General features: G+C 39.5%; 55 protein-coding genes and 1 pseudogene (2 of these 56 only partly in view). 5 read left to right on the forward strand and 51 right to left on the reverse strand.

Annotation, left to right across the window (positions count from 1 at the left end; translation table 11 throughout):
* Positions 1 to 189: the final stretch of a YfhO family protein gene (locus AWM74_RS01050; protein WP_026466262.1), read on the forward strand. It extends 2571 nt beyond the left edge of the window; the window shows 189 of its 2760 coding nt (coding positions 2572-2760); the start codon falls outside the window, past its left edge; the stop codon is at positions 187 to 189.
* A gap of 124 nt (positions 190 to 313) precedes the next feature.
* Here AWM74_RS01050 and AWM74_RS01055 read toward each other — a convergent pair whose 3' ends face one another.
* Entirely contained in the window at positions 314 to 919 is a 606-nt protein-coding gene (locus AWM74_RS01055) for a superoxide dismutase (RefSeq protein ID WP_026466263.1), read from the reverse strand.
* Positions 920 to 1168: 249 nt separating this feature from the next.
* Between AWM74_RS01055 and AWM74_RS01060 the strand changes: the two genes are divergently transcribed.
* Positions 1169 to 1957, forward strand: a complete 789-nt coding sequence (locus tag AWM74_RS01060; RefSeq protein WP_026466264.1) for a DUF1189 family protein — start codon at positions 1169 to 1171, stop codon at positions 1955 to 1957.
* Positions 1958 to 2269: 312 nt separating this feature from the next.
* On the opposite strand, the gene AWM74_RS01065 is transcribed toward AWM74_RS01060, so the two are convergent.
* A complete protein-coding gene (locus AWM74_RS01065) occupies positions 2270 to 3622 on the reverse strand; it encodes a DEAD/DEAH box helicase (RefSeq protein ID WP_026466265.1) in 1353 nt (450 codons plus the stop codon).
* A gap of 196 nt (positions 3623 to 3818) precedes the next feature.
* On the opposite strand from AWM74_RS01065, the gene zwf reads away from it, so the two are divergent.
* The gene (gene zwf / locus AWM74_RS01070) at positions 3819 to 5285 is read left to right on the forward strand and encodes a glucose-6-phosphate dehydrogenase (protein WP_026466266.1); all 1467 of its coding nucleotides are present in this window, start codon (positions 3819 to 3821) and stop codon (positions 5283 to 5285) included.
* A 151-nt stretch (positions 5286 to 5436) separates the two neighbouring features.
* Here zwf and AWM74_RS01075 read toward each other — a convergent pair whose 3' ends face one another.
* From AWM74_RS01075 to AWM74_RS01165, 19 genes are all read right to left on the reverse strand, one after another.
* Positions 5437 to 6510 (reverse strand): BMP family lipoprotein, encoded by a 1074-nt coding sequence (locus AWM74_RS01075; RefSeq protein ID WP_026466267.1) that lies wholly within the window; start codon positions 6508 to 6510, stop codon positions 5437 to 5439.
* Positions 6511 to 6767: 257 nt separating this feature from the next.
* A complete protein-coding gene (locus tag AWM74_RS01080; RefSeq protein WP_026466268.1) occupies positions 6768 to 7730 on the reverse strand; it encodes a DHH family phosphoesterase in 963 nt (320 codons plus the stop codon).
* 67 nt (positions 7731 to 7797) lie between these two features.
* The gene (locus tag AWM74_RS01085) at positions 7798 to 9117 is read right to left on the reverse strand and encodes a DRTGG domain-containing protein (protein WP_026466269.1); all 1320 of its coding nucleotides are present in this window, start codon (positions 9115 to 9117) and stop codon (positions 7798 to 7800) included.
* Between the two features lie 39 nt (positions 9118 to 9156).
* Positions 9157 to 10431, reverse strand: a complete 1275-nt coding sequence (dinB, locus tag AWM74_RS01090; RefSeq protein WP_026466270.1) for a DNA polymerase IV — start codon at positions 10429 to 10431, stop codon at positions 9157 to 9159.
* Positions 10432 to 10471: 40 nt separating this feature from the next.
* A complete protein-coding gene (locus AWM74_RS01095; protein ID WP_016896877.1) occupies positions 10472 to 11119 on the reverse strand; it encodes a metal-dependent transcriptional regulator in 648 nt (215 codons plus the stop codon).
* A gap of 223 nt (positions 11120 to 11342) precedes the next feature.
* Positions 11343 to 11624: a post-transcriptional regulator gene (locus AWM74_RS01100; RefSeq protein ID WP_016896876.1), complete on the reverse strand. Its 282-nt coding sequence runs from the start codon at positions 11622 to 11624 to the stop codon at positions 11343 to 11345.
* A gap of 53 nt (positions 11625 to 11677) precedes the next feature.
* Positions 11678 to 12055: a preprotein translocase subunit YajC gene (gene yajC / locus AWM74_RS01105; protein ID WP_034258237.1), complete on the reverse strand. Its 378-nt coding sequence runs from the start codon at positions 12053 to 12055 to the stop codon at positions 11678 to 11680.
* A 171-nt stretch (positions 12056 to 12226) separates the two neighbouring features.
* Entirely contained in the window at positions 12227 to 13369 is a 1143-nt protein-coding gene (tgt, locus tag AWM74_RS01110) for a tRNA guanosine(34) transglycosylase Tgt (protein WP_026466273.1), read from the reverse strand.
* A gap of 170 nt (positions 13370 to 13539) precedes the next feature.
* Positions 13540 to 14295 carry a sugar phosphate isomerase/epimerase family protein gene (locus tag AWM74_RS01115; protein WP_026466274.1) on the reverse strand — a complete coding sequence of 252 codons (756 nt, stop codon included), beginning with the start codon at positions 14293 to 14295 and terminating at the stop codon, positions 13540 to 13542.
* Between the two features lie 249 nt (positions 14296 to 14544).
* Positions 14545 to 15420: a hypothetical protein gene (locus tag AWM74_RS01120; RefSeq protein WP_026466275.1), complete on the reverse strand. Its 876-nt coding sequence runs from the start codon at positions 15418 to 15420 to the stop codon at positions 14545 to 14547.
* Positions 15420 to 16427: a flotillin-like protein FloA gene (gene floA / locus AWM74_RS01125; protein ID WP_016896871.1), complete on the reverse strand. Its 1008-nt coding sequence runs from the start codon at positions 16425 to 16427 to the stop codon at positions 15420 to 15422. The genes AWM74_RS01120 and floA overlap by 1 nt, the downstream gene beginning before the upstream one ends.
* A complete protein-coding gene (locus tag AWM74_RS01130) occupies positions 16420 to 17031 on the reverse strand; it encodes an NfeD family protein (protein WP_016896870.1) in 612 nt (203 codons plus the stop codon). Before AWM74_RS01130 ends, floA begins: the two co-directional genes overlap by 8 nt.
* Before the next feature lie 191 nt (positions 17032 to 17222).
* Positions 17223 to 19844 (reverse strand): ATP-dependent chaperone ClpB, encoded by a 2622-nt coding sequence (gene clpB / locus AWM74_RS01135; RefSeq protein WP_026466276.1) that lies wholly within the window; start codon positions 19842 to 19844, stop codon positions 17223 to 17225.
* A gap of 148 nt (positions 19845 to 19992) precedes the next feature.
* A complete protein-coding gene (locus tag AWM74_RS01140) occupies positions 19993 to 20463 on the reverse strand; it encodes a hypothetical protein (protein ID WP_016896868.1) in 471 nt (156 codons plus the stop codon).
* A complete protein-coding gene (locus AWM74_RS01145) occupies positions 20456 to 21817 on the reverse strand; it encodes a Y-family DNA polymerase (protein ID WP_026466278.1) in 1362 nt (453 codons plus the stop codon). Before AWM74_RS01145 ends, AWM74_RS01140 begins: the two co-directional genes overlap by 8 nt.
* Positions 21818 to 22014: 197 nt before the next feature.
* Positions 22015 to 22506, reverse strand: a complete 492-nt coding sequence (locus tag AWM74_RS01150; protein ID WP_034258239.1) for an LURP-one-related/scramblase family protein — start codon at positions 22504 to 22506, stop codon at positions 22015 to 22017.
* Between the two features lie 956 nt (positions 22507 to 23462).
* Positions 23463 to 24047: an acyltransferase gene (locus AWM74_RS01155; protein ID WP_026466280.1), complete on the reverse strand. Its 585-nt coding sequence runs from the start codon at positions 24045 to 24047 to the stop codon at positions 23463 to 23465.
* Between the two features lie 11 nt (positions 24048 to 24058).
* On the reverse strand, positions 24059 to 24799 hold the full coding sequence (locus AWM74_RS01160; RefSeq protein WP_026466281.1) for a carboxymuconolactone decarboxylase family protein: 741 nt from the start codon (positions 24797 to 24799) through the stop codon (positions 24059 to 24061).
* A gap of 47 nt (positions 24800 to 24846) precedes the next feature.
* Positions 24847 to 25824: an alpha/beta hydrolase gene (locus AWM74_RS01165; protein WP_026466282.1), complete on the reverse strand. Its 978-nt coding sequence runs from the start codon at positions 25822 to 25824 to the stop codon at positions 24847 to 24849.
* 107 nt (positions 25825 to 25931) lie between these two features.
* On the opposite strand from AWM74_RS01165, the gene AWM74_RS01170 reads away from it, so the two are divergent.
* On the forward strand, positions 25932 to 26369 hold the full coding sequence (locus AWM74_RS01170; RefSeq protein WP_034258242.1) for a MerR family transcriptional regulator: 438 nt from the start codon (positions 25932 to 25934) through the stop codon (positions 26367 to 26369).
* Positions 26370 to 27419: 1050 nt separating this feature from the next.
* Here the strand turns inward: AWM74_RS01170 and AWM74_RS09610 are convergent.
* Together AWM74_RS09610 and AWM74_RS01175 are read right to left on the reverse strand one after the other, a co-directional pair.
* A complete protein-coding gene (locus tag AWM74_RS09610; protein WP_418149152.1) occupies positions 27420 to 27578 on the reverse strand; it encodes an alpha/beta hydrolase-fold protein in 159 nt (52 codons plus the stop codon).
* A 246-nt stretch (positions 27579 to 27824) separates the two neighbouring features.
* Positions 27825 to 28013: pseudogene (locus tag AWM74_RS01175) on the reverse strand (hypothetical protein); the annotation flags it as partial.
* Positions 28014 to 28074: 61 nt separating this feature from the next.
* Here AWM74_RS01175 and AWM74_RS01180 point away from each other — a divergent pair.
* The gene (locus tag AWM74_RS01180) at positions 28075 to 28443 is read left to right on the forward strand and encodes a winged helix-turn-helix transcriptional regulator (RefSeq protein ID WP_026466285.1); all 369 of its coding nucleotides are present in this window, start codon (positions 28075 to 28077) and stop codon (positions 28441 to 28443) included.
* Between the two features lie 149 nt (positions 28444 to 28592).
* Here the strand turns inward: AWM74_RS01180 and AWM74_RS01185 are convergent, their stop codons facing one another.
* The 28 genes from AWM74_RS01185 to AWM74_RS01320 form a co-directional block, all read right to left on the reverse strand.
* Positions 28593 to 28853: a metal-sensitive transcriptional regulator gene (locus AWM74_RS01185; RefSeq protein ID WP_016896863.1), complete on the reverse strand. Its 261-nt coding sequence runs from the start codon at positions 28851 to 28853 to the stop codon at positions 28593 to 28595.
* A complete protein-coding gene (locus tag AWM74_RS01190) occupies positions 28853 to 29149 on the reverse strand; it encodes a rhodanese-like domain-containing protein (protein ID WP_026466286.1) in 297 nt (98 codons plus the stop codon). The genes AWM74_RS01185 and AWM74_RS01190 overlap by 1 nt, the downstream gene beginning before the upstream one ends.
* On the reverse strand, positions 29149 to 30801 hold the full coding sequence (locus tag AWM74_RS01195) for an FAD-dependent oxidoreductase (RefSeq protein WP_026466287.1): 1653 nt from the start codon (positions 30799 to 30801) through the stop codon (positions 29149 to 29151). The genes AWM74_RS01190 and AWM74_RS01195 overlap by 1 nt, the downstream gene beginning before the upstream one ends.
* Complete coding sequence (locus tag AWM74_RS01200; RefSeq protein ID WP_003141799.1) at positions 30801 to 31106, reverse strand: rhodanese-like domain-containing protein; 306 nt, start codon at positions 31104 to 31106, stop codon at positions 30801 to 30803. The genes AWM74_RS01195 and AWM74_RS01200 overlap by 1 nt, the downstream gene beginning before the upstream one ends.
* Before the next feature lie 21 nt (positions 31107 to 31127).
* Positions 31128 to 31313: a membrane protein insertion efficiency factor YidD gene (locus AWM74_RS09505; protein WP_034258245.1), complete on the reverse strand. Its 186-nt coding sequence runs from the start codon at positions 31311 to 31313 to the stop codon at positions 31128 to 31130.
* Between the two features lie 191 nt (positions 31314 to 31504).
* On the reverse strand, positions 31505 to 33268 hold the full coding sequence (locus tag AWM74_RS01210; RefSeq protein WP_026466288.1) for an ABC transporter ATP-binding protein: 1764 nt from the start codon (positions 33266 to 33268) through the stop codon (positions 31505 to 31507).
* Complete coding sequence (locus AWM74_RS01215) at positions 33261 to 35036, reverse strand: ABC transporter ATP-binding protein (protein ID WP_026466289.1); 1776 nt, start codon at positions 35034 to 35036, stop codon at positions 33261 to 33263. The genes AWM74_RS01210 and AWM74_RS01215 overlap by 8 nt, the downstream gene beginning before the upstream one ends.
* Before the next feature lie 28 nt (positions 35037 to 35064).
* The gene (locus tag AWM74_RS01220) at positions 35065 to 35514 is read right to left on the reverse strand and encodes a MarR family winged helix-turn-helix transcriptional regulator (RefSeq protein WP_026466290.1); all 450 of its coding nucleotides are present in this window, start codon (positions 35512 to 35514) and stop codon (positions 35065 to 35067) included.
* 261 nt (positions 35515 to 35775) lie between these two features.
* On the reverse strand, positions 35776 to 37029 hold the full coding sequence (gene purD / locus AWM74_RS01225; protein ID WP_026466291.1) for a phosphoribosylamine--glycine ligase: 1254 nt from the start codon (positions 37027 to 37029) through the stop codon (positions 35776 to 35778).
* Between the two features lie 30 nt (positions 37030 to 37059).
* Positions 37060 to 38580, reverse strand: a complete 1521-nt coding sequence (gene purH, locus AWM74_RS01230; protein WP_026466292.1) for a bifunctional phosphoribosylaminoimidazolecarboxamide formyltransferase/IMP cyclohydrolase — start codon at positions 38578 to 38580, stop codon at positions 37060 to 37062.
* Between the two features lie 52 nt (positions 38581 to 38632).
* A complete protein-coding gene (purN, locus tag AWM74_RS01235; protein WP_026466293.1) occupies positions 38633 to 39196 on the reverse strand; it encodes a phosphoribosylglycinamide formyltransferase in 564 nt (187 codons plus the stop codon).
* The gene (gene purM / locus AWM74_RS01240) at positions 39193 to 40218 is read right to left on the reverse strand and encodes a phosphoribosylformylglycinamidine cyclo-ligase (RefSeq protein WP_026466294.1); all 1026 of its coding nucleotides are present in this window, start codon (positions 40216 to 40218) and stop codon (positions 39193 to 39195) included. Before purM ends, purN begins: the two co-directional genes overlap by 4 nt.
* Positions 40219 to 40248: 30 nt before the next feature.
* A complete protein-coding gene (locus tag AWM74_RS01245; RefSeq protein ID WP_016896850.1) occupies positions 40249 to 41499 on the reverse strand; it encodes an amidophosphoribosyltransferase in 1251 nt (416 codons plus the stop codon).
* Between the two features lie 11 nt (positions 41500 to 41510).
* The gene (purE, locus tag AWM74_RS01250; RefSeq protein WP_016896849.1) at positions 41511 to 41990 is read right to left on the reverse strand and encodes a 5-(carboxyamino)imidazole ribonucleotide mutase; all 480 of its coding nucleotides are present in this window, start codon (positions 41988 to 41990) and stop codon (positions 41511 to 41513) included.
* Between the two features lie 14 nt (positions 41991 to 42004).
* Complete coding sequence (locus AWM74_RS01255) at positions 42005 to 45667, reverse strand: phosphoribosylformylglycinamidine synthase (RefSeq protein WP_026466295.1); 3663 nt, start codon at positions 45665 to 45667, stop codon at positions 42005 to 42007.
* Positions 45668 to 45680: 13 nt separating this feature from the next.
* Positions 45681 to 46358 carry a phosphoribosylaminoimidazolesuccinocarboxamide synthase gene (locus tag AWM74_RS01260; protein WP_026466296.1) on the reverse strand — a complete coding sequence of 226 codons (678 nt, stop codon included), beginning with the start codon at positions 46356 to 46358 and terminating at the stop codon, positions 45681 to 45683.
* A 399-nt stretch (positions 46359 to 46757) separates the two neighbouring features.
* Positions 46758 to 47231, reverse strand: a complete 474-nt coding sequence (locus AWM74_RS01265; protein WP_016896846.1) for a hypothetical protein — start codon at positions 47229 to 47231, stop codon at positions 46758 to 46760.
* Between the two features lie 124 nt (positions 47232 to 47355).
* Positions 47356 to 47688 (reverse strand): alpha/beta hydrolase fold domain-containing protein, encoded by a 333-nt coding sequence (locus tag AWM74_RS09510; protein ID WP_026466297.1) that lies wholly within the window; start codon positions 47686 to 47688, stop codon positions 47356 to 47358.
* A gap of 12 nt (positions 47689 to 47700) precedes the next feature.
* Positions 47701 to 47916 (reverse strand): hypothetical protein, encoded by a 216-nt coding sequence (locus AWM74_RS09515; protein ID WP_026466298.1) that lies wholly within the window; start codon positions 47914 to 47916, stop codon positions 47701 to 47703.
* Between the two features lie 109 nt (positions 47917 to 48025).
* Positions 48026 to 49447 (reverse strand): FGGY family carbohydrate kinase, encoded by a 1422-nt coding sequence (locus AWM74_RS01280; RefSeq protein ID WP_026466299.1) that lies wholly within the window; start codon positions 49445 to 49447, stop codon positions 48026 to 48028.
* Positions 49444 to 50334 (reverse strand): NADP-dependent phosphogluconate dehydrogenase, encoded by an 891-nt coding sequence (locus AWM74_RS01285; protein ID WP_026466300.1) that lies wholly within the window; start codon positions 50332 to 50334, stop codon positions 49444 to 49446. Before AWM74_RS01285 ends, AWM74_RS01280 begins: the two co-directional genes overlap by 4 nt.
* 21 nt (positions 50335 to 50355) lie before the next feature.
* Positions 50356 to 51771 carry a 6-phospho-beta-glucosidase gene (locus AWM74_RS01290; RefSeq protein ID WP_026466301.1) on the reverse strand — a complete coding sequence of 472 codons (1416 nt, stop codon included), beginning with the start codon at positions 51769 to 51771 and terminating at the stop codon, positions 50356 to 50358.
* A gap of 16 nt (positions 51772 to 51787) precedes the next feature.
* Entirely contained in the window at positions 51788 to 52117 is a 330-nt protein-coding gene (locus AWM74_RS01295) for a PTS sugar transporter subunit IIA (RefSeq protein ID WP_026466302.1), read from the reverse strand.
* Positions 52118 to 52125: 8 nt separating this feature from the next.
* Positions 52126 to 52452 (reverse strand): PTS sugar transporter subunit IIB, encoded by a 327-nt coding sequence (locus AWM74_RS01300; RefSeq protein ID WP_026466303.1) that lies wholly within the window; start codon positions 52450 to 52452, stop codon positions 52126 to 52128.
* A gap of 11 nt (positions 52453 to 52463) precedes the next feature.
* Positions 52464 to 54464 carry a BglG family transcription antiterminator gene (locus AWM74_RS01305; RefSeq protein WP_148639027.1) on the reverse strand — a complete coding sequence of 667 codons (2001 nt, stop codon included), beginning with the start codon at positions 54462 to 54464 and terminating at the stop codon, positions 52464 to 52466.
* Between the two features lie 199 nt (positions 54465 to 54663).
* Positions 54664 to 54975: a PTS sugar transporter subunit IIB gene (locus tag AWM74_RS01310; protein ID WP_026466305.1), complete on the reverse strand. Its 312-nt coding sequence runs from the start codon at positions 54973 to 54975 to the stop codon at positions 54664 to 54666.
* 43 nt (positions 54976 to 55018) lie between these two features.
* Positions 55019 to 56416 carry a glycoside hydrolase family 1 protein gene (locus AWM74_RS01315; protein ID WP_026466306.1) on the reverse strand — a complete coding sequence of 466 codons (1398 nt, stop codon included), beginning with the start codon at positions 56414 to 56416 and terminating at the stop codon, positions 55019 to 55021.
* A 2-nt stretch (positions 56417 to 56418) separates the two neighbouring features.
* Positions 56419 to 57671, reverse strand: the 3' portion of a protein-coding gene (locus AWM74_RS01320; protein ID WP_026466307.1) for a PTS sugar transporter subunit IIC. The gene runs 58 nt beyond the window's last position; the window shows 1253 of its 1311 coding nt (coding positions 59-1311); its start codon lies beyond the right edge, outside the window — the gene reads right to left on this strand; it ends in the stop codon at positions 56419 to 56421.

The following is a 57671-nucleotide window of genomic DNA, read 5'->3' on the forward strand; positions in this document are numbered from 1 at the left end:
GAAGTCGATACCGTATCCCTATTAAACGGTGGCTTTATGGGTATCCAATTCCAAGAAGCTGGTGATTATGAAGTCACTTTCTACTACATCCCACAAGGCTTGATATTAGGTGTAGCCATTACAGGCGCAACCGGACTCGTACTAGTAGGTGTATATTTCTTTAACAGAAAAAAAGTGAAAACGAAATAAATATTAAACGTCTGCTGATAATTAACGGCAGGCGTTTTTTTAGAGGCATTTTTACGCAATTTGCCGTAAAAAAGAGGGGTTAGCCTAAGCTAACCCCTCTTTTACTATTTAAATAGATGTTAAATTATTTTGCTGCGTCAAAACGTTTTGCAACTTCATCCCAGTTTACAATGTTCCAGAATGCTGCAATATAGTCTGGACGAACGTTTTTATATTTCAAGTAGTATGCATGTTCCCAAACATCGATACCTAATAATGGTGTTTGACCATCCATTAATGGTGAGTCTTGGTTTGGTGTAGAAGTGATTGCCACTTCACCGTTAGCTAAAACTAGCCAAGCCCAACCAGAGCCGAAACGACCAGTTGCTGCAGTTTTGAATGCTTCTTGGAAGTCTGCAAATGAACCGAATTTAGCGTCGATAGCTTCTTTCAAAGCGCCTGTAGGTTCACCGCCAGCGTTTGCTGCGAATTGTTCCCAGAATAATGTGTGGTTAGCGTGTCCACCAACATTGTTACGAACAGCAGTTTTTTTGTCTTCAGGTACAGCGTCAAAGTTAGATAGGATTTCTTCAGCAGATTTGTCTGCTAAATCAGTACCTTCTAAAGCTGCGTTTGCATTTGTTACATAAGTATTATGGTGTTTGTCATGATGCAAGTGCATTGTTTCCTCATCGAAATACGGTTCTAATGCATCATAAGCGTATGGTAATTCTGGTAATTCAAAAGCCATGTAAAATTCCTCCTATATAACTTATCATTATTTTCTTACTAAAATCACTATAACAAGTCACACCCTAAAATTCAAAGGAATCGACTTAAAGCGCTCACTTATTTTTAAGAAAAGTTTTTCCTTTTCCAATCATCCGCTCATTATTTTTGACCAATCTTTGTTATAATGAATGTTAACGTGAGAATGCTTAGTCATTTTCCAAGTCCACTAGCTAAGCGTGAGAATATGCGAACAGAAAAGAGCGAATGTATGAAAGAAAGCAATATCCTCGTCATCTTATACGATGCCCTATTGAATTATCCAAAAATTATCCGTGTCATTTCCTATAGTTTTAAGAGAATGTTGGTCTATGCCTTATTAATTGCAGGTATATCCGCAATTCCGACCTTCTTCGACACTTTGAAAGTATTTGATTTACTAGAAACCAACGCAACATCGATCGTTAATCAAATCCCTGACTATCAAGTGACAGATGGCAAACTCGCCACCAGCGATGACCAAGCGGCCTTTATTTTTGAAACAGACCTGATGACCTATGCCTTTGATCCGAATGATGAAATCGCCAGTCAAGACGTGACGACTAGTCAAAACAATTTGATTACTGTTGAAAACAACTCAGATAACCTAACCTTATCATTCATGGGCCAACCTATCGCCTTCACCTACACACAATTAGGTGACTCTGCCAATAGCGATGGTGTCAAAGGTATTATCCAGTCAATGAGTAGCCTAACTTTGGCCTACTACCCGATTATCTTCATCATTGTGGCCCTATCTAGCCTATTAAATCTAATGCTAGCAAGCCTGATGATTGCCCTAGTAATTGGTATGCTACCCGATTCAACTCGGTTAAGACTAACCTTTAAAATGCGGTTCTCTTTAGCCCTTGCGTCATTAACCATGCCACTAATGGTCATTACCATCTTTAACCTATTTGGCTTCTATGTTGTCTATCAATTAGAAATCATGTATGTATTCGCCTTGATTCGTTTATGGCGACTATTGAAAAAAGTACAAGTCATAAAAATGCAGAAATAATACAAGGGAGTGAGTGAGACCGCTCAGCTAAACAACTTCTAACGCATTTAAGCGAGTAAGTGCTAAAGCATCAACTCGCTCATAAACTGGAAGAATAGTGCCGTATCACACAAAGTGTGATGCAAACTATTCTGAAGTGGACTTGAGCTGGTCGAGTGAACTCGACTAAGGTGCGACGCAAATCCGATTACGAGGGTGTGAATCCGACTAGAGTGTGAGCGTCGAAAAATAATTTATCATTAAACAAAAAAATCCGAGGAATTGATCAAATCAATCTTTCCTCGGATTTTTATTTTGTAGATGCTAGTGAATTTAGAAATCCACTTGGTTGTCTTCTTTGTTTTTACGACGTTGGTCACGACGTTTTTTACGTTGATCAGCCATGCGGTTGTCTTTATTATGTTTAGAAATTTGACGGCTTAATTTTTTCTTGTAACCAGGTTTGACTTTACGACGTTTGTTTCGTTCGATCATCCCAGCTACAGTATGGTCAACTTCAGGTGCTTTTTGACGGGCAGCACGGGCATCATGGTCTTTACCATCGATTAATTGATGGTCTTTGATATCTTTATTTTCAAAGATGATTCCTTTGTTTTCCAACCATTCAATATCTTTAAATTCATCCGGAATATAGAAGGTAATGGCAGTACCTGGTTTACCTTGACGACCAGTACGGCCTACACGGTGGATGAAGAATTCTAATTCATTTGGTACTTCGTAGTTGATGACATGAGACACGCCATCAATATCGATCCCACGAGCAGCTAAGTCAGTTGCTACCACGTATTGGAAGTCCAAGTTTTGTACTTGTTTCATTACACGGCGACGTTCGCGAGCTGGTAAATCACCATGAATTTGGCCGACATTTAAGCCTTGAGATTTCAAGTATTTGTACAATTCTTGTACAGTTTCCTTGGTGTTAGCGAAGATTAAAGCTAAATAAGGTTGACCAATTGTTAAGGTATCGAATAACAATGCCTTACGGTCGCGCCCTTTAACGGGTACCAAGTAGTTATCAATGGTATCTGAAATTTTGTGACGGGCTTCAATTGTTATCCATTCAGGATTGCTTAGATATTTTCTCAAGAATGGTTTTAATTTGTCCGGAATAGTTGCTGAGAAAACATACATGTTCAATGATTTTGGCATACGGCCTGCAATTTGGTCGACTTCATTTAAGAAACCTAAATCAAGGGTCATGTCTGCTTCATCAACAACGAAATCTGTTACTTGGTGTACAGAAATCAATTGGTTGTTAATCAAGTCTAATAGACGTCCTGGTGTCGCAACAACGACTTGTGGTACGGCATTTTCTAAACGGTTGGCTTGTTTAACAGTATCTGTCCCACCAAAAGCGCGCTCGATATGTAAATCTTCATCTGAAAATGACAAAATTTGACGGCCAGCTTGATATAACTGCTCCGCAAGTTCACGACTAGGTGCTGTAATAACCAACTGCGTGTGTTTTTCAGCTGTAATCTTATTTAATAGTGGTAATAAGAAGGCGTGAGTTTTCCCTGATCCTGTTTGGCTTTGGGCAATGACATCGCGGCCTGATTGAATCACTGGAATAACTGTTGCTTGAATTGGAGACGGCTCATAGAAATTTAAATCTGCGAGTGCGTCGTTGATAAATGGTTTTAAATTAAATTGTGTAAAAGACATGGTCTCCCACCTTTCTCTGCTTGCCAGCTTAGGCAAGTACGGTTCTTTTTGCTCATCCGTACTATTGTACCATTATCTTTCTTAAATCTAAAATAATAGAATATTAAAAAATACTAAGAATAGTCAGGACTAATTCTTGTGTAAGTGATGAAAGTTCGTATATAATTGGTGATGAACTATGAAAGGATGTAGCATAATGACTAACAAACAAGTTGGTGGGCTTATCGTTATGTTTGGTGCAGCAGGAGATTTAGCGCGCCGTAAACTATACCCATCTTTATTCCGCTTATATCAGCGACAATTATTATCTGAAAACTTTGCTTTGCTAGGAAACTCTAGACGTGAATGGACTGACGATTATTTCCGTGATATCGTCTTAGATTCAATTTCTGACCAAGAAGCAGACGAAGAAACAATCAATAACTTTATCAAACATTTCTTCTACACATCTCATGACGCCACTCAAGCGGATGATTATGAGAATTTGAACAATGAAATGGCAAGATTAAGAAATGAATTTAATACCGGTGAGAAAAATTTATACTACCTATCGACTTCACCAGCCCTATTCCCTGAGATCACCCAAGGATTGAAGGATGCTGAAATTGTGACAGATGGCGGTACACACCGAGTAATCTTAGAAAAACCATTCGGAACTGACCTTTCATCAGCCAAAGAATTAAATGATGCCTTAGCGATTTCTTTCGATGAAAAAGATATCTACCGTATTGACCACTACCTTGGTAAAGAAATGGTGCAAAATATCTTAGCGACACGTTTCTTTAACCCTGCAGTTGAAGCTTTATTAAACCAGGAATTCGTTTCAAACATTCAGATCACCCTAGCAGAAGACATGCCAGTTGGTAGCCGTGGTGGTTACTACGACAAATCAGGTGCTATTCGTGACATGCTACAAAACCATATCCTACAAGTGGCGACATTACTTGGTATGGACCTACCCGCTTCACCTGACCAAGACGATGTACATGCCAATAAGTTAGCTTTCTTGAAACAAATCGATTCATTAACAGCAGACCAAACAGCTAAACAAACCGTTCGTGCCCAATACCTTGCAAGTGAAGATGGTGAATTCATCAACTACTTAGAGGAAAATGAGGTCGCACCTGATTCTGTGACTGAAACTTATTTAGCGGGCTACTTCCAAGTCAATAATGACCGTTGGGGCCAAGTACCCTTCTACTTCAAAACAGGTAAAGCCTTGGATGACAAACGGACAACCGTTGAAATCGTCTTAAAAGATGCCGTTGATAAAACAGACATCGATAAGGGGTGTAATCCAAGTCAAAGTCGCATCACCTTCAACATCCAACCAGAAACCGGTTTAGCTTTTAACCTAAATCAAAAATTACCTGGTGAAGAATTATTGCCAACAATGGTGTCTATTAATTCTAATGTAGACGAATTAAATGCTGCCTATGTACCAGATGCTTATGAAAAATTGATTTATGATGCCTTAATCGGTGACCAAACCAATTTCTCTACATGGGATGAATTGGCTGAACAATGGCGTATCGTTGATTCAATCATTGCCAACTGGAAAAATGCAGGCACTAAAACCCTACCTACTTATATTGGTAAAACACGTGGTCCTAAAGAAGCGGATGAATTATTACGTCAAAACGGCCATGTTTGGGTAAAATAGTTTTATTGAAAATTGCCTTATAGAAGAAACGGCATATTTTACACAATCTAATCCCTATAAACAAAACCAGGAACTAAGATTAAAATCGCGGTTCCTGGTTTTTCCTGTTCACTGTTTTAACACACCTGGTTTCAGTTGTCTTATAAGCAAACTAACTTTCAGAGTAAGTGAACTCTGGAACTTGAATGTCACCAGCGATAATCGCAGCTTTGGCTTCTTCAATCTGCGCCCATTCTTCCTCTAATAATTGTCCTTGGGTTAGCGAAACGCCGCCATTTTCCAAGCCATAAGCTAAGCTTTTACCTGCAGGAAAGCTACTGTCTCTAGTTTGCTCGGCTAAGGCAATAATGGCTGCCCCGGTATCTTTAAGGGTCGACGCTAAGGTGAAGTTACCGCCAGTCCACTCGCCCTCGTCAGTTTGATCTCGGTCAACGCCAATCACCCATAATTGCGTTTCTGGATCTGCTTCTAGACGGTTACGGGTCTCAGTGAAAACACCATTACCAGACCCACCTGCAGCTGTATAAATCACGTCAACACCATTGGTATACATAGCGTTAGCAATTTGTTGTCCCTTAGAGGCATCGCTAAAGGATTCCGTATATTGACTTTCCACTTCAATATTTTCGTCAATATAGGCAACACCCGCTTTAAACCCTGTTTCAAAACGGTCAATCACTGGAATTCTAGTCCCACCAATAAATCCAACTTGGTTTGTTTCCGTATTTAAAGCAGCCGCAACGCCCGCTAAGAAGGCAGATTCTTGGTCTTTAAAGGCGATGGATACCGCATTATCTAGGTCAACTTCCCCATCAATCAAAGCATAATTTTGGTCAGGATTTTGCGATGCCACCTCATTTAAGGCTTCTGCAGTTGTATAACCAAGACCAACGATAATGTCGTATTGGTCTGCAACTGCAACATTTAAATTAGGGATCAATTCAGATTGATCAGGTGACTCATAGTATTGGACCTTGGCTCCAGTTTCCGCTTGCCATGCTTGCAACCCTTCCCAGGCAGATTGGTTGAACGACCGGTCATCAATGCCCCCTTCATTTGTTACCATACCGATCGATAAAGCATCAGTAGTCGTTGATTCACTGGCTTGTGAACTGGATGATGACGCTGTGTCGGCATTGGCATCCGTACCGGCATTTTGCCCTTGGCAGGCCACCAGTAGTAAGGCAGCACTTGAAATAAGGATTGATTTTAATAATGAAGACATGACTTGATTTTCCTCCCAACGAAAAACCTACATGTTCGGTTATTCGCGCTATTATTTTCTTTACCCCATTACTTTAGCACAGCTATATTTCTAAATCCATATAAATTTTGTTTTTGATTGATTAATATTCGTTTTTAATTTACATTTCCATTCCATAGTCTCTCTAAAATAGCCAATTTACTTTGAAAAGCCGAACGAAAAAGACCGCATATGAATTTTAAATTCAGATGCGGTCTTGAAAGCTATATTCTTTTTTGTTAGTCATAAAAATGGTCGCGACGGTATTTCATAGCCACTTCACCTAGTTGAGCTAATAATTCATCTTTCTCTTCTGAAGAATAAACGTTAGCGCCTGAGGCTTTCTCGTGACCGCCACCATCATGTTGGGCAGCAATATGGTTGATTACCGGGCCTTTAGAACGGATTCGGCAACGTACTTTACCATCTGGTTGTTCGATAAAGGTTACCCAAGTGATGACCCCTTCAATAGTTCCTGGAATTTGAACAATTTGGTAGGTTTCATTGGCGGTTAAATCAAGTGACTGCAGTAAGTCTTGTGAAATATAAACTGAATTCACAGTCCCTTGTGCTGACAATTTCATGTTTTGTAGGACATAAGCTTGCAAGCGGGCTTGAGAAATAGTTTGCGTATTCGATTCTTGCATCAAGTCAGAAGCTGGGAAGTCGTAGTTCAACAATTCACCGGCAATTTGCATGGTATTGCAGGTCGTATTGTCATATAAGAAACGACCAGTATCCCCTACAATTCCTAAGAAGAAGCATTTAGCTGCTTCATCGTTCATTTGTAAGTTATTGTCATCGCGCAAGACGATAGATGCCCATAATTCTGAGGTCGATGAGATACTTGGTTCAACAATCATAAAGTCCCCGTATGGATCTTCATTTGGATGGTGGTCAACTTTGACAAGTGTGGCCCCTTTTTTATACCGTTGATCATCAATCCGTGGTCGGTTAGCTGAATCGTTCACGATAACAAGTGCATTCTTGTAAGTATCATCCGAAATATCGTCCATATCCCCGAATTCCGCTAATGAGTCATCATCTTGACCCACTGCATAGATATCTTTATGTGGGTAAGTTTCTTCTAAAACTGCCTTTAACCCCATCTGCGATCCTAGTGCATCTGGATCTGGGCGGACGTGACGATGGATAATAATGATATCATGTGCCTCAATTGCCGCTAATATTTTCTCTAACATATTGACCTCTTTCTAAGTCCTAAAATTTTCTCTATTTCAATTATACCCTTGATTGCCGGATCCGTCATTAATTTGTCAGAGTTTTCACACTAGCCATGGCTTTGGTCATGACTTGTTTACCATGGTAGACGGTGATATCAATTTCCATTGAACGTCTAGAGACATCTAGGAATTCTAGCACAACATCGATGGTAGATTGTAAAGGTACTAATTTTAAATAGTAAGCATTCACCTTATCGACCACAATGGATTTATCTTGCATCTTCTTCACAAATTGTTTTACCGATAGTTGGATAATACTATGTTGTAAGGCATTAGATAAAGCCCCAAAATCATTGGTTAATGACACATCACTCAGGAATCGGTAACGCGCTTTTGTCATATCCTCATTTTGATCAACGAATTTCAACTTATCAGCTAATAGCATCTCAATCCGGTTCTCGCTCTGTTCCGTTTGTTGGGTATACTGCAAAGTCCGCAAGACATCTTGTCTAGATAGAATCCCCTGCAAATTATCCGCTTCATCCACAACCGGTAGAATTTCCAAACCATCCCAAATCATCATGTGGGTAATTGACGCCACACTCATTGGCTTCTTAGCCGAAATTGGCGTTGGCGTCATGGCTTTAGCTAAATGGGTATCCGGTGTGAAATCTAGGATATCCTTAGCCGTTAAAATCCCCGCCAATTTACCATCTCTTTCACAAATTGGAAAACGGGTATGCCCCGAGTTTTCTGACAATTGTCGGTAGGCCGTAATCGTATCATCCGTGTATAAAAATTGCGTTTGTTCAAGCGGAATGTAGATATCTTCAACAAGTAAAATATCCTTCTGCATAGACCGCTCAATCATCGCCTTATTGATTAAAGTAGCCGTCGCATAGGTATCGAAGTTGACACTTAAAAGTGGTACTTCCCGCTTGTTAGCCAAGTCCACAATGGTTTCTGACGGCTTAAAACCACCCGAGATTAGAACAGCGACGTCACTTTCCAAGGCAATCCGTTGAATTTCATCGCGGTTACCAACGATAATCAAGGAATCTGGTTCGATATAACGACGCATCCCGTCCGCTTCCATGGCGCCGATAATAAATTTACGGACCTGGCGACTCAGACCTGAAGCCCCGCCTAAAACCTGGCAATCCGTTACCTTGATAATTTCTTCAATCGTTAAATGGTGCATGCGGCGGTTTTCGTTCTCTTCAATTCGGACGGTACCCACTCGCTCTTTGGTCGCCACTAAATGCAAGTTCTCAGCCGATTTAATCGCCCGATAGGCAGTCCCCTCTGAAACCTTCAAATTACGTGCGATAGACCTAACCGAAATTTTGGAATCAATGGGGAGGTTTTGAATATATTGTATGATTTGTTCGTGTTTAGTTGCCATTGGCTTTGCTCCTCCGTTTAAAATCTGACCCATTCGGTTTTACGCGTCACCATCCTTTTGTTCAGATGACGCTTGGTCTGGGGCAGGTTGAATTGCTGAATCTTCTTTTATATTTTTATTTTCATTTATTTCTTCATTCTCTGATAATAATGTGTTGGATTTGTAGGCCAGGGTTCCCGCTTCTTTATCTTGATGATCATATAAATTCAAGCGGATATTTTCAAAGGCCAACTGAGACAAATCACTCACTGTAATCCCCAGCAAGCGAATCCCCTGACTGACATCCCCGTAAGTTTGCCATAAGTCCAAGGCGTAAAAGTATATATCTTGACTATTTGAAATCGCGTCAACAAGCGACGTCTGCCGTGTAACCGTCTCAAAATCCGCATTCCGAAACTTCAAGGTCACCACTTTTCCGTGCATGTCCCTTTTACCCAGAGCATCAGACACTGAATTGGCTAGCTTACGCAAGGTTTCTTCCACCTCATTATCATGGTAAAGGAAAGGATAAAAGGTCCTCTCCTTCCCAATCGATTTACGGATGCGGGTGACTTTAACCGGCCGGTCGTCAACTCCGCGGACCCGTTCATACAAGGCTAGCCCCGCTTTGCCGAAATATCGAATGCATTCATCTTGGGATAACTTCTTCAAGTCTGCACCCGTATAAATATCTAATTCATGCATTTTTTCAGCTGACCTTGTCCCAACTCCATAAAAATCTTCAATCGGTAATTGCTCCAAAAAGGGAATCGCTCGTTTAGGGGTAATCACCGTCATACCAAATGGTTTTTGGTAGTCAGATGCCAACTTGGCAATGAATTTATTATAAGAAACCCCAATCGAACAAGTTAAATTCAATTCCTTATAAATGGTTTCTTGAATTTCCTTGGCCACATCCATGGCATAAGGAATCCCCTTCTTATTATCCGTCACATCTAAAAAGGCCTCATCTATAGAAAGGGGTTCGATAATATCCGTATACCGCTTGAAAATTTCTCGTACTTGTTCTGAAACTTCGCGGTATAAAGCATAGTTACCCGACACAAAAATCCCTTGCGGACATAAGCGGTAAGCTTCAGCTGCAGACATGGCTGAATGGACACCATATTTACGTGCTTCATAAGAAGCCGTTGATACTACACCCTTACCCGAATTCTCTTTTGGATGGCGGGCGATGATCACCGGTTTTCCCCGATAAGCAGGATTATCCCTTTGTTCAACAGAGGCGAAGAAAGCATCCATATCGACATGTAATATTTTCCTAGATCCATCAATTTTTGGATCATCAAATGATAATATCCCAATCGTGCGCATGACACTTACCCCCTTTTAAACACTGGGTTACTTGTGATGATTAATCTTGGTCGACAAAGATATTCACAGTCGCCTTAGGATTCAATACAATTGATTCCCCTTTACGCGAAATCGTAAATGATTTGTCAAAAGCTTCAATTTCATCAATCGCATATTTTTTATCTAGTTTAATATCTAACTTATCTAGGTAATTTAATAAATCTTTATCGTCTGTTACACGTTGGATTTTAAACTTATCACCAACCGCTAAATCAGCTAAAGGCATCGTAGCTTCTTTAGCCATCACGCCATCTTTATCAGGAATAGCCCCACCGTGCGGACAGTATACAGGTTTACCTAAGAATTCATCTAATTGGTCAATGAAGAACTCTGTCCCAGTATGTTCTAACTGTTCAGCTTCCTCATGAACTTGATCCCAGTTGTAACCTAATTTTTCATATAAGAACATTTCCCATAAACGGTGACGTCGTACTAAAGAAGCACCCATTTTAGTCCCTTCCTCAGTTAATTGGACACCTTGGTAAGGAATGTAAGTGACCCAACCCTCTTCTTGTAATTTTGAAATCATCTCAGTTACAGAGGCTGCGGAAATATTTAAGGCTTCGCTAATTGCTTTGTTGCCTACACGGTCCATTTTGCCACCGAATTCAAAAATGACTTTCATATAATCTTCTCTACTTTTAGACATGGTTAATCACCTTTCTTTAATGCTTACGCCAATTAGTACTATTATACCTTATTTTTAGGTGTTTTTGGAAATTACCTACTTTGTATTTATAGATATACCTAAAAAAAATGTTATTTTCTTAACGATGACTCTTAAGAAAATAAGCAATAAATAAATCTAGCACAATCAAAAAGAGCATGACACATTGTCATACCCTTCTCAATCTTTCATTTCTGAAATCATGCTATTTTAACAAGTCGTCGATATTCATTTCATCTAACGGATGAACGTCATATACTGTCGCCTGTAATTTTGCATAATCTAAATAGTCATTCGCGTGTAACTTCTTAATTTCCTGAATACGGGCACTAAATTTCTTTGGTGCCTGACGTTTCCACGCAAAATCTTTAAAATATTCTTCAATGTCTTGCCATTCTATCCCATTATATCCTTGTTTTTTAATACTTTGAGATTTTGAAAGAAACCATGGACGAAGACACAGGAATTCAAAGTTCGAAACTTTCATAATGGCCTCCGTAACGAAAGGTTCAATCATTCTGAATCAAGCAGTTGCTGTGACTAGATTTGATCGTCCTCTTGTTGGTCGCCTGCTTCTATATCTTCAATGACTACATCATTTTCGCGTGCTTCTTCTTCAGCAGCATCGCTCATGATGTCGTTAGCCATTTCAGTATTCATTGGGTCAGCTTTTTGCGTACGCGCAATTGCACGACGGTCAAATACTAAGTAGACACCTTCACAGTCTAAAGTGATCGTATTTTTAGTTTCATCGATTTCAGCAATGACACCGTGTAAACCACCGATTGTTACTGCAGAATCGCCAACTGCCATTGCAGCCATCATTTGTTGCGTTTCTTTTTGTCGTTTTTGTTGCGGTCTAATTAACATGAAGTACATTAAAGCCACTAAAACAACTATATATAATACTGTTCCCATTAAAAGAATTACCTCCTGTTTGATTATTTGTTCACAAATGAACCGTTAATTTTTTCATCATTAGCATAATCGTACCATAAAGTACCCATAAATTACATAGGTTAACCCTTGTAAGCCGAAAGATTTAGCAAGACCTAGCCTAGCTCTTTTTCAAAAAGAAAAGGTCTTGACCTAAAAGGCGGTTTTTTGAACCTTACCGTAATATTGCAAGAAGAATTCGTCTCTAAAGTCCAATAGACGGTCTTCGCGAATGGCATCTTTAATTTGCTCCATCAAATTGATTAAGAAATGCAAGTTGTGGATTGACGTTAACCGTAGTGCAAATGTTTCGTTAGCTTTCAATAGGTGACGGATGTAAGCACGTGTATAGTTACGGCAAGTGTAGCAGTCACAATTTGGATCTAATGGCGTAAAGTCGCGTGCATATTGCGCATTTTTGATGACTACACGCCCTTGACTGGTCATGGTAGTCCCGTTACGTGCAATACGTGTTGGCAATACACAATCAAACATATCGATACCACGGATAACCCCTTCAATCAAGGCATCCGGACTGCCGACACCCATTAGGTAACGCGGTTTGTCTTCAGGCATGACAGGTGTTAGGTAATCTAAAACCTTGTACATATCTTCTTTCGATTCACCTACTGATAAACCACCGATAGAGTAACCTGGGAAGTCCAAACCGATCATATCTTTGGCGTGTTGTAGACGTAAGTCTTTATAGCCAGCACCTTGTAAAATCCCAAATAATGCTTGGTCATTTGGTCGTTGGTGGGCGTTTAAACCACGTTCAGCCCAACGTGTTGTACGGTGAATCGATTTTTCAACGTAGTTGTGGTCGTGGTTGAAGTCTGGACATTCGTCAAATGACATAATGATGTCCGCACCCAAGTTGTTTTCGATATGGATGGCTTTTTCTGGTGATAAGAATAATTTCTTACCGTCTAAATGAGACTTGAAGGTGACCCCTTCTTCCTCAATTTTTCTAGAATCAGCCAGCGAGAATACTTGGAACCCACCTGAATCGGTTAGAATTGGTTTGTCCCAGTTCATGAATTGATGTAAGCCACCTGCTTCTTTGACTAGGTCATCACCTGGACGTAACCATAAATGATAGGTGTTAGACAGAATGATTTGGGCATTCATATCCGTTAACTCTTCAGGAGACACAGCCTTTACGGATGCTTGCGTACCAACAGGCATAAATACCGGTGTTTCAATCGTACCATGAGGGGTTTCCACTTGGCCTAAACGTGCACCCGTATGCTTTTCTTTTTTATGTAATGTATATTTTAATGCACTACTCGTCATTAGAATTCCTTTCTTTCTACCACACATGCTACTTTTTGAATCAAAATAATTGATGTGTGTACGACTAGATTTCTACCTAGTCCAACATATTGACAACCAAACAATGTTAACATGCATCCGGCCTGCAAGCAAGGGCTACAGGTTAGTCCATAGGCATTTCTAGCTATTTTCTAATTTAAGCCAGATAGGATATTTTCGATATCGTTTTTGATTTGTCCTTCAACTTCCATAATATCAGAAGCTTTATATTGGCACTCAACCGCAACAGGGATTACTTGGTCTACCTCTTTTAAGACAGCAACAATGTCCACGTCCCCTACCGATAAGCCTGCTAGACTAGTATTGGTCGCTTGTTCCACTTGTTTTAGATGGACATAATGGACAAATGGTAAGACTTTTTTCACCGCTGCTACTGGATCTTCATCGTAGTATAAGAAATTACCCACATCGAAGCACATGCCCACTTTATCGTTAGCATTTTCTTTTAGAAAGGCTTTAAAATAGTCGCTAGCGCCTGTTGCTTGCGTGTTGTCATTTTCCAAGGTTAGGGAAATGCCGAAACGGTCAATTAAGTTGTTGACCAAAGTCATATCTGTAGCCACTGTTTCTTGGTTGTAGGCACCTAAGTTGACCTTCAATTGTATAGCACCAACCGCTTGGGCTAATTCAAAGTAGTTTTCTAATTCAGAATTTAATAGGCCCTCTTCAAATAAAGGTGCTGGCACAGAAAGGAAAACAGTTAAGCCCGCTTCTTGGTTTGCAGCTTTTAGGTCCACCAATTCTTGGTCTGAACCGTCAAAGTATTCACTTCTCAATTCAATATAGTCAAAACCTAACCCTTTAACAGAATCAATCATATCTAATTGGCCAAAACTTTCTTGTGCCATCAAGTCACCATAAGCAATTGTATTTAAAACCCAGTTCATTATTGATACATCCTCTCTGATTTAAAAATCGGATAAACTAAAAGGGGCTGTCTCACAGCCCCTTTTGTATGCTAAGAAAGTCGTGATATCAGGTTCCCATAGTCGGAATTGTCCGACACTTCACAAAATACGCTAAACACTTGCAGTGTTTATTCGCCTTTTGTTCTAGTTTATGGGCGAGTTAGTGCTTTAGCATTTACTCACCTAAATGCGTTAGAGGCGGTTAATGCTAAGCGACTATTGTCACACCTACCTTTTAGCTACTGGTTTGTCCAGTATTTCTCTTAATAATATACCACGTTTTAGGTCATTCTGATTAGATAAAGCTAATATTTCGCGTGGATTTCCTGATTTTTTCTTGCTTTCAGTCGTCACACGTAAATCTTTACTCGGATCTTCCATTTCCTTAAACAATTGGTCTAACTCTCTATCCAAGCGGTCCGCTTCACGGTCATACATTTCATCCATTTGTTGCAATGCTTTCTTTAATTCAAGGTCATTGGCAGCCATTTCTTGATCAAAATAATCACCATTCGACATTGCAGTTTCAGATACAGAACCTTCGTTAGAGCGACTACCTTCTGCAGAATAGCCACGACCGTCAGCATATACATCTGACTCATCCCAACCCGTTCCTTCACCATCAAGCGCGGTACTTTGACCGCTCTCAGCTTGGTTTAAGGTTGCATGTTGGTTTTGACGCTTCTGTGCCCGCATAGCCTGGTTTTGTTTAGCATACTGCTGACCACGATTTTGTTGATTTGCATTTCTTCTTTGATCTTGTTGCTTTGTAACTTGAATTTTTTCAGCCTTCACTTCTTCAAAAGACTTTTGCGCATCCGCATCTACTTCATCTAAATACTCTTGAGCTTTAGCTAGATAATCCGCCAAGGTTTTTGGCTTCTTATCTTCTTGGTGTCTACCGCGACTGGTACTTTGACGATTTTGCGTTTGCCGATTTGAAGTTTGTCGATCCACGCCATTTTCATTCATCCGCGAAGGTTGATTAGACGCATCAAATCGTTTCGCTTTCGCCTTCTCTTCTGCTTTCAGCTTCTTCTGATGATCCTTGTAAAAGCTGTGTGCCAGCCCAAAGATGAAGACCAGAATTCCAATCAGTTCCATTATTGATCACCTGAATTGTGTTCAGAATCTCCTTCAGAAAGACTTTCGCGCATCTTCGTATCTGCTTGAATATTTTGCATATTGTAGTAGTCCATTACCCCGATTTTACCGTTTCTAAAGGCCTCAGCTAAGGCTTCTGGTACTTGAGACTGTGCTTCCACAACTTTCGCACGCATTTCTTGCGTTTTCGCAATATTTTCTTGCTCTTGGGCAACGGCCATCGCACGACGCTCTTCAGCTTTCGCTTGGGCAATTCGTTTATCCGCTTCAGCTTGCTCTGCTTGTAGTTTAGCCCCGATATTACGACCTACATCAACGTCCGCAATATCAATCGATAGGATTTCAAAAGCTGTCCCAGAGTCTAGCCCTTTTCGCAAAATAGTCTGTGAAATTGCATCTGGGTTTTCCAAAACTACTGAATGTGTCGCTGCTGAACCAACAGTTGTGACGATACCTTCACCAACACGGGCGATAATAGTAGGTTCACCAGCACCCCCAACCAAACGTTCAATATTAGCGCGTACAGTTACTTTCGCCTTCGCACGCACTTCAATACCGTTCATCGCAACCGCTGAAATAATCGGTGTTTCAATTACTTTAGGATTTACTGACACTTGAACGGCTTCAAATACGTCACGACCTGCTAAGTCTATGGCTGCAGCTTGTTCAAATTCTAGGTCAATATTGGCACGTTGCGCTGCGATTAAGGCATCCACGACCATATTGATATCCCCACCTGCTAAATAGTGGGCCTCTAAATCATTTAAGTCAATAGTTAACCCAGCTTTTGTAGCTTTAATCAAAGGTTTGATAATGTTATTTGGATTTACACGACGTAGCCGCATTCCGACTAAATCGCCAATCCCCACCTTAACACCAGAGAAATAAGCTGTTACCCAAAGGCCAACTGGCACAAAGGTAAAGAATAAAGTTAAAACGACTAGAATAATAATCGCTAAAACCAAAATTCCCCAAATACTTGTGTCATTTCCATACGAACTACTCATGGTTCACTCTCCTTACTAATAATTGATTGTTACGAATCCTCACAACAACCACCCGTTCATCACTACCAATCACTTCATTGTCACTCATCACTTCCAAGATATTCCCGTCCGAGAAAGTTGCCTTCCCAGTCGGTCTCAGTGGCGTGAGCGTCACAGCCTCTTGCGAAACATAATCCGCCACAGACACACTCTGCGATTGATAACCTCGCTCCCGATTCAAAGATGTATTCAGTACAATTTGATCATTAAAAGGAATCCGGTAACCCAACTTAACTAAAATATAAAAGGCCACGATACCCACAACAACACCAATCGTTAAATCTACTACCGCGTCGCCGATATCAGCAGTCTGTCCCATCAATCCCCAGGCACCGATCAACAAACCTACGACACCCAATATCCCGTAAGTAGGTAAAAATACTTCGGAAATAATCAAGACTGTCCCTAAAGCAAAAAGCATCAGTGACAACCAAGACCCATTGTCATACAAACCAAAATACAATAAGAAAGATCCCGCACCCACAATGCCTCCAAGCATATAATGACGCGTCATCATTCCAGCGATAATGGCTAGGATACCAATGGAAAATAATACTGTCTCCATTTCTCCACCTCCATCCATCTTCTATACTGTATATTTTACCATATTGAAAGTCCGCTTTCATAATAATAGCCTATCTTCAACGGTTTCTCCTCTTTGAAAACAAGCTTATGCAATAAAAAATTCTCCACAAACTAGGCATACTACTTGCTAGCTTGTGGAGAATTAATCAATTACTTATTTTTTATATAGATTTAATTTTGGACTAAGGGTGTCACATCAAACTTGATTTCATGGTCTTCATCAATTGAGATGTTCACTGCTTGCTGTTTACTAATAGTACCTGCAATAATCGCACGTGCTACTGGTGTTTCCACTTGGTTGGTGATGAAACGACGCAATGGTCGTGCACCAAATTGTGGATCATAAGCAGTGTCACCAATCCAGCTCACCAATTCATCACTGAATGTTACCACAATTTCTTGGCTAGCTAAGCGGTCGCTTAATTGTGCTAACATCTTGCGTACGATACCGCCCATATCATTGTGTGATAATGGTCTGAATAAAATAGTGTCATCGATACGGTTTAAGAATTCAGGTCTAAAGTGCATTTTCAAAGCACTTTGAACAGCTTCTCTTGCTTCATCATCGATTTCCCCGTTTTCATCAGTACCGTCTAACAAGGCATCTGATCCTAAGTTACTTGTCATAATGATGATGGTATTTTTAAAGTCTACAATCCGACCTTGTGAGTCAGTTAGACGACCGTCATCTAAGATTTGTAATAGGATATTGAATACATCTGGATGGGCTTTTTCAACCTCATCTAGTAAGACCACTGTATATGGATTACGACGTACAGCTTCAGTTAATTGGCCACCTTCTTCGTAACCAACATAACCAGGCGCTGCCCCTATTAAACGAGTCACATTGATTTTATCCATGTATTCACTCATATCAAGACGGACCATGTTATTTTCTGAATCAAACATGGCTTCAGCTAGGGCTTTAGCCAACTCAGTTTTACCAACACCAGTCGGTCCTAAGAATAAGAATGAACCTAACGGACGGTTTGGATCTTGAACACCGGCACGTGAACGTAATACCGCATTTGTCACGCTATCAACTGCTTCATCTTGACCTACTACACGTGTATGTAAGGTGTCATCTAAGTGAAGCAATTTTTCACGTTCCCCTTCAACTAATTTAGTCACGGGGATCCCAGTCACTCTTGAAACCACTGCTGCGATAGAGTCTTCAGTTACAGATTCTTCTACCAAACGGTCAGCGCTCTTGTCTGCATGCTCGTGGTAGGCTTTTTCCATATCTGCCAATTCTTGTTCCAAGGTTGGAATAATCGCATGTTGTAATTTGGCTGCTTCTTCTAGATTGTATTCATTTTCCGCTTGTTCCAAGGCATGTTTGGCATTGTCAATTTCTTGACGTTTAGCGTTGATCTCAGACATACCGCCTTTTTCAACTTGCCATTGCATGGTTAATTGGTTAGTTTTTTCACGGACCTCGGCTAACTCTTCTTGAAGGTCAGCTAACCGGCGTTTACTTGCCTCATCTTTTTCTTCTTGTAAGGCTTTTTCTTCAATTTCTAGTTGAATTAAACGACGACGTTCTTGGTCTAATTCTGTTGGCAATGAATTCATTTGCACGCGGATTTCAGCACTAGCTTCATCCACCAAATCAAGCGCCTTATCCGGTAAGTACCGGTCAGTGATGTAGCGGTCTGACAATTCAGCTGCTGCTACTAAAGCTTGGTCATGAATCGTTACTTCATGGTGCAATTCATATCGTTCTTTCAAACCACGTAAGATTGAAATAGTATCTTCAACACTTGGTTCTTTCACTAAGACACGTTGGAAACGACGTTCCAAAGCCTTGTCTTTTTCCATGTATTGACGGTATTCATCTAAGGTTGTGGCACCAATGCAGTGCAATTCGCCACGAGCCAACATCGGTTTAAGTAAGTTCCCAGCGTCCATTGACCCTTCAGTCTTACCGGCACCTACAATGTTGTGGATTTCATCGATAAATAAGATAATCCGTCCGTCTGCCTTTTTAACTTCGTTTAAGACAGCTTTCAACCGTTCTTCAAATTCACCCCGGTATTTAGCCCCTGAAATCAAGGCACCCATATCTAATGAGAAGACTGTTTTGTCTTTTAAGTTGTCAGGGACATCTTTTTTCACAATACGTTGGGCTAAACCTTCAACGATAGCGGTTTTACCTACACCAGGTTCACCAATTAGGACCGGATTATTTTTAGATTTACGAGACAAGATACGAACTACATCACGAATTTCTTCATCACGTCCGATGATAGGATCCATTTTACCTGCTTTAACTTGTTCGACTAAATCGACACCATATTTCTCTAAAGCTTCATAGTTTTCTTCTGCTTGTTTACTTGTCACATGATCACCCTGTCTCAAATTATCAATTTTTTCTTCTACCGCTTTTGCGGTAATTTGATGTTGCTTGAACCATTTTGCCAGGTCAGTATAAGCTACATCATTGATGGCTGCTAATACCATTTCAGTGGCTAAAAATTCGTCACCTTGTTTTTCCGCACGTACTTGAGCTTTTTGAATTAATTCACCCAAGCCACGTGATATTCCTTGACCATATTGTACGTTCGTACCTTGGACCACTGGTACCGCATCTAATTCACGGTTTAATTCTTCAGTTAATGCTGCCATTGGCACATTTAAATCTTCATAAAAGTCATAAGCAAAGTTTCCAGGTTGCACCAACGCTGTAAACATATGGGGAATCCCAATTTCTTGATGTTTACGAGTCATAGCAATTTGTTGGGCATTTGCGATGGCCTCTTGTAAGGTTGTAGTCATTTCCATGTTTGCCATTTCACATCACTCCTTTTACTTTATGCTTATAGTATATCACTTTGGTCAGGATAGGTCAAACATTTATCAGTGGTATTTTTGACCTTTTTTACTCATCAAAATCCTTGATATATCAATATTACACCAAGACTTGACTACAAACATCAAACTAAAGGTCAATATGTGACCACTTACTTTCTTTGACCAATTCAATATGGCGCACATCATCCCATAAAATCTTGCGACTACCGATCAAAAAATAAAAATAATTACTTTCCCCATTAAACCAACCGAGGATATGGTCAAGGTAGCGACCTAAATGATCTTTCAAAGACAATTGAATAGAAACAGGATAGTGGTTTAACCAAGCTTCCTGCAAGACTTGGTCAACCTCTTCCCTCGTCATCTCAGGCAGTGGTGTAGATACTTTAGCTGCATCCTTATGGTTGGATTGAATGCCTTTGACCAATTCATCCATGGCATAAGCAGTAGCCCACTTCATACCAAAGGTCCGGTCCTCATATTCATTATAAGGCGTGAAGTGTTTACGGGTCCTTGGGTGTCGTTGCTTTTTTAACCATGACAATTGGGCCCGTCTTGTAGCGTTCGGTAGTTCCCAAGGTTCAAGCCGCTTAGCCATGGGCCTCACCTTCGATACCCGCCATACCACCAGCGTGTCCGCCGACTAAACTAGAGCGTTCAATTGCCCGACCGCCAGCTTTAAGAGACGAGGCATAGACCAGACTCTTAAAACCGTATTTCTTACGGATGGTATCTACAATCACATCTGTTTTCAAGTCGGCTACTTGATTGTTTTCACTTTCAAATAGATTTAATTGGACTGCTTGATTGTAAACAAGGTTGCCGCTATATAAAGAAATATGCCGGATTACTTGGTTGTCATAGAGTAAGGACAGCAGATACAAGGCCACTTCAGCAATCACCTTACTTTGATTGGTCGGTGTTACCTTGATTTGCTTATGAATACCCCTTTTACCACTTGCATCAAAGTAGCCCATAGAATAGCCTAAGCCAAGACCGACGACTTGGGTTTGCGCGCCAGCTCGTCTTAAACGGGTACCAATTTGGTCAGCCATTTCCTTGACGACGACAGCAATTTCGTCCTTATCGGTGTAGTCTCTTGGGAGCACTTGACTGTTGCCGATGGACTTGTCCTTTGTGGTATAAGGGGTGCCGAGAAAAGACCGGTCCACGCCCCACGAATGGGCATAAAGTTGGGCACCCATGACCCCTAATTTATCTTTTAATACGTGATAAGAAGAATGGGCGAGGTCGTAGACATTATTAATACCCATCCCCTTTAGCCGGCGGGCCATTCGGTGGCCAATACCGCAGACTTCTGTTAAATCAGCAATCTGCCATAGGGTATCCGGGACATCCTCATACCGCCATTCAGCAATCATGTCGCACTCCTTTTTCGCACCAATGTCTAGGGCCACTTTGGCTAGAAATGGGTTATCGCCAATACCAATCGTTGTATAAATACCGGTCTGGTCATGGACATCCTTTTGAATTTTCTGGGCCATTTCGTAGGCACTACTAACCTTAAATAGTTTGAATGAATCGGTCACATCTAGGAAACTTTCGTCCACTGAAAACACGTGGTGGTTAGCTTCGTCCACGTAGCTTTTATAGATCCGGTTAATTTCTTGGTTCTTCTCCATATAAACCCGCATGCGTGGTTGGGCGATCACCAAATCATCTGGATAGGGATAAGGTAAATCTCGGGCCCGGGTTACGTTGGAAATATTAAAGGCTTTCTTAGCGGCTGGTGTACTAGCCAAAATAAGCCCGGAACCCCTACTCTGACCACCAGCCTCATCATAGTAGGACATGACAACTAATTTGGTCGTTAATGGGTCTAAACCGCGTTCTACTGCCTCCACTGAGGCGTAAAATGACTTACAATCAATACACAAAATATCGCGACTAGGTTCCTTTGAATAGTCAAACGTTACATTATTCGCAAACATCTTTAGCCCTCCTTCGCTTAGACATTTAAGTTTACGCCCTTAAAAACAGAACGTATGTTCCCATTAATAATAGAACGTACGTTCGGTAAACACAAGTGGTTTCGAAGGAAATTTTGAGACGAAAATAAAAAGGCCACGATCCATACGGTCGCAGCCTCCTCAGTTAACTATTTAAGTACAATTTTAGTCTTCCTTTTTTAATCTTCTTCGCGCTCAACTACTAAATCAATCGCCATCACTACACCTAGAATAATCGGCACCACATCAGCTGGCACATGGTCTTCAATATCAATCACAAAAGTATCGCGAATTGAAATCAACTTACGGTCGATACGGGCAATTCGGTCGCCATTTTCATCCGTAATACGGAAATCAAAATCAAGGATATTCCCCTTAACATCCCAATCCAAGGACGTTACTTTGTAGTTATCTCTAAATAAGGAAACCTTCTTGCGGATTTCAGCTACCTTGTTATTATTTTTATCGTATACATCTACCGTTGGCATTAAATCAATAATTTGCTCTTTAACTTGCGCCACTTCTTTATCCTGAGCTAGGTCAATAATGCGAAATTGTTGGCCAATTGATAGCCATTTATTCTTAACTTTGTAAACTGGATCGCCGTCTTGATTCGTCAAATTAAAATCACGTTTAAGTGAGAGTAATTGATTTTTCATATATAATTTCATTATTTTATCAACCTTTCTACTGTTAACTTATATTTAATTATATCTGTATACTAAGGTAAATTCACATCATATCCCTCATACTTCAGACCGAAATCAATAAATTCTAATGTATAATAGGTAAAAGTAACATCATAAGTAAAGGAGTCATCATGTATTTAACTATTTTCGCTATCTTGCTCGTTGTCGCCGGTTTCGTTAATGGGTATATCTTCTTATTTAAATACCCCAAAGAATTTCAATCGACAAAAATCGTCCATGGTTTCTTGACGCTATTCTTACTTCTTATCGGCTTATATTTATTGATAAAAAATGTATAAATCAAAAATGCCAGCTGTTGCAATTTACACAACGGCTGGCATTTTTGGTTATAAGTTTTAACTTTTGAATACAGTTTTTTTTTTAGATATTTTTATAGTCCATAATTGTCACTTTTATTTTTAAATGGCAAAAATTTTTAGTAATAAATGACAATTTAGAGATCGTCTTATTCTCCTTGTTTAACCAACTATAGGTCTAATTAATTCTAAATGATCTTAGAATCGTCGTGTGAACACTAAATGTCCTATTATTTCTACATTCTATATAAATTCTTTTATCTGGAATAATGGATAGTCCAAATTTCCTCTTTGCTAGATCAATATATTTTAGTACGACTTAAAGATTACCTATTATAGTCAGGTATATTCATCTTAAGTAATATTCTATTATCTGAATCATGTAAAGAAAGAGCCATTAGTAGCATATCCCAACAACACTGTGCGTACGGTTCATGTACACAGTGCTTCTATTTAGACGTTCTTAGCGATACAATTACATTTTGCCTTGTTGCACTTTTACAAAGTAGTAGGGAATTTGTAAAAGTTTAGCGATGGTTGTGGATTTAAGCGTATTTGTGAGTACGAAAAAAGGAATCGTTCCCGCATGCGAGGATGCAAGGTCGATTCCTTTTTGGTTTATTAGTCGTTGTCTCCTTCTGGATCAATTGTCTTTAAGACTCTTGCAGGTATACCACCAACAATACTATATGGTGTCACATCTTTTGTTACGACTGCACCTGCTGCGACTACTGACCACTCGCCAATTGTCACACCAGAAGTAATCGTGGCGTTTGAACCAATCCAGACGTTATCCTTCAAAACAATGGGCGCATAATGGTTTTTGCGGTTATTCTTGGGATATAAGTCGTGATTGATTGTAGCGAGTACTACGTTGTGCCCTATGAAGGCACCATCTCCTATCACAATGCCTCCTTGGTCTTGAAAATGAGTTCCAGAGTTGATAAAGACATTCTTACCAAGCGTGATATTTTTCCCAAAGTCTGTATAGAATGGTGGGAAAACTCGAAAACTTTCATCTATTTCTTTTCCGATTAAGCGACTCATAATCTCACGAAGTTCTTCCGGCATATGGCATGCGGTATTCATTTCCATGCCAATTTTGATTGCTTCTTGATACAGCTCATTCGCATATGCTGCTATATTCGGTGTGGTCTCATCCTTAGTTCCATCTGCTTGAATGATATCCTGAATTCTAACTTCCACTTAAATCGCTCCTAAAGGTTATCATACATTTCGTCAGTTACCGGTTCCAGCCACTCATTTGACGTTTCATCACCAGGCACTTCAACAGTTAGATGACTAAACCAAGAGTCTTTCTTAGCACCATGCCAATGTTTGACACCTGCCGGAATTGTCACAACATCTCCTGGTTTCAAACTTTGAGCAAGTTTCCCTTCTTCTTGATACCAGCCTTCACCATCTACACAAATCAAGATTTGACCTCCACCAGATTTGGCATGATGGATATGCCAATTATTGCGACAAGCAGGCTCAAATGTAACATTGGCGATAAAAATTGTCTCTTCAGGATTAGTCAGTGGCTTCAAATAGCTTTGACCAATGAAATATTGCGCATAAGCCGTATTAGGTTTGCCTTGTCCAAAGAAGCCACCGTGCTCTTCTTCATTCAAATCATCCGCATAGACTTCTTTTGCCAAACGAAAGGCTACCCAAGCATTAGGCCACCCTGCATAAAAAGCAAGGTGTGTTAAAATCTCAGCCATTTCTGTTTGTGTCAAACCATTTTTCCGAGCTGTTTCCAAGTGATAACTCAAAGATGAATCAACAATCCCTTTAGAAATCAGGGACGTAATTGTTACAATGGAGCGAGTCTTTAAGGAAAGCTTATCCTCTCTCGACCATACTTCTCCAAACAATACATCATCATTCAATTCTGCAAATTTTGGTGCAAATTCCCCTAAAGCATCTCTTCCAGCCGTTTGTTTTTCAACCATTATCATACCCGCCATTCTTTTTTTACGTCCGTACCTATACCTTTATTCTATTTCACTTCCAAATACTGGTTAAAGAATTCAGTCATCTTATCAAATGGGATAATACCCACCTGATCGTAAAGGTCAGTATGTGATGCTCCCGGAATAATCATCAACTCCTTGTTATCGCCTTGTAACTTCTTGAAAGCATCCTCTCCAAAATAACGTGAGTGGGCTTTCTCACCATGGATAATTAACACAGCGTTACGGATTTCATCACTGTAGGCTAACAACTTGGTATTCAGTAATGAAAGCGAAGATGTGACATTCCAACCTTCATTCGAGTTCAATGAGCGTTTATGATAGCCGCGATCTGTTTTATAGTAGTCAAAATAATCTTTGACGAAGTAAGGCGCATCTTCTGGCAATGGATCTACGACACCACCTGCTCGAGCAAAATCTCCATTTTTGAAATCTTCGATGCGTTGGTCATTGAGTTGTTGACGTAATTCATATCGTCCATCGGCATCAACTGAATCAAAGTAGCCGTACGCAGTCACTCGGGACATATCATACATCGTTGAAGCAACTGTAGCTTTCACTCGGGTATCAATTGCTGCTGCGTTGAGTGCCATACCACCCCAGCCACAAATTCCAATTAAACCAATCTTTTCTGGATCAACATTTTCTTGTACGGATAAGAAATCGACAGCTGCCTGAAAATCCTCTGTATTAACATCACCTGATGCGACATTTCGAGGGAAGCCACCGCTTTCTCCAGTAAATGATGGATCGAAAGCAATTGTTAAAAATCCTCGTTCAGCCATTATTTGCGCATAAAGTCCTGATGATTGCTCTTTGACTGCGCCGAATGGTCCACTAATTGCAATCGCCGGAAGCTTACCTGTTTGGACTTTGGGTTCATACAAATCAGCAACCAATGTAATCCCAAAGCGATTAGGGAAGGTTACTTTATGATGGTTTACTTGACTACTTTGAGGGAAAACTTTATCCCATTCTTGAGTGATGTTTAATTCTTCTTTCATGTTGATTTCCTCCTTGAAATTGACATTGCTTTTGTAAGGTAATATAATTCTAATACCTAAACTTGACTTTAGGTCAAGGACTACGTCGAAATTATTTTGGAGGTATTATGACTTATTCAATTGGTGAAATATCAAAAATGTTCAATATTCCTATTTCTACACTTCGTTACTATGATAGAGAAGGATTATTCCCCACGATAGAACGAGTTTCAGGAATCCGTAAATTTTCGGAAAATGAAATTGAAGCACTACGTGTCATTGAATGTTTGAAAAAATCCGGACTAGAAATAAAAGATATCAAACAATTTATGGAGTGGACAAAACTTGGAACTGAAACCTTTGAGACGCGAAAAGAGTTATTTGAACGTCAAAAAGAAACGATTGAAAATGAAATTCAGCAGATGCAAAAAATGCTTGATATGATTAAATTCAAATGCTGGTACTACGATGAGGCAATTAAACAAGGGGATGAGAACGCTGTTCAAGCACAAATTCCTGATGACTTACCTCAAGAGGTCAAGATAAGTTATGACAACTCGCATTAAGAAAGTCGCTTGGGATTCTATAAACGATCATGCGACATTCTTTATCCTAACCTTCCACCTCAGTCTCATCCTTAAGTAGTACCACAGCTTTATCCCTCGAAACCTGAATACTATCAACCAGTCCAATAAACAAATCATCATCGAATTGATCGACCACACCAACCTGCTCCAATTATTTCAAGAACACCTCGATTTGTTGCCCTCATGCTTGCCGTTCAGGAATTTGCTCTTTGACTTCATCCAGTCGGTTGTTGGTCTTGTCGAACGTTTGTCATTTTTCTATTTAAATGATATATTTTTTTATTTGACATATACTATAAATATTTAAGAACTAAGAAATTTATTCAAAATAATTTTCTTAGTTCTTTTTTCAAAATAAAGTTTTCATAAAATACTTGGCTTAGACTTATGTGATATGCATAAGTCTTTTTTTGTGGTGCCTTTTCATCGAAAGGAAATATGTCCAAAAGACGGGAAGATACCCTCATTATCTAAGGTCGAATATGTAAGAAGTGTATTTTATGAGATTTCCTTATTTTGATTGACCTATATAGAAAAGATATGTTCAAAGTTTTGCGTTATGACACCTATACAACAAATACTAGGCCGATTAAGATTGGTTTAGTATTTGTTAAAGCACTCTCTGTAGAGATTCTATTCAAAAACACCTCCCTAAAATGCTAGAGAGGTGTTTATTGTTATATCAACATCAAAATTTATAACGACAAGCATTTTAACAAAGGTTTTTCGCACATTATAAAGTGCGACAATCAAACCACTTAAATAGCTAGAGCATTTAAACCAAAGAATCACCTTAAGTACGCCATATGAAAGCCGAAATGCTCTTCAAAGAAAGTAGCAATGAAAAAGTAGCTATGGTCGTAGCCTACTTCCTTTTTGTAATCTACGGATACATTATTTTCTTGAGTATTTTTCAAAAAAAAACGCTTCTGTTAATTGTTCTGGATAAAACCCATCCTCAGTTCCTTGCGTAATGAGAATAGACGGTATTCCGATTTCTTTAACCAGTTTGGATGCATTCCACTCTTTCTAGGAAGTTTGGTTCTCCCCTAAATAAGTAGCGAAGGCTTTGATCCACCAAGGAACTTGACTAGGACTCAAAATAGGAGAGAAAGACGAAATCGCCTTGAATCGCTTTGTATTTTTCAGCCAACCTTTAGAAGCCACTTTTCTGACTAAAATTGTCATCGGTACACGTTAAACCCTATAATCATCAAATAAGCGGGATTTTTTTCATTGCTTTATTGGACGGCAAGAGGAGACTGAAAGTCATGTCACACTGTAACACTTCTGAATAATAGCTGTACTTACGCTGCTCTCTGTCAAAAGAGCGGTAATTTTCAATAAGCTTAAGGTCCACTTCTTCACGCCCCTCATGTTAAAAACGTTTGAATTGATTCGCCCCTATGAAGCAAATCAAGTGCCTCATTCCTGAAATACACCCTCTGGATCATCACCTGATAAAGTAAATGCATCAGTATGACAAACTGAAGTATGCAAGATTTTTACTAAGACCTCTTTTGCCTTCGGTTCTTCTACATCAATTTCTACAATTTGAATCAGTTCTCTTGGTTTAAATGCAACAGCAGCTTTACATTTCCATAATCTCGTATTATAATCCATTACACAATACTGACTTTTTTGTCAGTATAAACAAAATATCAATAGAAAGAGATGGCACTACATGACCATTCATTATAAAGAAAAAACTTTTTTCACTAGCAAGGATTTGGCTTTATCCGTTATAGGTGGACGTTGGAAAATAGCGATTATCTGGTGCTTGCTACAACAGTCTCCATTAAGGCTAAGTGAAATACAAAGGTACCTTCCCGATGTCAATCAACGTATGTTAATCAGACAATTAAGGGAATTAGAAGATGATCAAATCATTACTAGGGTTGTCTACCCGGTTGTACCTCCTAAAGTAGAGTATCAACTAAGTGAAATTGGTTTACACTTAGAACCCGTTGTAACTGCTATTTGTGATTGGGGAGATAGTTTTAGAGATTTTTTGAAAGAAAATCCTTCAGAAACTTCAGTTGAAGAACAGTAAAAATATGAAAGTTGATTGCTCTAGAAGTAAAAAATAAGAGAACAGGCATCTTAGCAACCTGTTCTCTTATTTTGTGTTTCCAATATTATACGTTTATATTCATTTAAAATATTGTTATACGTTGATGTAGCATAAGCCACAACACATGGCTAGCGACTCTTCATTAGTAACTGAATTGCTTGTTGAATACGCTCTTCACCTGTGCTGCCATCTTTAATATTTTCTTGCACACATTCTACTAAATTTTCGGCAACAATTAAACTAATCGTACGATCAATACTAGAGCGAACCGCTGATAATTGAGTCACAATATCCACGCAATCTTTTCCTTCTTCCATCATATTCAAAACGCCATGCAATTGACCGTCAGAACGTTTCAAACGATTCACAATTTTTTTATCGTACTCCATTAAACAATTTCTCCTCTCCAAGCAGAAATTCCGCCCATTACATTTATCACGTTGTATCCTTCTTGTGCTAATTGTTGACAAGCCTTTGCAGAACGTGCTCCAGAGTGGCACATTACATAATACTCTTGGCTTTTATCCAATTTATTTTTTTCAGCTGAAAGATTACTTAAAGGAACGTGGATTGCGCCGTCCAGGTGACCATTTTCCCATTCGTTGATTTCTCTAACGTCTACTAAAGGAAGATTCTCTTTTTCCCATTTTTGTTCGAATTCTGACATTGATATTGAATTATACATTATTTTACCACCTTTTCTGGTTTTACTGTTGAGTAAAGAGCAAATGCGCCATCTAAATTTTTGGCTTGGTAGCCATTTTGTTTCAATATTCTTTCTGCTGCATAGCTACGCAGTCCACTGTGACAGCTGACAATAATCGGTTGATCTTTGGGCAACTCCGCCATGCGGTCTCGCAAACTATCTAAAGGAATATTGACTGCACCTTTTAAGCGGCCGTTGGATTTCAGTTCACCTTCATTTCGAACATCTAGCAATAAATATCCTTCTGCTTGCTTGTCTTCTAATTCATACCACTGAACAGACTCACTAATGCCTTCCATAAGATTTAAAGCTACATAACCAGCCATATTAACAGGATCTTTAGCAGAACCAAATGGAGGGGCATAAGTGAACTCTAATTCCGGCAACTCTTGCACCGTCATTCCGGCTTTAATAGCTGTAGCAATGATATCAATCCGTTTATCTACACCGTCTTCTCCGATGGCTTGAGCGCCATAAATTTTACCTGTGGTCGGATGAAATAATAACTTTAATACAATAGTTTTTGCATTAGGATAATAGCCAGCATGACTTTTTCCTTGAATGTGAATCACTTCGTACGCCTCATCAGCTTGTTGCAATTGGCGCTCATTCAAACCGGTCGACGCTGCTGCCATTTTGAACACTCGTACAATCGCTGTCCCTATGCTACCTTTATTTTTGCGCTTTAATCCGCTAATAACATCAGCCACTTGACGGCCTTGACGGTTAGCTGGCGAAGCCAATGCAATCATTGTGTCTTCTCCATTGATTTGTTGCTTAACGACAATCGCATCCCCCACAGCGTAAATATCTTTTTGACTAGTTTCATATTGGTCATCAACGACTATCCCACCGCGTAAACCTGTTTCGACACCGGCTGTTAATGCTACCGTTGTTTCCGGTTTTACGCCGACAGACATTAAAGTGATATCACTCTCCAAGCGTTCTCCATTTTCCAATACTACGGTTTTACCTTTTTCTTCAAATGATTCAGCAGCTAATCCTGTATACAATTTTACACCATTAGCTACTAATTCTTTCCTTATATAAGCCGCCATTTCTTCATCAAAAGGTGGTAGTACATGTGGTGCTTTCTCCACAATAGTAACTTCCATTCCTCGTTGGGCTAAACTTTCTGCCATTTCTAGCCCGATAAATCCAGCGCCTATGACCACTGCTTTTTTAGAGTTGTGTATATTGATAAAGTTGGCAATCGCATCGACATCGGGAACGGAACGTAAGGTAAAAATATTCTCTGCTTCTTCTAATCCCTTTGCTGGTGGAATGAATGGTTTTGCTCCTGGGGATAAGATTAATTTATCATACCCCAACGTGTATGTTTCTTGATCGGTTTGCACGACCACTTCTTTATTGTTGGAATCGATAGATATAGCTTCACTATTTGGCCGCACATCTAAATCGAATCTTGCTTGCAAAGTTTCTGGCGTTTGAACTAACAAATCCGTCCGTTCATCGATTTCTCCAGCGACATAATAAGGCAAACCACAATTCGCAAATGACACATAAGGACCTTTTTCTAATACGATAATTTCTGCTGTTTCATTCAACCGTCTTAACCTTGTAGCAGCAGACATTCCGCCTGCTACACCACCTATAATGACAATTTTCATTAATTCTTACCTCCTTTTGTTGCGCCTGTCCAAGCCATCATGCCACCACGGACATTGATAGCATCATGCCCTTGTTTCAGTAACATTTTCGTTGCTCGTTTACTACGCATTCCCGATTGACACACTACATAAACTTGACCTTTAGGCGTGTAGTTAGCAACTTTAGACAATGGCAGATTTTTAGCTCCTGGAATATGACCATTTTTAAATTCATGTGGTTCTCTCACGTCAATAATTTGCGGTTTATCGGTTAATTTCTTTTCCAATTCAGTGGTTGAAATCGTAGGCATTTTTTTAAAAAACATATTTTTCTCCTCAATAGATGATTATTTTATGGTTACTTTTTTCTTTAGATACGCTTTCAGTACTTCTTCTGGTTGGTAGCCAACTATTTTTTTAACCCCTTCAACAGCATAGTGTGAGCAAGTAGGATACTCGCAACAACTTGGCGGAAGCAACGGTGAAATTCCTTTTTGATAATCTTTAATACTTGGTAAAAGGATGCTGTTCATTTATATACCCCCAACCGTATACAAATTATACCCCTTAGGGTATAATTCGTAAAGATTTTTTTCTTAATGGATAATGCACAGTGTTGAAGAAAGGGAGAAAATATGAAATTGAATTGCGCCAGTAGTAAAAAAAATAAGAGAACAGGAAGTTTTACAACCTGTTCTCTTATTTTTAAATTTAAAGTTACATGCTATTTTGCAAACTGACTGTTATAAAGATCCGCATAGAAGCCACCCTCAGCCATTAAAGCCTCATGGTTACCTTGTTCAATGATATTACCGTGGTCCATAACTAAGATAATATCAGCGTTACGGATAGTTGATAAACGGTGGGCGATCACGAATGATGTTCTACCTTCCATCAATTTGTCCATGGCTTCTTGTAGTAAGACTTCTGTACGTGTATCGACTGAAGATGTCGCTTCATCTAATATCAATAAAGGTGCATCTTTCAACAAGGCACGTGCAATGGTAAATAATTGTTTTTGCCCTACTGATAAGGTTACAGAGTCGTCTAATACAGTATCATAGCCTTTCGGTAATGTATTGATAAAGTGGTCAATACCTACTGCAGCAGCTGCTGATTCAACCATTTCATCGGTAATGTGGTCTTGGTTGAAGATTAAGTTCTCACGAATGGTGCCTTCAAATAACCAAGTATCTTGTAACACCATTGAGAATTGGTCGTGGACAGCTGCACGTGAAATTTCACTGGTAGGTTTCCCATCAATGTAAATTTCACCTGAGTCGATTGGATAGAATTTCATCAGCAAGTTGACGATTGTCGTTTTCCCAGCTCCGGTAGGTCCTACGATAGCAATCTTCTGACCTGATTTAGCGGTTATTGAGAAGTCTTTGATAATCGGTTGATCTGCTTCATAACCGAAGTTTACGTGTTCGAAAGTCACGTCACCGTGGACATCCGGCAATTCGCTCAATAGGTTTGTTTCTTCTACCATTTCCTCTTCATTTAGAAACTCAAATACACGATTTAAGGCTGCTGACGCAGATTGGAATGAGGCGAATGATTGTGATAATTGACCTAGTGGTTGAGTGAACATACGGACGTAAACCATGAATGATACAATTACCCCGAAGGTAATGTCGCCATTTAAGGCCATAATTGAACCGACAACAGAGACAGCTACATAACCAAAGTTTCCGATGAATTGCATCAACGGTTGCATGATACCTGACAAGAATTGGGCATGCCAAACGCTATCATATAAAGCTTCGTTCGCTTCGCTGAAGGTTTCAGTCATTTGGTTACGGGCGTTAATAGTTGTTAAAACACTTTGACCAGTGTATGACTCTTCAGCAATACTGTTCACATTGGCTAGATTTTTTTGTTGTGAAATGAAATAACCTTGAGAACGACCTAGAATGAGGACAATTCCTGCGAAACCAATAACCACAGAAACCAAGGCTACTAGGGTTAGAATCGCGTTGTTGTAGAACATCATCACTAGGGTACCAATCAGTAAAGTCACTGATGGGATAAATGACGGCATGGTTTGGTTAAGTGATTGTCCAACCAAGTCCAAGTCGTTGGTTACCCGACTTAAGGTATCCCCGTGACTATGGCTATCAAAATAGCGTAAAGTCAAACGGTCAATTTTATCGGATACATTCTTCCGTAATTTTTTTGAAAAGTTTTGAATAATCGTTGCCATCAAGAAGGTTTGAATATAAGTGAAGACAGCCCCAAGGACATAGATAACCACTAAAGTAATTGCAATTTGTGAAATACGCTCTAAGTCAATCCCATCTGGTGACATCAAGCCTTCCGTGATTTTATCTGTCATATCCCCTAACCGGTCGGGACCGATAATAGACGATATAGAACCAATCATGGCTAGGACAACCGCTGCAACGAACGGCCATTTGTATTCACGCGCATATGTCATAATATTCGCCATCAATGAAGGTTGATTTGCATCTTTTTTCTTAGTCATTTGCTAATTCCTCCTCTGATAATTGTGAATAAGCAATTTCTTGGTATACCTTGTTGTCCGCTAATAATTCTTGGTGTGTACCGCGGCCAACAATTTCGCCTCTATCTAGTACTAAAATCTCGTTCGCATCCATAATAGTTGAAATACGTTGGGCTACAATGATCTTAGTGGTGTCAGCCATACGTTCTGCTAAAACGCCACGCAAGGTCTTATCTGTCTGGTAGTCCAAAGCAGAGAATGAGTCATCAAAGACTAGAATCTCTGGTTTACGAGCAAGCACGCGGGCAATCCCTAAACGTTGCTTTTGACCACCGGAGAAGTTGTTACCACCTTGGGCAACATGGGTATCCAATTGGTCTGGTTCTCCTTCAACAAAGTCTCTTGCTTGTGCAGTGTCTAAGGCCGCCCAGATTTCTTCGTCTGATAGCGACTGGTGTTCTAAGTGTTCGTTACTTTCACCAAGGTTCATGTTTGAACGAATTGTGCCTGAAAATAGAACTGGTTTTTGTGGCATGTAGCCAACAATATTATTCAAGCCAGCGTGGTCAAAGTCTTTGACATTATGCCCGTCGACAAGTACTTGTCCTTCAGATACGTCGTATAGACGTGGAATCATTTGGATTAAAGTGGATTTACCTGAACCAGTTGATCCGATAATGGCTAAGGTTTCACCCTTGTTGATTTTGAAATTGATATCTTTAAGGGCTGGTTTGGCATCATCACCATATTTAAAAGTGACGTTTTTGAATTCAACAGATCCTTGTTCACTTGTTTGAATCGCATCTTCTTTAAAATCAATGGATGGTGCTAGATAAAGCACTTCGTTGATCCGTTTTGCCGAAACGATGGCACGCGGTAAAATCATGAAGATCATGACCATCAACAGAAATCCGATGATGACTTGCATGGCGTAAGATGAGAAGACAACCATGTCTGAGAATAAGTTAATTTGCGCTGTTCCTTGCGCTGCATCGGCGATTAAGTAAGCACCTGACCAGTACACTACTAGGGTTAAACTGCTGGATACAAGGGTCATACCGGGTTGCATAATCCCCATTACACGGTTAACAAAGAGTTGTGTATTGGTTAAGTCGTCATTAGCTTTTGCGAATTTTTCATTTTGATATTCTTCTGCATTGTAAGCTCTAATAACGCGTAAACCAGTTAAGTTTTCACGAGTCACGGCATTTAAATTATCGGTCAGGGTTTGGATTTTGCTGAAACGAGGGACAGCGAAGTACATGATAAATCCAATCATCACTAATAAAACACCCACAGCGACAGCAGTTGTCATTGACCATTGCCAGTTTTGACCGGAAATTTTCGCAATCGCCCAAATGGACATGATTGGTCCCCGTAAAACGACTTGTAGTCCTAAAGCAATCAACATTTGGATTTGGGTCAAGTCATTGGTAGAACGCGTCACTAAACTTGGCACTGAAAATTGGTTGATTTCATTGGCTGAATAGCTCATGACTTTATCAAACACTTCCCCACGAATACGGGCAGTTAAACTTGCAGCAATACGTGCAGCAAAAAAACCTACCAATATAGCAGAGGCAAAAGATGCTAGTGATAAACCAACCATGATTAAACCTGGTTCCCAAATATCCGCTGTCACGGTATCTGGCATTTGTAGTAATTCTGTAATTTCTGACATGTAGTCAGGGATTTCTAACTCTAAGTAAACTTGCAGCATAATCAGCAGCACGCTTAGTAAAGCGAAAAATTTTTCCTTTTTATTTGCTTTCGCTAATATTTTTAGCACCTTTCATTACCTCCTAATACTCACCTTTTTAAGGCAGCATGTTCTGAATTAGTCTATTTAACAAGTTGACGAAAGTATCGACCTCTTCCTTTGAGAGACCTTCAACTAATCTGTCATCTATCTCTTGTAAAAATTGGAGAATCCGGTCATGGGCTTCATGTCCTTCCTCTGTAACAATTAGCCTCTTTAATCGACCATCTTTTTGCGATTTCTCCGTCTTCACATACCCATTCTTCTCTAATCGGCTGACCAATTCAGACGCAGTAGATTTACGAATCTTCATATATTTTTCCAGGTCTTTCACATAGATTTCATCTTGTGTTGACGCATGGATTAGATAACCCAATGCCATCGATTGTGGACCCTTCATATCTCCCAATTCGTGCTCACTAAGTTCTACACCAATATTTCGATGGACTGCAATTGTTAACTCCCGTAGCAGACCACCTATATATAATGGACGATCCTCATGTATCACTTCTTCACCTTCCTTGCATGTCTATTTTTGATTAGTTCGCACCCGAACCTTATAGTTCGCATACTAACTATTTTACTTAGGAATTCACCAATGTCAACGGATTAGGTCCAGAAAAATATGGATTTTTCCATGAAAACGTTTTTTTATTTTCTGATAGCGTTTTCCCCATAACTTAGCCATTTTGCCAATAAAAAAGCTAGTATACTGAGCTACCCCATTGGAATAGCTGTCGCATACTAGCATTGGAAAAAGAATTTACATTTATAACTTGGCAATATCGGTCCGGTAAGTCAGTGATGCGCCGCGAATCTGGCCCACATGCTTGTAGGCTGCCTGGCGGGCGCTTTGAATGTCGTCTGCTAAGGCAACTGGCGTTAGGACACGACCACCGTTTGTAATCAATTGCCCTGCTTCATCTGTCGTCGTACCGTTGTGGAAAATCAAGGCGTTTTCAGGTAAGGATTCAATCGCAACATGGTTGTCGTAAAAACCTGGATAGCCTTTTGAATATAAGACCACGCCGACTGCTGCTTGCTTTGACCAAATTAAATCTGTGGGTTTTAAAGTGCCAGCTAGGGTTTTTTCAAAAACTGTCAGCAAGTCACTTTCCAGTCTTGGTAAAAGGACTTCCGTCTCAGGATCCCCAAAGCGGACATTAAATTCCAAGACTTTCGCTTGGCCATCTTGAATCATAAAGCCAATAAACAAAATCCCATAAAAAGAAAATTTTTCAGCGATTAACCCACGTTCAATTTGCCCCAAAATAGCTTTGATCTGTGCATCCAAGGCCGGATCTGTGGTTTCAGGCGTTTTTGGTAAAGAATAAACACCTACGCCACCCGTATTGGGCCCTAAATCGCCATCAAATGCCTTCTTATAATCTTGGGCCGTCTCCATGGGTACCAATTGGTTATTGGACACGAAACATAAAAGTGACTGCTCATAGCCATCTAAATAGTCTTCAATAACGACTTGGCTAGCGGAATCTCCGAAACTTTGATCAAGCAACATGTCTTTTAAAGTGGCCTCTGCCTCTTCAAGACTGTGACAAATTACAACGCCCTTACCTTTGCATAAACCGTCCGCCTTAATAACGATTGGCAGGCCAGCTTGGTTGATATAGTCCTTGGCTTGGTCAAAGTCAGCTGTGGTAAAAGAGTTGGCAGTTGGAATTTGATATTTATTCAAAAATTGCTTGGTCAAATCCTTGCTAGCTTCTAGTTGGGCACTGATTTTGTCAGGACCAAAAACAGCAATACCAGCATCTTTAAAGACATCCACAATGCCGGCACAAAGCGGATCTTCTGGCCCTACAATCACCAGATCGATGGCCTCAGTTAAGGCAAAATCAAGTAAGCGGTCAAAGTCCATCACGTCGATTGGGACATTGGTATACTCACTTGCCGTACCTGCATTTCCAGGTGCTAGAAAAATATCAACTGGTCGGTCGGACTGGGCCAATTTCCAAGCAATGGCATGTTCTCTACCTCCAGCACCAATAATTAGAATTTTCATGATTTCTCCTTAGGAATTAACAGCTCGTCATTAGTGTTTGAAATGACGCATGCCAGTGAACACAACTGAAATATCGTAATCTTTAGCTGCTTGAATCACTTTCTCATCTTGGACAGAACCACCTGGTTGTACGATGGCTTTAATGCCATATTCATGTAAACTATCGATGGTATCTGGGAAGAAGAAGCCGTCTGAAGCGACAACTGCCCCTTCTAATGGGAATTCAGACCGTTGTAAGGCATCTTCAAGCGCCCACACACGACGCACTTCCCCGTGGCCTAAAGCGTAGGTTTGTTTGTCTTTTGCAATGACCATGGCGTTTGACGCACAGTGTTTAGCCACTTTCCAAGCGAAGTCCATATCTTCTAACTCTTTGTCCGTTACTTGACGGTCTGTTTTAAGTTCAAGACCTGTTTCAGCGTAGATCGGTAAGTCTTTATCTTGGATTAACAAGCCACCTACTGTTTCCTTGTAAGTTGTCCCTTTACCCTTGAATTTGCCTAATTTAGTCGATTTAACTAAACGTAGATTTTTCTTTTTGGCCAAAATGGCAAAAGCTTCTTCCGTAAAGTCAGGTGCCACGATAATTTCTAGGAAAATTTTCGACAATTCTTCAGCCGTTTCAGCATCAACCGTGCGGTTAAAACCAATAATCCCACCGAAGATAGACACTGGGTCCCCAGCAAATGCTTTTCTGTAGGCTTCTGCCGGTGTATCAGCAACCGCTACCCCACATGGATTGGCATGTTTGACTGCCACACAAACTGGCTCGTCAAACTCTTGGACAAGGTCCATATTGGCCCGCATGTCATTGTAGTTGTTGTAAGAAATTTGTTTCCCATGTAATTGTTCTAGGTCAAAGTCTTCTTCAAGCGGACTTTCATAGTAAACAGCTGCTTGGTGGGGATTTTCCCCGTAACGCAATTCTTCCTTATAACGGAAGGCTTTTGTTAATAATTCTGGGAATTTTTCATCAGCTAGGCCAGTAAAGTACTCAGCAATCATGGCATCATAGAAAGCCGTTAATCTGAAGGCTTTTGCAGCTAAGTTTTCCCGTAATTCAAGGGTATTGTTGTCATTTTCCAAAGCGTCAGCAACTAAATCATAATCCGCTGCGTCAGTAACAATTAAGACGTCTTTGTAGTTTTTAGCTGCCGCACGGATCATTGAAGGGCCTCCAACATCGATTTTTTCAATAATTTCTGCCTTAGATGAGGCCGCATTTTTCACGGTTTCTTCAAATGGATATAAGCTATTAATCACCATATCGATGGCATGAATCCCTAATTCATCAACTGTTTCTTGATGTTCAGGAATGTCACGGTTGAATAAGATCCCACCATGAATATGTGGGTGTAAAGTCTTCACACGCCCCTGTAAAATCTCAGGTGAATTGGTTACTTCTTCAACAGAAATCACCTTGATTCCAGCCTCTTCTAATAAAGATTTTGTCCCACCTGTAGAGATGATTTCCCAACCTAATTGGTCTAATTTGGTCGCAAATTCAACAATACCAGTCTTATCGTAAACAGAAATTAAAGCTCTTTTCATATTCGTCTCCTTATGTCTCCATATTATTTTTTTCTTCGTCTAATAGCTAAACCTAGCCGTCTAGACCGCCAATGACTTCAGCGATAGCTGTAATCAATATCCTATGTTCTACTGATAAAACGCGTGCCTGCAAGGTTTCTGCAGTGTCTGTCGGCAAAATGGCAACCACCTCTTGAATCAGAATTTTCCCTTCATCAAAATTTTCGTCCACTAAATGAACGGTAGCCCCAGTCACTTTAACCCCGCGATCAATAGCTGCTTGATGGACTTTTAACCCGTAATACCCCTTACCTGAAAATGCCGGAATAAGTGACGGATGAATATTCAACATCCGGCCTTCAAAAGCTTGGACCAGGTCTTTGGCAATCAATTTCAAGTATCCTGCTAAAACCACAATATCCACGTCATAGCCCTGTAAAGTCGCTAGAATCCGCTCATCATCATTGGTATATAATTGGTCAATCCCAGCCTTTTTGGCCCGTTCTAAACCATAAGCATCTGCCTTATTTGAAATGACCACTGATACTTTAGCTGGTAAGTCGCCTAGCCGACAAGCATCTATAATGGCCTGCAGATTGGTCCCACCGCCAGAAATTAAAACGCCAATTTTGATCATACAAAAGATACTCCGTCAGCTTGCGTCGTCACCTGCCCTAATTTAAAGGCGCCGCTGTCATTAGCCGCTAAAACTTGTAAGGCTGTGTCAACATCCGCTGGGTCTAGGAAAATAACCATACCGACCCCCATGTTAAAGGTTCCAAACATTTCATCCTCTGCCACCTGGCCTAGATCTTGTAAATAGTCAAAAATATCTAGCGTCGGGATTTGGTCACGGTTAACTGCTAAACCAAGGCCTTCAGGTAAAGTACGCGGTACATTTTCAAATAAACCACCGCCTGTAATATGGGCTAGCCCTTTGACAGTCACGGCCTCGATTAAAGCTAGCACATCTTTAGCATAGATTTTTGTGGGTGTCAGTAAAACTTCGCCCACCGTCCTATTAGTATCTCGATATTGATTATTAAAATCAATCTTATTTTTTTCTAATATTGCTCTAACTAAAGAAAATCCATTAGAATGGACGCCAGAAGACGGCAAGGCAATAGCGATATCGCCCGCTTTGATGTCTTTTCCTGAAATGATTTTTTCTTTATCGACAAGACCGACCGCAAATCCAGCCAAATCATAATCATCTTCGCCGTACATACCTGGCATTTCAGCAGTTTCACCACCAATTAAGGCAGCACCAGCTTGTTTACAACCTTCGGCTACCCCTTGGACGATGCTGGCCATTTTGCCAGGAACTAGTTTACCTGTTGCAATATAGTCCAGGAAAAATAAGGGCTTGGCACCTTGGCAGATAATGTCATTGACACACATCGCGACAAGGTCCATCCCAACGGTATCATGGGTACCAACTTCTTGGGCCACCATTAATTTGGTCCCCACCCCGTCAGTTCCAGAAACTAAGACGGGCGCCTTCATATCAGACGCACCTAGTTCAACCATACCTGAAAAGCCACCTGTTTCAGTCATCACCTGATCTGTATAAGTGGCTTTCATCATGTCTTTAATTAATTGCACCTGCTGGTAGCCGGCTTCTTTGTTGACCCCAGCAGATTTATAATCTAATCCCATTTTGCTCTCCTATTATCTTCTATCTGTCGCTTATTCTTCAGTAAAATAAGGTTCATAAAGTTTACTGCGCCCGATGGCACGGTGAAAGCCATCTAAAGAAATATATTTCAAGCTATCACAGCCAATCAAATCTCTCACTTCTTCAATCGATCGGTTGTAAGCCACAAGTTGGTGCTTGTCTGGAATATCCACGGTCATCGATTCACCCTTCACAACTGGTGGCGCAGCAATTCGCACATGAATCTTACTTGCGCCTGCTTCTTTTAAGGTGTTGACCGTTCGTTTAATAGTTGAACCCCGCACAATAGAATCGTCGATTAAAATGACTTCACGATTGGCCACAATACTCTTAATTGGGGTCAATTTGATTTCAATATTTCGTTCACGAATGGTTTGCGATGACTGGATAAAGGTCCGGCCAATATAGCGGTTACGGACAAATCCTTGCTCATAGGGTAATCCTGACGCCTTAGCATAACCCATAGACGAAATCACACCCGATTCTGGTGCCCCAATCACAATTCCTTTGTGCAATTGGTCTTCTTGCCATAAGGTTTCCCCTAAACGATAACGAGCATCATAGACAGAAATCCCGTCTAGAATGGAATCCGGACGCGCCGTATAAATAAACTCGAAGGCATCCAGGCTTTCAGTTGCTTCCATGTTGGCTGATAGGTAGTAAGAAATGCATTGTGTTTTTGTTTGAATAAACAATTCACCCGGTTGGATTTCACGAATTACGTGCCCAGTAATCGAATCAATAGCTGCCGTTTCTGAACTCGCAATGATGGTATCGTCCATCTTCCCAATGGCTAAAGGTTTAATCCCGTCCAAATGTTTATAGGCGATAAACCGGTCATTGTTCATATAAATCAAGGTGAATTTACCGATTAAAGCTTCAAAATAAGCCTTAATTGTTTCAATATCTTGCCCAAGCACTTCAATACAAGCCTGGTAGGTGAAATCTTCATTTTCAATTTCCCCATCAATCGCCATTAAAGCCCCCTCATGGTAAAAAGGCATAGGCTCACTTTCCCGGTTTTCAAAGGGGTATTGGACAAATCCAATCCCCTTATTCCCCGGCATATGTTCAATCAAACCGTCACCAAAATGTTCACTGATTAACCCTTTTTCACGGATCAATTGACTGTCACCATCTGGCGTAATTGTCCCAATACCGACGGCCGCTTGCCCTCGGTGTTGCAGGGCATAGAGACCGTAATATAGATGCGGAAATGCTTCAATATTATCGAAAGAGTAAACGCCTAAAATACCACTCATTTAGCCACCTACTACAACGCTTGAATCGCTGCTTCGTTGTTCATGTCGCGAACACCAGCGCTTAATTCTTTTTTATAGTCGTTTAATTTTTCTGTTAAAGCTTGGTCTGCCACCGCTAAAACTTGTACGGCTAAAATAGCCGCGTTTTCGCCACCATCAAGGGCCACTGTCGCAACTGGGACACCTTTAGGCATTTGAACGATAGATAACAAGGCATCTAAACCTGACAAGGTTGAAGATTTTACCGGTACACCGATTACTGGTTTAACAGTCATGCCAGCAATCACCCCTGGTAAATGTGCCGCTTTACCGGCAATACCGATATAAAGGTCAGCGTCATTTTGTCCAACTAAGGCTTGTAGATCATCTAAAGCGCGGTGAGCGGAAATCACAGATACTTGGTAAGGAATTTCAAATTTACTTAGGTTACTAGTTACTTTGCGGGCGATTTCAACATCACTTGAACTTCCCATAATAATTCTAACGAACATAATATAATATCCTCCTATTTGGCGTTTAAATATGCAAAAGCTTCAGTTAAGAATGGATTTTCACCTTGACTTGGCACGTTTTGGTAGAGGTCTTGCCCACTTCTTTCAAATGAAGAGATGGTCCCAAAGACTAAACCATTTGGACTAGCTAAGCCGTCGATATTTTCTTCTGCAAAATAAGTATCAAAAGCGGCAATCACTTGACCATTAGCTTTGATTTTTTCTTCTGCTTCCCCTAATACAACGCGACCAAATGCTGTTGCAAGCGGTGCGGTATAGGTTTTGTTAGCTCGACCAGTGGTAAAGGCTGATTTTTCAGAAACCACACGGCCAGTAGTCAAATCAGAAACGAACTTGCCGTTTTGATTTGGTAAAACACGAATCGCTGAATGACCAGTCACTTGGCCAAATTCAATTAAACCAGTGCGGATTAAGGCTGAAAAAGCAGATCCAGACCCGATAATTAAGCGGTCGGCTTGTAAATGAGCGTCAATAGCTTGGCTAACATCCGGTCTGTTAAGGATCAATTCCCAAGCACGACCTTGTTCATCCGTTTGGTTACCAAAGATTGACCCATTAGGTAAAGCCAGTAATTGTGTATCTTTTAAGTTCTCAAGTAACGTTTGAATTGATTGCTCGAATTTGGCATTTGATGAGTCGGCGATAACCATCACTTGACAGTCAAATCCAGCTTCTTCAAGGGCAAATTGTAAGTCATATTCACCATTGGTCCCGTATAAAACTGGAATCAAGGCTTTGACAGGGGTTGCTGTTTTGCCAAGAGAACTATTAGGGCATGCAAAACTATTGCCTGCGACAATCTTAGGTGTTTGGCGGTCAGCATTTTCAATCTGATCAAATACAGAAGCAAAAACTTCATTTGAAGCAGTTTCAATCGCCTTGACAGCGTAGTCTTGACCAGCAATTTGAATGGTATCTGCTTGCGTTTGGCCAACAACTTGGTAAGGAATATCCCCAAGTAAGTCTTTAGGACTTCCGGCTAATTCTAAGAGGAAAGCCCCCATCATCGGTTCAGCCAAGCGGTTGGTGAAGTCCTCTGAAACAGCCACAGAAATACCATTTCCATAAGACATTTCGATTAAATCTTTCAACATTCCGTTAAAACCAACAGTCGAAGCAGCTAATAAAGCGTCCCCTTTAGCCAATTGGTGAATAGCATCATAAATCGCTTTTTCTTGGTCTAAATCAATGGTCCAGTCACGGTTTAATGGGTTTTCCACTAAGACAACTGTTGAACCCACTTGCTTGAAGGCACGAGAAACCACTTGGTCCACACGACCTTGCGCTACTGCGAATGACAATAAAGTTGGCGGTACGTCGATATCATCAAAGGTTCCTGACATAGAATCCTTCCCACCGATACTCGCTAAATCAAGTCCAGACATGGCTAAGTTGGCTCCTAATAGAGATAAAACTGGTTTACCCCAACGTTCTGGATCATTTTGTAAGTTTTCAAAGAATTCTTGGAAGGATAGACGTAAATCTTTATAGTCAAATCCTAAAGCCACCATGCGGCTGACTGATTCAATCACTGAGTAGAAAGCCCCGTGGAATGGTGATTGTTCTGATAAGTAAGGGTCAAATCCGTAAGCCATACCAGACGTTGTGGTCGTTTTACCACCAGCAACTGGTAATTTTGAGACCATACCTAATTCAGGCGTTGCTCGGTATTTCCCACCGAATGGGAAGAGTACAGATGCACGCCCAATCGAACCGTCAAATTGTTCCGCCATAGCCTTTTGGCTCGCTCTATTTAAGGTTGACATATAAGCTTTTAATGACGCTTCATCCCAGACTGTCCCTGCTTTCACATCATTTTGGAAAATAGTTTTCGGTTGTAGTAAGGTTGCATTTGCATGTTTTGCTGCCCCGTTTGAATCTAAGAAGGCTCTTGATAAATCAATAATTTGCTTACCTGACCAAGTCATTTGCATCCGGTCATTATCAGTCACTTCAGCAATAATAGTCGACTCAACATCCTCCTCTTCGCAGTACTGTAAAAAGGCCTCAATGTCTTTCTCAGCAACCACAACAGCCATACGTTCTTGCGATTCAGAAAGTGCAATTTCACCGCCATGCATACCTGGGTATTTCACCGGTACATCATCCAGTTGAATGTCCAAGCCATCTGCAAGCTCACCAACAGCAACAGATATCCCACCAGCACCAAAGTCGTTACAACGTTTGATTAAACGTGTTGCTTCTCCGCGTCTAAATAAGCGGGTAATTTTTCTTTCAATGGCTGCGGCCCCTTTTTGTACTTCAGCACCTGCATTTTCAAGAGATTGTTCCGTTTGAATTTGCGATGACCCAACGGCTGCACCCAAACCATCACGACCAGTCCGACCACCTAATAAGATGATTTTGTCTGTTGCAACTGGTACTTCGCGGACGATATTTTCTTTTGGTGCCGCTGAAATTAAAGCCCCTGTTTCCAAACGTTTAGCTTCATAACCTGGATGGTAAATTTCTTCAGCATAACCACCCGTTAAACCGATTTGGTTGGCGTAATCGCTATTACCTTCTAAGGCACGTTTCGTAATGGTTCTTTGCGGTAACTTTTCAGGATGAGTGGCATCAAGTGGTAGATTAGGGTTTTTAGCCCCCGAAATTCGCATTCCTTGGTATACCCAACTTCTACCAGATAATGGATCACGAACCCCACCACCAACACAAGTAGACGCACCACCAAATGGTTCGATTTCTGTCGGGTGGTTATGGGTTTCGTTTTTAAAGTAAAGGATCCAATCTTCTTCAGTGCCATCAACGTCTACCTTAATTTCTAAAGCACAAGCGTTCACTTCAGGTGAAATCTCAACATTGTCAAGAATACCGTTTTCCCGTAAGTAACGGCTTTGAATTGTACCTAGGTCCATCAGGGTGATAGGACGTTCAGATCGGCCAAGTTGCGCTCTTTTCTCTAAATAATCATTTAAAGCTGCCTTGAATAAGGGCTCGTAGCGACCAGCATCGATGGTCACAATATCGATTTGGGTGTTGAAAGTGGTGTGACGACAGTGGTCTGACCAGTATGTATCAATGACTTTCAACTCAGTTAAATTGGGATTACGGTGTTCAGATTTAAAATATTTTTGGCAAAATAACAAGTCGTCTAAGTCCATGGAGAATTTTTGAGCTAGGTTTATTAAATCAGCTTCAGTCATTTCGGTGAAACCAACAACTTCCTCAAGCTCTTCTGTAGATGAAGGGTAAATTTCAAATGGGGGTTCATCCATGGCAATGACGGTATTTTCAACCGGATTGATGAAATAATTTTCAAAAATTTGCCCTTGGTCTGGTGTGACATTGTCTAAAGTCACGACTTTAGAATGGAAGACTTTTACTTCTTCAAAACCAAGCACATGTTGGATCATTTCCGTCATCATTTGCTCATGTTCATTGTATTGACCAGTCACTTGGCGGTAGCGGAAAGTGTAGTCAGCGGTGGGGATTTCTTCGATAAAAGTTATTTTTTCAGTATCGAATAAGGCTTTTTGGACCGCTTCAAGGGTAGCTTCAGAAGCCCCCTCAAATTGGTAAAGATTGTAGAAAGCAATTTCAGTATCCGCAGCAAAATTTAAAAATTCTAAGGCCTCTTTAGTATATTTTTGACCTTCAACATCGAATTGGGCGTTATTTTTTGTAATGACTTGCATTTTGATCCTCCACTTATTCAAAGTAATCTACTAAAGCTAAAGGTTCGATGTATTCATCACCTTTATAGACACGCATGTTTCCACCTGCAACTTCATCGATTAAGACAATGACATCAGAATTGTCTAAGCGACCAAATTCTAATTTGATGTCATATAATTCTAGGCCTTTTTCGGCTAAAGCTTCTTTGATAACTAGGGAGATATCTTGTGTTAATTTCTTCAATTGGTCATATTCGCCAGCTTTTAAAATATCTAATTGCTCTAAGGCATCTTGGGTAATCAAGGGATCTTGGCGGTCATCATCTTTTAAAGTGAACTCTACGTAGGCATCAAGTGGTGTACCTGATTCAATGTAAGCCCCGTAACGTCTGATAAAGCTACCAACAGCTTTAAAACGACAAATTACTTCTAACCCTTCACCAAATACAGAGGCTTTTTCAATTTGCATGGTGTTTTCTTCAGTATTTGAAGAAATATAATGCGTTGGAATATTCTTTTCTTTAAATAATTCAAAAAAGTATGTTGAAAGCACAACATTAGAGTGGCCTGACCCTTCAATCGTTGCCCCTACTTGGTTTTCACCTGGGTCAAATACCCCATCTTTACCCGTAACATCGTCTTTAAATTGGAAATAATATTGGCCGTTATCATCTTGGCATAAGTTTTTCGTCTTACCTGAATAAATAAGCATTGCTAAAAATCGCTCCTTTTCATAAACACATACGTTTCCGTTGAATTATTTCGGAATATTCGTTTTCCGGATAACCATGTGCTTACCTTAACGAACTTTATGGGTAAAGACAAGTTAAAACTGAACATTTTATTGAAAAAGGTTAATTTAGGTCGGGAAATGACCCTTATGGACGAACATTCGACTTTTTATATGCACTTATTGTTAAGAATTTAATGTTGTCGATAAAAATTGTGCAACTTTTGTATTTCGGCAAATTTTGCTAGCAAAACTGGAAAAATGGGCAAAAAAAGACCGCCATAAGTGCGGCGAGTTGCGCACTTATGACGGCCTATCTGCCCTTGTACGTAATATTGGACATACATTTTGGGGCGGATTAGCTTTTATATATTCGAATTTTTATTCAGCTTTTGGTTGGGTTTTGAGTACTTCAACCTTTTTGCCATTAATTTTCTCTTCTAATTCAGGGTACACAAGACGTGCAGTCGCTGAACCAAAGACCATTAATTCATACAATAATTGTGGATCTTCAGTGGTTCTTGATAATAAGCGTAGGTAAATTTCCCCGTCACCAGTCAAGATTAAAGTGTAGTAGCCTGCACGTTTTAGGTTGATTTCATTAATCACTGCTAAAGCTTTTGTTTGATTGTTGAAATCTTCAACTTGGACTAATTTACGATAAGTGATTTGGTATTCCGTTATGGATGAACCTTCTTTAAACTCACGTGCTACTACGTTAAAAGGAATCGTTTTATCTTCAGCAATACGGTAAGCACCTGAGAAAACCACTTGGTCTTCATTGAATTTATTCTTCTTAACGGGTACTTTCTTATCGTTAAACATTTTCTCTAAAATTGGTTCAATTGATGGCATGGTATTCCTCCGTTTATCTTCTAAATTCATTACTACATTTATTGTAACATAAGCTTGTCAGAAAGCTATTAGCTAAAAAGTCCTCTTCATCATAGAATTTGCAATTGCTTTATAAAGGAAATCGTCAAAGCACCGCCTGCCGAATCACCAAGAATAGCAATGTTTTTGGGGCAATCCCCTTTTCTTCTATTAAATATAGATACCGCTTCAAAATCATTTTATGAGCATCCACCACATTATGGATAGGCCCCTTTGGATACAAGGGCATCACTATTTGTCGATTAGTTAGGTCTGCCAATTTACGGGCCATATTAAAGTGCAATAAAGTTGGTTGTATCCAAAAGCCGCCACCTGAAAGGTAGAAAATGATTTTTTCTGGCTGATCTGAACTTGGCGCCGATAAGTCATTTTGCACTGTAAAAGTATCTGTAAAATCATCAAAATAGTCAAATCCCATTGAACGTTTGGTCTAGCTAAGGGCTAATGGTAGCTCATTGCGGTTATAAGCGAGGGTGTACAGACGGTCATCATTAGATTTTTGACCAGGAAGAATACTGGAAGCCAGGGTCAGACTATCCTCGACCAATTGCGCAGCGTAAGAAATATTCACCTTGCGGGCTCTAACAATTTGGCTAGCAACAATACCTGTTAATGCGCCTAGTGCGACTTTTGTCCAAGTTATCATAGCGACCTCCTAAAGCACTTTCTTACAATAATCATAACATGATAAGCTATGCAGAAAAATCTATCTGTATTAATCAATTGAATACTTTTTTAGGATAGAAAAAGTCCGATTATGACGTCGGACTTTCATTTGTATAAAATAAATTTTTTTGTTTTTGATAGTTTACATATGCTTCATTAAACTGATGAAAGGCGCTTATATTTGGTGTTACGATTCGATAGTCATTGACGATTAAAAGTTGTCTAGTTGAACGAATACTCCCCATTGTTTCAGCATTCTCAAGTTTAGGAAGATATAATTTGATTCCTAAAACATCTGAGAGAAGCTGCGGGAAAGACTCAAGTTGTGTGACACCACCTACTAAACCGATCGAATCAAAAGCTACTAAGTCTGATAGCGCATTAACATTCTCTTTAATGTTGAAAATCATTCCAAGAATCAGAGAAAAAAGAATACTTTCTCGGTCGTCATTTCTGGAAAGATTCGTAAATAAAGCACAAGCACGGTCATCCCAAATCGGTCCTCGTTCACCGTTCAGATACGGTAAGAAAGTTGCTGATACTGCTGGGCGTATTTTCATAATTTCATTTAATTCATCAAATGTGCTATTAAAAATACGGTTGGCCCATGATAATATATTAGCCCCATTATTACTCGGAATCCCTACTAAATACTGATTTTCATCAATCGCATAACAAAAATTATGGGTGTGATAATCTAACTGAATATCATGATGAATAATACGTATAGCATGACTAGTACCAATAGATAAAACTGCCGTATGCGGTAGATCATTAAAGGCAAAATTGGATGATACACCATCAGATGTCCCTAATATCACCGTCATCTCTAAATTTGAAAACTGTGGTATATTCACCTGTCTACTATAAGTTAAAGGTTTAATACTAGGTAATTGCTTTATTGATAGCCCAATATCATGCAGACTTTTACTATCCCAAGTCAAATTCTTTAAATCCAATAGGCCACTACTTGATGCATTACTGATATCGACAACCCAATCACCTGTTAACCGATAGTATAAAACATCTTTTAAAGAACCAATCAGTAGCCCCTTATCCAATTTATACCTAGTGTCATCATTGAGACTATCATCAAATAATTCCAACAGTTTAAAATATGGATTCATGGGATGAATTGGTGTCCCAGTTTGATAATACTGGTTTTCTCGGTCAATTTGTGATGTTTTTTCTATGGCATTGGTCCCCCGGTTATCTGCCCATGTAATCAAAGAACCTACTAATTGCATATTCTGATTCAATAATTGAATACTGTGCATAGCAGTCGTTAATATTAATTCGACATTGGTCAACTTATAGTTTGCTAGCCATTTTTCCAATCCAAAGATTAAGTTTCCCCAAATCTCTTCAAGATTTAATTCAAAAATGATGTCGGTAATCAGGTGGTGTTTATGTGCAAATTTTTGGCTTTCTACTAGCTGGTATTGTTGATCGAACAATGTCATCTTCATATTTGTTGTCCCGACATCAATACTGATAATATGTTTTGTCAAAATTCTCTATGTCCTCCAAAATGATAGCGCATGGCTGAAATTACTTTATTTGAAAATGGCTGTGATGCTAACGAGGCGTTTCGTTTCATCAAAGCGAGTGCTGTCACTGGGACAGGTACTTCTTCATCTAAAGCTTCTTTAACCATCCACTTTGCTTCACCAGAAGCTGAAACTTTATCAGAAAACTGACTTAAGATATTATCCAAACGTAATTCATCCGTAATATGATTAAGTAAAGCAGATTCGATAATTGAACCAGATGACCAATTAGCCGTGACTTTTTCCAAATCATAATCGAATCTTTCTTGCCCATCTAATAAGGCCAAGCCTTCAGCAATGGCCTGCATCATACCGTACTCAATGCCATTATGAACCATCTTGAGATAGTGGCCACTACCAACGCCAACATATGCGTCAAAGCCGCCAGGGACACATAAGTCAGACAACAATGCTAAAATAGCTGCTTCAGCATATTCTGCGCCACCTAACATCATACAAGCCCCGTTTCTTGCCCCAGACACACCACCAGATAAACCACAATCATGATAGACAATACCCTGTGATGCTAAAAAGTGATATTCTTGTATTGAATTTTTAAAGTATGAATTAGAGAAATCAATAATGACATCCTGACTACTTAATATATCAGACAACTTTTCAATAGTCTGATGCGTAATATCGCCTGCTGGCAATAATAGCAATACTATTTTGCTTTCCTCAATTTTTTTCAAGTCATTTAATTCATTCAAAAATGTAAAACGTTCATCTTGTATACTTTGAGCAATTGTTTGATTAATGTCAAAACCAGAAATACTTTTGCCTTGGTCAAGCAGTTGCTGTGCTAGCGAAAGCCCCATTTTCCCTAAACCTATAACTGTTAAATGCATCTTTTCCCCCACATGAATTACTTATTTATTTTCTGTAATATAATCTTTAAACCAATAGAATGAATCTTTTTTAATTCGACGGTAACTACCATTTCCCAAATTGTCTTTATCGACATAAATCAAACCGTAACGTTTAGACATTTCACCACTTGAAGAAGAAACTAAGTCAAGGATTGACCACATAATAAAGCCCATTAAGGGAATCCCATCTTCCGTCATGCTTTCTTTAATCATCTCCAGATGAGTATTTAAGTAGGCAATTCGGTAGTCATCATGCACCACATCTGTATCGGTTAAAGTATCTTTTGCCCCAAGTCCATTTTCGACAATCATCAACGGCTTCTGATACCTATCCCAGATAGAATTCATCACTATTCGAAGGCCTAAGGGGTCAATCATCCATCCCCATTCAGACCGTTTTAAATACGGATTCACGACACCGCCAGCTGCATTTCCCGTATTGGTATCCACATCAGAAGTATCTGCTTTAGAGGTTCTAGAGGAATAATAGCTAAAAGAAATAAAATCACAAGTGTTCTCTTTAAGAATCTGTAAATCATCCGCTGTGATGTCTAAGGATAAATTCTCTGCCTCAAATTGTTTCAGTGCCCACCTTGGATATTCTCCTCTTGACTGTACATCTAAAAAGAAGAAATTCTCTTGGTTGGCTTTTTGAGCTACAAATACGTCTTCTGGGTTAGCGCTATAGGGATAATAATCCCCTGCGGCTAACATTGCTCCTAACTGGGCATCCGGATCTATCTCCCGTAAGGCCTTTGTAGCTAAAGCACTAGCCACCATTTCATAATGTGCCGCTTGAAAAATCACTTGCTTACGATTCTCTTTTTGGTCATCAATGAATATGCCCGCTCCGGTGAAAGGTTTATGTAGTAACATATTGATTTCATTGAAACTAATCCAGTATTTCACCCTCCCTTTGTATCGATTAAAAAGCGTTCGCGCATATTTTTCAAATTGTGCAATCATTTCTCGGCTTTTCCAAGATTCAAATGCATCCATTAAACCTTTTGGTACATCAAAATGGCTGATTGTTACCACGGGTTCAATTTGGTATTTCAGTAATTCATCAATTAAATTATCATAGAATTTCAACCCTTCTTCATTAGGACTTGTTTCTAGACCAGTTGGAAAAATCCTAGACCAAGATATTGAAAATCTAAATGCATTTACATTTAAGTCTGCCATCAACTGAATATCTTCTTTATAATGGTGATAAAAGTCAACACCTGTATGTGAAGGATAATATGCATCTTCCTTTGCTTCACTATAATGCATTTTACCCTGGGCAATCGCTAACCTTTGGTCTCCATACGGTAGTAAATCAATATTTGATAGCCCACGACCATCTTCTTCAAAACCACCTTCAATTTGATTGGCAGCTGATGCACCGCCCCATAAGAATTTTTTATTCAACATATCATTACCTTTCTATTTATGACCCTTCAACAAGCGCTACATCAATGGTTTTATAGACATCTATCACTTCTTTAGCTAAATCTAAAAATGTTAATGCGGTCATCAAATGATCTTGGGCGTGTACCATCAATAAACTGAGTTCTGTATGATTACCATTGGCCTCTTCTGTTAATAAATCCGTTTGTGAATTGTGTGCTTTATTGATTTTGACGTTCGCTTCTTTTATTTTATTTTCTGCTAGTACAAAATCCTTTTTCTTAGCTGCATAAATAGCTTCCATTGCGCTACTTTTAGCATCTCCAGCATTAATAATCAGATTCATAATTTGTAAGTTCGTATCTTCCATTTTTCCACCTATTTCTCTAATAAATTCATTGCCAATTCCAACACCTTTTCACCGTTCATTGTCCCGTAATCACGAGGCGGAATAACAGTTACAGGTATCTTTTTTTGCGCCAGTTCTTCCTTATAGTTATCTTCAAAAAATCTTACATGTGGTCCTAGTAAAACGACATCTACTGGATATTCATCTAGGTACTCCATCGCATCCGTAGACGGCTTTGCAAATACATTTACCTTTAAATTGCGATCACTAATCACATTTTTCATTGCCCTAACAAGCATACTTGTACTCATCCCGGCTGAACATACAAGCATAATTTCAATTGAATTGTTCATCATATAACCTCATTTCACCCTAGTACATGCATAAATAAAGTTTTAAATTGTTCGAATGATGGCTGCAATATCAGCTGGTACATCAAGTCTTCTTGATGTATAAACGCTGCTAGTCCTTCATTTATCATCTCTAAACCAGGATTTTCAATACGTGAGTGTGACATTAAAAAGACAATCTTTATTTTTGGATGATCTGCATCCCAATAAAGGCCACTCGGTAGCAGACCGATCGCAATCTCACTTGATATACCAACGGGTTGTGCAGGATGCGGAAATGCTGCTAACTGCGAGAAAGCTAACGAACTAAATTGCTCACGAATCTGGATTTGTTTCTCTAATTCACCTACAAATACGCTAGTACTGCTATCACTTAAAGTAGCAATCAATTGTTGCATCATCTCATCCCTAGAAGTTCCCGGCTCAAATTGGATAAACCGATCGGTAGAGAAATACTGGTTGAAAATGTCCTGACTTTTACGCTGATTGATATGCAATTTATTTTTCTTTACTTGGCTTGAACGGTCTCGGCCAACATATTTATTAATTAAATCAATATCCTCTTTATTCAAAAACACACTGACATTCACAACTGGTACCGAATAAAATGTAGTAGAAATATCAATGGTGGAGATAATCAAGTCTATATCTTTTAACATCTCACCATTTAACTGATAGTACGAAATCACGCTTTCAATAGATAAACTATTAGAGAACTCATTTTCCAGTCGGTTTTTCAGCATTTGCGCACTACCTAAGCCGGTTGCACAAATGACGATTACCTTTAGTTTTGACGCTAATTTATAGCGTTCTACTGCAGCAAGAATATGTAACAGAATATAAGACCATTCATGGTCACTGACTTCATAATGCTTTAATATTGGCATAGTTGCTAAAACTTGCTTAGACTTAGCGAAGAGTTTCGGAAACTTCGTCACAACTTCTTCAGTTAAAGGGTTGGATAAGGCAATATGATTCTTCAGCCGTGTCATCAAAGGTTCAAAATGTATTTTAAGGCCCATCAATAACTGTTGATCAATTAAAAAGGGGGTATCTACTACCGTATTCAACTGTTCAAGCTTTTCCAATAACTGAATTTGTAATTCCTTATCTTCAAACTTAGTGTCCTCTCCCAGTTGATTCGACTTCGATTTTAAGTGGACCGCTATGTAAAAAGCTTCATTTTCTGGAAATTCAATACCAATCAATTCTTCTATACTCGCTACGATCTTTTCAGCAACAAATAATTCTTTCTCTATATCTGTTGAAGAGATTTCATCTTTAGGATTGATCACGAAGCCACTTTCAATTCTTTTGATAGCTAAGGAAATATGAATAACTAAATTTTGTAAAACAAAATCAGATACTTGAACCTGATATTCGCGACATTTTTCGAGGACAATAATAAAAATTGTTTCCATAGAAAAACCTTCAAATTGATAATCAAATAATGTCGTATTTAATGACTCAATCGACCGGTTAGAATAAAAATAACTTAAAATAAATCGTCTTTTCTCTAACTCTTCTCCTAATATCAATAGATTTCCTTGATAATCATAATTTAAGGTCAAATTGAACGCATTGATCTTATGCTTAATTTGTTGGATAACTGCAGAAACAGTTGATTTGCTGATAAACATTGTTTCTGCTAGTTCATGAATCGTCACTTGCTTATTTTCTAGTAATAGTAAATTTAAAATAAACCGTTCTCTTTCTATGTTATCTGATGGGCCACTTGAAATAGCTGTTGATAGCTGTGGTGAGTTTATTTCTTCTAGAAGTGAATAAAAAGTATGTTGATCTTCTATGTTGAGTAAATAACCACTCCCCTTTTTCATCTCTATCGTGGCGCCATATTGCTCTAGCGCCTCTTTTGCATGATTAATATATTTTCGGACTGTTTTATCCGATACACCAATTTCAGCAGCGAGTTCTTTACTTGAGATATAAGTAGCTTTCTTCTGAAATAGTTTTTTTATAATGTCAATTTCTGTTGTTACGAATTCTATATTTTCCATGATGGTGTCACACTCATTCTTTCTCAACTTATGGTGTCTAGATTGTCCTCCTTTTCTATATTGTTTATAGTTAAATTGTAAGGTGTCCTTATATTTATGTAAAGGCTTTCATTTATCTACATTTTCCGCTTCAAAGCGGAAAGCTATAAACTGACAAGTAAATAAAAGCCTCACCGAATACATTCAGTGAGGCTTGAAGTTAATTGGCTAGTTTTAATGCTTGCGATAATACCGCTTCACCATTCATAGTCCCGTAATCCATTGGGCTGATCATATCTACTTTGATATCTGTAAATCGATTCTTATAGTCTTTTTCTAGGAATCTTACTTGTGGTCCTAGTAATAATACATCTGCTGGTGTATCGGCTAATTGCTCTACAGCTACAGAAGAAGCAATAGCTTCAATGCTCACATCAACACCCGAGTCTTCTGCAGCTTTTTTCATTTTTGAAACTAACAAACTCGTGCTCATTCCGGCTGAACAAACTAATACAATATTCAATTTCCCCATACAATTACCTCTCCTTATAATAAAACTTGATAATAAAACTTGCTTATATATCTAATACACGGTCAGTGATTAAAGTTCGATACCAATCTGCTGACTTTTTCTTAACTCTTTTTCGATGATCGTCTAAGTCGATTTCAACTAAACCATAACGATTCTTAAAGGCATTCATCGGTGATACACAATCTGTAAAAGCCCATAACATATACCCTTCGCACCGAGCCCCATCATCTACTGCTCTTAGTAATTGTGATAAGTGCTGACTAATAAATTCTATGCGATAATCATCCTGAATAATGTTGTCTGCATTTTTGAACTGTTGTTCATTTTCTTGTCCCATCCCATTCTCTGCTACTAACCAAGTGAGGTCCGGATAGTTTTCAGTCAGATACATGGCCATATCGTACATAATTTGAGGATAGATTTCCCAGCCTCGCGATTTATTCATTTGTCGTCCAGGTAGGTCAAACTCCTCATAATACTTAGTAGGATGGAATGGCTGATCTTCTGCCCATGCAAATCGTTGTGCTTTTATACGTTTAGGATAGTACTGGTTTACACCTAAAAAGTCGACAGTATACTGTTTAATCAATGCCAGTTCTTCTTCTGTAGGGTCAAAATAGATATCATTTTCGATACATAGCTGCATGAATTCAGGCGAGTAAGTTCCTAATACCATAGGGTCAAAAAATACACGGTTATAAAACAAATCATAATAATGTGCAGCGGCTTGGTCTTCTTTAGAACTTGATCTAGGATAAACCATTTCCGGATTTAAAATACAGCCAACTCGTCCCTCATACCCTTTTTCGCGAAATAGTTTAATGACTTTAGCGGTTGCGAGGGTTTTATGAAAATTCCACAGCATCCATCTTTTTGAATTTTGCTCGTGTGGCCAGCGTAGGGCATCTAGATACACTCTGGTTTGCACGACAATCGGTTCATTAAAGGTAAACCAGTTTTTCACCCTATCACCATAGCGTTCAAATACAATAGCTGCATATTTCACATAGAGCTCGACAACCTTCTTAGAGGACCAGCCATCATACTTATCGGATAGAAATTTAGGCAACTCATAATGTTCTAAACAGATCATTGGTTCAACACCAGCTGCAACAAGGCCATCTATCACTTGGTCAATATGGTTGGCATAGTCCTCATCAACAGTGCAGGCTTCATAGTCTGTGAAAAAACGTGACCAATTAATAGAAGTTCTATAGTGGGTGAGTTGTATGTCTTGCATAATGTCGATATCTTCTTGATATTGCACCATAAAGTTCGTAGCAATATCTGGTCCCTCACCGTTATGCCAAACAAAATTTTCTTTTTTAAACCATTCATCTAGATAAGAATCTTGCCCATCTTTTTTCCCTGACCATCCCTCTGTTTGCCAAGCTGACGTTGCAGCCCCTAAAATAAAATCCTTTGGTATAGGTCTACTCACTATTAAGCCTCCTCAGTTTTAACCATTTTATCTGCTACTTTTACAAATGGTAAATAAATTAATACGGCTACGACAATACAAATTAATTGGGTAATGACTGCCCCAACGCTTCCGGCAGTTGCGATATAAGCATTAATAATTGGTGGTGTCGGCCACGGCACCATGACAACAGCTTTTCCAGCAAAACCAATCGCCGTAGCAAAGTAACCAATCGTACCTGTCACTAATGGTGTGATAATAAAAGGAATTGCTAAGATTGGATTTAACATAATTGGTAATCCAAAAATTAGGGGTTCATTAATGTTGAACAGTCCTGGTGCTGCAGACAGTTTCGCAATTTGTAGGTAATCTTTTCGTTTAGTTACGATGAAAATAGCGATTAATAGACTAATCGTTACACCAGATCCACCTATACTCATATACATATCCCAGAATGGCATCGTAATAATATTAGGTAATTCTTTCCCAGCGTTGAAAGCCTCCGTATTCACTGCAATCGCACCAAGTAATAAAGGTTCCCGAATTGGTTTAACCATTTGATTCCCATGAATACCAATTACCCAGAAAATTTGTGCAATTAACATTAAAACAAGTAAGCCCGGTAGCCCTTGAATAATCCCTTCTAATGGTTGCTGTACGATTGTATAGACGATGTCATATGCATACATACCCGTTAATGAGAGAATAGCAAAGCCTAATGCGGCAATAATAGATACGGTTAGTACCGTAGGAATTAAAGCTGAAAATGAGGCAGACACATTTGAAGGTACTGTTTCTGGCATTTTGATTGTGAGCTTTTCTTGACGGTCCAGCCAACTATAAAGCTCGATGGATAAAATAGCGATAAACATCCCAAGGAATAAGCCTTTAGTATCGGAATACTGTTTACCTAAAACATTTTCAATAATTAAAGCATTGTCACCATCCATAAACTCAATAAAGGTTGGGTTAACTGATAAGTATGACATGACGGCCACTATACCAGGGAAAACACCTTTAATATTATTGAGTTTGGCTAGTTCAATACCAATTAAAAATACTGCATAAATCGTTAAGAAACTAAGTGTTACATAAGAAATAGATGCGGAAATTGGTTTCAAATTCTCTAAGAAACGTAGAAAACTAATCTGAGCTAAGCCATTCTCTGAATCAAATACCATAGCCGAGAATAATGTCCCAAAAGCACCAGTAATAATAACTGGTAATAAAGCTGCAAAAGCATTTTTAATTACCTTGATGTAACGCAAGTTATTAA

The sequence above is a fragment of the Aerococcus urinaeequi genome (assembly GCF_001543205.1).
GTDB classification, from domain to species: Bacteria; Bacillota; Bacilli; order Lactobacillales; family Aerococcaceae; genus Aerococcus; species Aerococcus urinaeequi.

Coding starts and splice junctions, on each gene's coding strand:
- AWM74_RS01085 (WP_026466269.1), bottom strand. CDS start 9,117: ATGGCAACTAAACACGAACAAATCATACAATATATTCAAAACCTCCCC.
- AWM74_RS01190 (WP_026466286.1), bottom strand. CDS start 29,149: ATGTATAATTCAATATCAATGTCAGAATTCGAACAAAAATGGGAAAAA.
- AWM74_RS01145 (WP_026466278.1), bottom strand. CDS start 21,817: ATGTTTGCGAATAATGTAACGTTTGACTATTCAAAGGAACCTAGTCGC.
- AWM74_RS01100 (WP_016896876.1), bottom strand. CDS start 11,624: ATGAAAGTTTCGAACTTTGAATTCCTGTGTCTTCGTCCATGGTTTCTT.
- AWM74_RS01305 (WP_148639027.1), bottom strand. CDS start 54,464: ATGGAAAATATAGAATTCGTAACAACAGAAATTGACATTATAAAAAAA.
- dinB (WP_026466270.1), bottom strand. CDS start 10,431: ATGCGCACGATTGGGATATTATCATTTGATGATCCAAAAATTGATGGA.
- AWM74_RS01300 (WP_026466303.1), bottom strand. CDS start 52,452: ATGATGAACAATTCAATTGAAATTATGCTTGTATGTTCAGCCGGGATG.
- purD (WP_026466291.1), bottom strand. CDS start 37,029: ATGAAAATTCTAATTATTGGTGCTGGAGGTAGAGAACATGCCATTGCT.
- AWM74_RS01130 (WP_016896870.1), bottom strand. CDS start 17,031: ATGGAGACAGTATTATTTTCCATTGGTATCCTAGCCATTATCGCTGGA.
- AWM74_RS01150 (WP_034258239.1), bottom strand. CDS start 22,506: ATGAAATTATATATGAAAAATCAATTACTCTCACTTAAACGTGATTTT.
- AWM74_RS01165 (WP_026466282.1), bottom strand. CDS start 25,824: ATGAAAGAAGAATTAAACATCACTCAAGAATGGGATAAAGTTTTCCCT.
- AWM74_RS01195 (WP_026466287.1), bottom strand. CDS start 30,801: ATGAAAATTGTCATTATAGGTGGTGTAGCAGGCGGAATGTCTGCTGCT.
- purM (WP_026466294.1), bottom strand. CDS start 40,218: ATGGGATTAGATTATAAATCTGCTGGGGTCAACAAAGAAGCCGGCTAC.
- AWM74_RS01170 (WP_034258242.1), top strand. CDS start 25,932: ATGACTTATTCAATTGGTGAAATATCAAAAATGTTCAATATTCCTATT.
- AWM74_RS01265 (WP_016896846.1), bottom strand. CDS start 47,231: ATGCCATCAATTGAACCAATTTTAGAGAAAATGTTTAACGATAAGAAA.
- clpB (WP_026466276.1), bottom strand. CDS start 19,844: ATGGCAAACATGGAAATGACTACAACCTTACAAGAGGCCATCGCAAAT.
- AWM74_RS01260 (WP_026466296.1), bottom strand. CDS start 46,358: ATGCTTATTTATTCAGGTAAGACGAAAAACTTATGCCAAGATGATAAC.
- AWM74_RS01210 (WP_026466288.1), bottom strand. CDS start 33,268: ATGACTAAGAAAAAAGATGCAAATCAACCTTCATTGATGGCGAATATT.
- AWM74_RS09610 (WP_418149152.1), bottom strand. CDS start 27,578: ATGACAATTTTAGTCAGAAAAGTGGCTTCTAAAGGTTGGCTGAAAAAT.
- AWM74_RS01075 (WP_026466267.1), bottom strand. CDS start 6,510: ATGTCTTCATTATTAAAATCAATCCTTATTTCAAGTGCTGCCTTACTA.
- AWM74_RS09510 (WP_026466297.1), bottom strand. CDS start 47,688: ATGGGATTTGACTATTTTGATGATTTTACAGATACTTTTACAGTGCAA.
- floA (WP_016896871.1), bottom strand. CDS start 16,427: ATGAGTAGTTCGTATGGAAATGACACAAGTATTTGGGGAATTTTGGTT.
- AWM74_RS01115 (WP_026466274.1), bottom strand. CDS start 14,295: ATGAACTGGGTTTTAAATACAATTGCTTATGGTGACTTGATGGCACAA.
- AWM74_RS01080 (WP_026466268.1), bottom strand. CDS start 7,730: ATGTTAGAGAAAATATTAGCGGCAATTGAGGCACATGATATCATTATT.
- AWM74_RS01060 (WP_026466264.1), top strand. CDS start 1,169: ATGAAAGAAAGCAATATCCTCGTCATCTTATACGATGCCCTATTGAAT.
- purN (WP_026466293.1), bottom strand. CDS start 39,196: ATGATCAAAATTGGCGTTTTAATTTCTGGCGGTGGGACCAATCTGCAG.
- yajC (WP_034258237.1), bottom strand. CDS start 12,055: ATGGGAACAGTATTATATATAGTTGTTTTAGTGGCTTTAATGTACTTC.
- AWM74_RS01255 (WP_026466295.1), bottom strand. CDS start 45,667: ATGCAAGTCATTACAAAAAATAACGCCCAATTCGATGTTGAAGGTCAA.
- AWM74_RS01120 (WP_026466275.1), bottom strand. CDS start 15,420: ATGGAACTGATTGGAATTCTGGTCTTCATCTTTGGGCTGGCACACAGC.
- AWM74_RS01310 (WP_026466305.1), bottom strand. CDS start 54,975: ATGGGGAAATTGAATATTGTATTAGTTTGTTCAGCCGGAATGAGCACG.
- AWM74_RS01055 (WP_026466263.1), bottom strand. CDS start 919: ATGGCTTTTGAATTACCAGAATTACCATACGCTTATGATGCATTAGAA.
- AWM74_RS09515 (WP_026466298.1), bottom strand. CDS start 47,916: ATGATAACTTGGACAAAAGTCGCACTAGGCGCATTAACAGGTATTGTT.
- AWM74_RS09505 (WP_034258245.1), bottom strand. CDS start 31,313: ATGAACAGCATCCTTTTACCAAGTATTAAAGATTATCAAAAAGGAATT.
- AWM74_RS01065 (WP_026466265.1), bottom strand. CDS start 3,622: ATGTCTTTTACACAATTTAATTTAAAACCATTTATCAACGACGCACTC.
- AWM74_RS01160 (WP_026466281.1), bottom strand. CDS start 24,799: ATGGTTGAAAAACAAACGGCTGGAAGAGATGCTTTAGGGGAATTTGCA.
- purH (WP_026466292.1), bottom strand. CDS start 38,580: ATGAAAAGAGCTTTAATTTCTGTTTACGATAAGACTGGTATTGTTGAA.
- AWM74_RS01295 (WP_026466302.1), bottom strand. CDS start 52,117: ATGGAAGATACGAACTTACAAATTATGAATCTGATTATTAATGCTGGA.
- AWM74_RS01095 (WP_016896877.1), bottom strand. CDS start 11,119: ATGTCTAAAAGTAGAGAAGATTATATGAAAGTCATTTTTGAATTCGGT.
- AWM74_RS01245 (WP_016896850.1), bottom strand. CDS start 41,499: ATGAGTGGTATTTTAGGCGTTTACTCTTTCGATAATATTGAAGCATTT.
- AWM74_RS01140 (WP_016896868.1), bottom strand. CDS start 20,463: ATGGCTAAGCGGCTTGAACCTTGGGAACTACCGAACGCTACAAGACGG.
- AWM74_RS01290 (WP_026466301.1), bottom strand. CDS start 51,771: ATGTTGAATAAAAAATTCTTATGGGGCGGTGCATCAGCTGCCAATCAA.
- AWM74_RS01285 (WP_026466300.1), bottom strand. CDS start 50,334: ATGCATTTAACAGTTATAGGTTTAGGGAAAATGGGGCTTTCGCTAGCA.
- AWM74_RS01185 (WP_016896863.1), bottom strand. CDS start 28,853: ATGGAGTACGATAAAAAAATTGTGAATCGTTTGAAACGTTCTGACGGT.
- purE (WP_016896849.1), bottom strand. CDS start 41,990: ATGTTCGTTAGAATTATTATGGGAAGTTCAAGTGATGTTGAAATCGCC.
- tgt (WP_026466273.1), bottom strand. CDS start 13,369: ATGACGAGTAGTGCATTAAAATATACATTACATAAAAAAGAAAAGCAT.
- zwf (WP_026466266.1), top strand. CDS start 3,819: ATGACTAACAAACAAGTTGGTGGGCTTATCGTTATGTTTGGTGCAGCA.
- AWM74_RS01200 (WP_003141799.1), bottom strand. CDS start 31,106: ATGTTTTTTAAAAAAATGCCTACGATTTCAACCACTGAATTGGAAAAG.
- AWM74_RS01180 (WP_026466285.1), top strand. CDS start 28,075: ATGACCATTCATTATAAAGAAAAAACTTTTTTCACTAGCAAGGATTTG.